This window comes from Bradyrhizobium sp. STM 3562 (genome assembly GCF_045571435.1).
Classification (GTDB): Bacteria; Pseudomonadota; Alphaproteobacteria; order Rhizobiales; family Xanthobacteraceae; genus Bradyrhizobium.
On record NZ_CP120694.1, the window covers coordinates 227,817 to 283,802 of the forward strand.

Genomic DNA, 55,986 nt, shown 5'->3' on the forward strand with positions numbered 1-55,986 from the left:
ATTCACGACATATTCGGCGCCACGATAAATCTCGGTATGGCCCTTCTGCCGGCCATAGCCCTTCACTTCCGTCACCGTCATGCCGTGCACGCCGATCGCCGTCAGCGCCTGGCGCACTTCGTCAAGCTTGAACGGTTTGATGACGGCGACGATGAGTTTCATTGGTCGGGCCCCCGGGGTTCGGCGGCTTGGTCGGTCAACGGCCGACCCGCCGCGCTCTGGCATCTTTATGGGCAAATGGCACAAAAAAGCTGCAAGGTTAAGGGGCGTTCGGGACCTGTTCGAAAATTAACCCTGTGCAGGCCGAGCCAACTCCATCTGAAGAGTACCAGAGAGCGTGAATGTTCGCTGAGACAACCAAACCGGGAAAGAGGGAGCCAGGGGAGGCGCGCGGTTCCCGCCCGCATGGAGCTGCGGTTCAACGACGCTCGCGCACCGAGCCTTCCTGGGCGACGGAGGCGACCAGCGTACCGTCAGGCTTGAAGATCAGCCCGCGCGTGAGACCCCGCCCGCTTTGGGCGCTGGGCGAATCCTGGGCGTAAAGCAGCCATTCGTCGGCGCGGAACGGACGGTGGAACCACATCGCGTGATCGAGGCTTGCCGGCATCATCCGCTTGTCGAACAGCGTGCGGCCGTAGCGCGCCATCACCGCGTCGAGCAGCGAAAAATCCGAGGCATAGGCGAGCGCGCACATATGCAGCGCCGGATCGTCCGGCAGCTTTGCCGCGGTCCTGATCCAGATGTGAATGCGGCCGTCCTCGATTTTCTGGCCGAAATAGCGGCCGATCTCGACCGGGCGCAATTCGATCGGACGATCGGATTCGTAATAGCGGCGGATGAATTCCGGCATTTCGGGAAACATCGGCTGCTTGGACAGTTCCTCGGCGGTGAGCTTCTCCGGTCCGGGCACGTCGGGCATCTTGTCATGGTGGTCGAAAGACCCCTCCTCCTCGGCGTGAAACGATACCATGATGGAGAAGATGGCGTTGCCGTGCTGAATGGCGGTGACGCGCCGCGTCGAATAGCTCTTGCCGTCGCGCAGCCGTTCGACCTGATAGATGATCGGCACCTGCGGATCGCCGGGCAGGATGAAATAGCAATGCAGCGAATGCGGCAGCCGGCCCTCCACCGTGCGGCACGCCGCGACCATCGCCTGTCCGATCACCTGGCCGCCGAATACCCGTTGCCAGCTCGTCTTCGGGCTGTTGCCGCGGAACAGGTTCACCTCGATCGGTTCGATGTCGAGAATGGCAAGCAGGTCGATCAGGCTCTTGGACATTTGCGTGCTTTCGGGTTCTTGGGGACGTCATTCCGGGCTGGATGCTGTCGCATCTTCCCGGAATGACGGTACCGGAGATATTCGGGCCCTTGTTTCGCCCATCTGTTTCGCCCAGCTATAATCCGGTAGCAAGGGCGGGAGGCGGTGAGTTCATGTCGGCACAGGCGAGTATTGTCATCGGCGGCGGCGCATTTGCGGGATTGGCGCTGGCGCTCGGCTTACGTCAGGGCCTGGGCGCCGATATCCCCGTCATTGTGGCAGACCCCGCGCTGGCGTCCCGGCCGAGCCGGGATCCCCGCGCCACGGCCATCGTTGCCGCCTGCCGGAGGCTGTTCGCCACCATCGGGGTCTGGGAGGACGTCGCCGCCGAGGCGCAGCCGATCCTCGACATGGTGATCACGGACTCCAAGCTGCACGATGCGACGCGGCCGGTGTTCCTGACCTTTGCCGGTCATGTCGAGCCGGGCGAGCCGTTCGCCCACATGATCGAGAACCGCTATTTGATCGACGCGCTGGTCAAGCGTGCCGAGGAAAACGGCGTCGAGCTCAGGGCGACCGCCGTCACCGACTACGACGCGCGCAGTGACGGCATCGATGTGCAACTGGCCGACGGCAGCACCGTCGCGGCGAGCCTTTTGGTCGGCGCCGACGGCGCCCGCTCGAAATTGCGCGAGCGTGCCGGCATTCCCACCCATGGTTGGGATTACGATCAATCCGGCATCGTCGTGACCGTCGGCCATGAACGCGATCATGGCGGGCGGGCTGAAGAACACTTCCTGCCAGCCGGTCCGTTTGCGATCCTGCCGCTCAAAGGCAAGCGCTCCTCCCTGGTCTGGACCGAGAAACGCACCGAGGCTGCCCGTATCGTTGCCCTCGATGACGCCGCGTTTATGCAGGAGCTCGAGCGGCGGTTCGGCCTGCATCTCGGCGAAATCAAGCCGCTGGACAAGCCGCGTGCCTTCCCCCTGTCCTATTTCGTCGCGCGTTCCTTCATCGCCGAACGCCTGGCGCTGATCGGCGACGCCGCTCACGTGATTCACCCGATCGCGGGGCAAGGGCTCAACATGGGCCTGAAGGACGTCGCGGCCTTGGCCGAAGTCGTGGTCGATGCGGCCCGGCTCGGCATCGATATCGGCCAGGCCGACGTGCTCGAACGCTATCAGCGCTGGCGGCGTTTCGACACCATGGCGATGGGCGTCGCCACCAACTCGCTCAACTTCCTGTTCTCGAACAAATCGACCCTGCTGCGCACAGTGCGCGACATCGGGCTCGGCTTCGTCGATCGCGCGCCGCCCTTGAAAAACCTGTTCATCCGTCAGGCGGCGGGGCTCACCGGCGAAGTGCCGCGGCTGCTGAGGGGCGAGGCGTTGTAGCTCAGCGCCAACTGTCATTCCGGGGCGATGCGGCAGCATCGAACCCGGAATCTCGCGCCACAAGCTCTAGACTGGATTCCGGGTTCGCTCGCGTTTCGCGAGCGCCCCGGAATGACATCCCAGATTAACGCACGCCGGCGTCCGAGATGAACGCGGCGACCTCCTCGATCATCGCGGCATCGAGCGGCCGCTCCGGCTGATTGTAGGCGGCGAGATCGTCGGCGTCGTTGCCGACGTCGACCAGCACGTGATTCATCTCCGGCACCCACAAGGTCTTCGCTGTCGAGGCGGCCGTGCTCAACGCCAAGAAGTCGAGCCGGGCCACCTGGCGGTCGCGGCCGCCTCCGACGATCAGCATCGGTGCCTGCACCTTCTTCAGCGGCGCGATGGGATCTTCCGTGAAGGCCGAGGCAATGCCTGGCTGCAAAGCGGGTGGGATGGAAAGGCCCGGCGGCGAGGGATCGACGATCTGGCCGGCCATGATCGCGTCGATCGCTTTTGCGATCGGCCCATACGTCTCAGGCGGAAGCTTCTTCTCGAGCTGCGCCTTGAGCAGATCACCCTGCTTTCGCGCGGCGGTCGCGAGCAATACCAGGCGGTCGATGGGCTGCTTTTGCGCTGCCAGGATGGCGACCAGACCGCCTTCACTGTGTCCAACCAGCACAATGCGCGAGAACTTGCCGCTGCTGCGGAGATAGTTCACGAGCGCCGCCGCATCCTCCACATAATCCTTGAAGCGAAAATCCTCCGGCTTGCCGAACTCGGGCTTCCATGCCCCGGCTCCGCGCTTGTCATAGCGGAGCGTCGCGATATTGCGTGCGACCAGTTGCTCGGACAGTTTCTTCAGCGTCGCCGGCTTCATCTGCGGCCCGTTGCCGTCATGATCGGTGGACCCGGAGCCCGCGATCAACAGCGCGACCGGTGGCCGCTCGACGCCTGCAGGCGTCGTCAACACGGCGTCGATGGCGCCTACGGTGATCTTGCTCTCTTCGGCCGACGCCGCCGCGGTGAGCGCGGAAAGCAGAAGGCCGATCGCGGCCAGAACGGCGCGCATGGATCGCCTACTCGATCTTCCGCGCCTCTTCCGGCAGCATGATCGGAATGCCGTCGCGTATGGGATAGGCGAGCTTGGCCGAACGGGAGATCAGCTCCTGCTTCGCCGCGTCGTATTCCAGGGGCCCCTTGGTCACCGGGCACACCAGGATTTCAAGCAGTTTGGGATCGACGGTGTTTTCGGGACGTTCCGGCGGGGTCATTGGCGTGCTCCAGCTAGCGATTCGCTTTTAGCATAGCCGTGCCTTGCATGTCGTTGGCCTGTGCCAAGGCCATCCCTGTCGAGCCCATCCCTATCAGCTCATGCAGCACGGCGTCTTGCTTGGCTCTCGGCAGCGGCTTGTCGGACAGCGCATAGCCGACGAAAGCCCAATAGAGAATTTGCGCCCGCGCCTGCGCAGTCTCGGCCGGCAATCCCGCTCCGCGTAGCAGACTTTCCACGTAGTCCAGCCGCCGCCGATCAATCGCCTGCACGGCGGCGCGAGCTCGGGAATCGAAGGTCGCCCAGCTCCGCACCGCCTTTTCCAGCATCAGCCGACCCGAGAAGCTTCGCCGCAGCAAACGTGACAGCGGACTTTCGTCCGCCTCGCCTGCCTCGAGGTCGGCGATGACCCGCTCGGCGGCCACTTCCCGCCAATGATCCAGCACCGCGGCGTGATAGGCGTTCAAATCGGCGAAGTGCCAGTAAAAGCTGCCGCGTGATACGCCCAACGCCTTCGCCAGCGGCTCGGCTTTCAGCGCCGGGAAACCGTTTGCCGCGAGCGCCTTGAGGCCCGCCTCGAGCCAGTCGGTGGCGGAAAGTTGATCAGCCATGATGTCCCGGACCATACACTGCTGTATTGACAGGCGCCAGGGCGAGGCGCATACACCATACACTACTGTACGGAAGCGGAGACGTCGATGCGTGATCTCCTGCTGCAATCTTCGGGGCTGCTCGCGATCGCGGCGGCCCTCATCCATGGCGTGCTCGGTGAGACCAAGGTGTTCGCCCGCGCCACCATCGAGCCAAAGCGGGCGCGCACCCTGATCCGCGCGGTATGGCAAGCCGGCACCGTCGCCTGGGTCGGCGGCGGTGTGCTGCTGATTGCTGCGTCATGGATGGAATCGGACCAGGCGCGGCACTGGATCGTCGCGACTTCCGCGGTCGTGTACGCCTTTGCCGCGCTGGGCAATGCCTGGGCGTTGAGAGGCAGGCATGTCGGCTGGATCGCCATGAGCGCCGTGGTGGCGCTCGCGCTTGCGGGTTACTGAGGCCGCCGGGCAGACGCCGCGTGTGGTGTCAGGGTGCGGCGATTTGAGAGAAAGACTTAGAATCGTTCCAGTTTAGAACGAGTCTTTTTGGCCGCAGGTGCCGCAAGCCTTTAGCTGATGCCGTCGAAACGGGGCAAGCGACGGAATCATTGGCATGCGCAGAGCGATCGAAGTTGAACGGCATGCCATCCTGGCAATCCACGTTGCCCTTGCGCTGCTCTGTCTCGGCGGCATCGCGCGCGCCGACGACGCGAACGACTGGCTCGAGATCGAGACCAAATACATCTTCGGCTTCACCACGGGCTCGGGCATCGGCATCGAGGGCGAGAGGGAATTCACCGTCGACAGTATCGGCCGGTTCGGCAAGCGCGACGGTCATTACACGGCCACCGAGACCAAATATGAATACGAATTCACGCCCTCCCAGTTCGTGCAGATCGAATTCGGGGCGCTCGGCTCGACCCACAACATCGGCGGCGTGACCGATCTCGACAACCGCAATGCTGCCTCCTTCGCCGGCGGCTTCGCCGAGTTCCGCTATCTCGCGCTCGAGCGCACCTCCGACAACCCGCTCTCGGTGACGCTCGCTTTCGAGCCGAATGTGCGCCTGATCGACGAGACCAGCGGCGAGCACGTGCACAATTACGAGTTCGAGACCACCGTCAATGCCGATCTCGAACTCCTGCGCAACCGCCTCTATGCGGGGTTCGATCTCCTGTACGAGCCGGAGGTGACATGGACGGCCGCGGGCGATACCGTTCGCGAAGCAACCCTCGGCGGCTCGGCAGCGCTCTCGTTTCGTATCGTTCCCAATGTGCTGGTGGGCGGCGAGGTCTGGTATCTGCGCCATTATGATAGCCCGACCCTGTCGGCCTTCACCGGGGATGCCGTGATGCTGGGGCCGACGCTCTACGTGCAGTTCACGCCGAAAATGTTCATGGTCGCGGCCTGGAACAGCCAGGTCTGGGGCCGCGAGGCCGGCAATTCGCTGGCGCTCAACCTGTCCGAATTTCAGCGCCATCGGGCGCGCCTGAAATTCGCCTGGGAATTCTGATCTTACTCGCATTGAAGGGTCGATAATGTCGCACGCCAAGCCGATACCGATACGCCTGAGCCTTGCCGGCGCCTGCGCGCTGGCGCTGCTGTCCGCGGCACCGACACGTGCGGAGCAGGCGGTGGAGGTTCAGCTCACCTATGCCAACGGCGCCTTCCAGCCGAGCGAGGTTCGCGCGCCGGCGGACCGACCCGTGGTGTTCCGCCTCAAGAATCTCGACGGAAAGGCAATGGAGTTCGAAAGCAAATCACTGCGGGTGGAGAAAGTGGTCGCCGCGAAAAGCGAAGGCATCATCAATGTGCGGGCGCTCAAGCCGGGGCGCTATGAGTTCTATGACGACTTCAACGAAAAAGCGCGCGGCGCGCTGAATGTGCAATAGGAAGCCAAGGTGCTGGCTGCGCTGATCATCGTGTTCCGTGAGGTGTTCGAGGCCGGCCTCATCGTCGGCATCGTGCTTGCGGTCACAGCTTCGGTGCCGCATCGCGGCCGCTGGATTGGCGGCGGCGTGCTGGCGGGCGTCGTGGCCGCGTGCCTGGTCGCGGCCTTCGCCGGTGTGTTGTCGCAGCTCTTCGAAGGCATGGGGCAAGAGGTCTTCAACGCGGCGATCCTCGGGATCGCCGTGGTGATGCTGACCTGGCACAATGTCTGGATGGCGCGGCACGGCAGGGAGATCGCGGGCGAAATGCGCGCGATCGGAAGAGCGGTCGCCGAAGGCAGCAAGTCGCTGTTGGCGCTCTCCGTCGTGGTTGGCGTCGCCGTGCTGCGCGAGGGCAGCGAGGTCGCGCTGTTTCTGTATGGCGTGGCGGCGTCCGACGGCAGCTCCGCCTTGACGCTCACGCTTGGCGGCTGCCTCGGCCTGGTGCTCGGCGCAGGCGTTTGCCTGCTCACCTATTTGGGCCTGGTGCGCATCCCGCCGCGGGCATTGTTCGGGACCACGACGGTGCTGATCACCCTGCTCGCAGCCGGCATGGCGGCGCAGGCGATTGCCTTCCTGGAGCGCGCGAACTGGCTCACCTCGCTGAACACGGTCGTGTGGGACTCGGGCTGGCTGCTGTCGGACCAGAGCATTCCCGGACGCGCCTTACACACGCTGATCGGCTACACCGACCAGCCGACCGAAATGCAGGTCTGGGTGTATCTGGCCGTGATCGCGGTCACGGGTCTGCTGATGCTGATGACGGCACCACAGCGCGCCCGCCCCGCCGTTGCGGCGAGGTGATCGCCTCACGCTTACGCTCGCGCCTCAGGATGACGGGGCAACATGGGCGGTCCCTAATCCGCAGGCTGCAACTACTGCAGCGGCGGGTCGCCGCTGGTGCGCTTCTTGGCCAGATCGATCTGGGTGACCGCGATCAGGATCTCGGCGCGGGTCTTCAAGTCGGGCGCTTCCAGCATCGCCTGCTTTTCGGCGGCTCCATACGGCGACATCATCGCCAGCGCATTGACCAGCGCCTCGTTGGGCGCACTCTCGATGCCCTCCCAATCGACGCTGAGATCGTTCGCCTTCAGGAAATCCGCCAGCACGGCAAGCAGCGCATCGCGGTCGACCGCCTCCTCGCCCTTTCGGGCGGTGAAATCGTCGAGATACGGGAAGTAGTCCACCTTGCATTGCCGGTACGGCGTCAGCACTTGCATTTCTTCGACGATCTTGAACCGCGAGATGCCGGTCAATTCGAGGATGTAGCGGCCATCGCCGGTTTCGGCGAGCTGGGTGATGCGCCCGACGCAGCCGATGCGAAACAGCGCCGGCTGCTCTTCATTGGCCGAGTGAGTAACATCGGGCTGGATCATGCCGATGAGCCGATGGCTATCGCGGAAGGCATCGTCCACCATCGCGAGGTAGCGTTGTTCAAAGATGTTCAGCGGCATCTGGCCGCGCGGCAACAATAGCGCGCCAGCCAGCGGAAACACTGGAATCACCTCAGGCAGATCGCCGGGTCCGCGATATTCGGCGTTGATCGGCATCAAGTCCCCGTTTTCCGAAGTTCGCACAACCCTGGCAGCGCCCCTGATACGAACTTCGGGAACGAAGGGGCGCTAGCTGAATGAATCCATCGCGGCCCCGGCGGTTGAGGGTTTACGAAAACAGGATCGTCGACAGACGCTTGCGTCCCTCAATCGTGGCCTCGTCGGCACCGCCCCAGGCCTCGAAGAATTGCACGAGCTGCTTGCGGGCGGCATCGTCATTCCATTTGCGGTCGCGCTTGACGATCTCCAGCAACTGGTCGGTGGCTTCGGCGCGCTTGCCCGCCGCGTTGAGCGCGGTGGCGAGATCGAAGCGCGCCTGATGATCCAACGGATTTGCGGCGACTTTCTGTTCCAGTTCGTGGACCGGGCCAAGTGAGGAGGCCTGCTCGGCAAGATCGATCGCGGCCTGCACCGCCTTCACCGCGGCGTCGTTGCGCTTGGAATCCGGCACCATGGCCAGCGTCTGCTTGGCCTTTTCGACCGCGCCGGTCGCCACATAGCACTTCGCCAGGCCGGCGAGCGCCGGGATGTTGGTCGAATCATGCGCCAGCACCTCGGCGTAGACTTGCGCGGAGGCGGCGACATCGCCCTCCGCGAAAGCCGCGTCCGCCTCTTTCAAGATCTCCGCAAGATCGGGCTCGCCTGCCGCAGGCACGCCGCGCGTCAGCTTCTCGATGAAGGCGTTGACCTGGCTTTCCGGGAGCGCGCCCATGAAACCGTCGGCCGGCTGTCCGCCGACAAAGGCGATCACGGCCGGGATCGACTGGATTCCCATCTGGCCGGGAATGGCCGGATGCTCGTCGATGTTCATCTTGACCAGCTTGACCCTGCCCTTGGCGGCGCGAACCGCCTTTTCAAGGATCGGCGTGAGCTGGCGACAGGGACCGCACCACGGGGCCCAGAAATCGATCAGCACCGGCTGACGCCTGGATTCCTCGATGACGTCCTTCACGAATGTCTGGGTCGTGGTCTCCTTGATCAGATCGGGCGCGGCCGCCGCGCCGCCCTGCTCTACTATGGTCACGGGATCCTCGTCCGCTGTCTGAAAGGGCCCTTCTAGCACGGCCCGCGTGGTGGTCTTAGAAGTTCTGTTCAGCTAGATGGCGGTCTGGCGACAAATTTCAATCGGCTCGGAACCTTGCCGCTCAAATCGGAGGTCGGTCGGGCCGACGGCGTCCCTGCCCGAAAGCGGGCGAATCGGGGTCCATCCGGATGCGACTCCGCTGTTCTGCCGATCTGACCTGCGAACTTGACGCCCTCGATCGGGATTTCGGGCCGATTTGGCGCCAGCTAACCCACTTTTGCGGGTTCCAGGCCTTTCGCGGGCATTGCATTCGCCGGCGGCATTTGGCATAGGTCTGCCGTTGCCGGCGCCCACGGGCGGCCGCCAATGCACAGAGGATGCGGGTGTAGCTCAGTGGTAGAGCACGACCTTGCCAAGGTCGGGGTCGTGGGTTCGAGCCCCATCGCCCGCTCCAATTTTCTTCAAGTCCGCAGATCCTTCAGGGTGCGATCGTGACCGATGTCGGCGCCCAGGCTCAGCCCGTCATCGAATATCCCGTCGAGTTTTCGCCACCTGACATCGCGCGCTGGCGCGACGGCACGACGGGCGTTCCCTTCGTTCACAGTTTCGCAGGCGCGCAACCGGGTCCTCATCTTCTGATCACGGCCCTGGTTCATGGCAATGAACCGGCCGGCGCCGTGGCTCTCGATCGCTTGCTGTCGCAAGCTGTCAGTCCCTCGCGCGGGCGCCTCACCCTCGCTTTTGCGAATGTCGATGCCTACGCGCGTTTCGATCCTTCCGCGCCCCGGGCCAGCCGCTGGGTCGAAGAAGACATGAACCGGATCTGGTCGCCGGATATTCTGGATGCGCCGCCGCGCAGCGCCGACGTCGCGCGGGCCGTGGCGTTGCGGCCGTTTGTCGAGCAGGCGGATTATCTGCTCGACCTGCACACCACCCAGCATCCGAACGAACCCCTGGTGCTTGCCGGCCCGCATCAGCGCAGCCGCGAGCTCGCACGCAAGGTTGGACTTGCCGATCTCGTCGTGGTGGACCGCGGCCACGCGCAGGGGCCACGCATGCGCGATTGCGGCGGCTTCGGTGATCCTCACTCGGCCAAGACCGCGCTCTTGATCGAATGCGGTCAGCATTGGGCGGCATCAAGCGGCGAGGTTGCCTACGCAGCCTGCATCCGCATGCTGCAACGCCTGGACATGATGCCCCAAGCATTGGCGCCCCAAGCCTTGACGCCCCAAGTGTTGGCGCCCCAAACTTTCGAGGCACCGACCGTCTCCTTGCCCGATGGGCCAAGCCGCTTCATCGAGATCACGATGCCGGTGACGATCAAGCACGCGTTCGTCTTCGCGCTTCCCTTGCGCGGCGGTGAAATCATTCCGCGTGCCGGCACCGTGATCGGCTATGACGGCGGCGAACCCGTCGTCACCCCGCATGACGATTGTTTTGTGCTGATGCCGTCGCAGCGCCTGTGGGCCGGTCTGACGGCGGTCCGTTTGGGGCGCCTGATTCCTGCCTCCTGAGCCGCAGCGTCGCCTAACAATGCAGCATGGGCTTCGAGCACGGCGAATGCGCCGGAGCCGCAGCAACCAAAGTCTCTGCGCGAGCCCGCAGTGCGAAATATCTTCTCAACTCTCGCCGCCTCGATCGCACAATCTCGTGTGCGCTTCTCAGCCGTCTTAGATGTGCTAAGGTTTTTGCGTCTGATCACACGGCAGACGCCAAGTTCGTTTCTCGGAACGTTCTCAAAAAACACGACAGACGCGGCCGCCAGGCCGCATAGGGGAGTGACGTGATGAAGCCGGCTTTCCACCGCACCGCTCTTGTGCTCGCAGCAATCGGCCTGATTGCTGGCGGGAGTTTCGCCAGAGCGCAACAACAACAGCAGCAGAGCCAGGGGCTGAAGCACTACGAATCCGGCAATAAGGAATTCTGGACGCATCCGCCGGACGACTGGTTTCTGGGCGACGAGACCGAAGCGCAGAAGGGCTTGGCGCCGCCGTCAGGTCCGCCGACCGGCGCGTCGGAGGCGGAGCTTGCGGCGCTGATCAAGAAGATCAAGCTGCCGCCCGGATTCAAGATCGAGGTCTGGGCGCCCGGCGTGCTGGCGGCGCGGCAAATGGCCTGGGGCGACAAGGGCACGCTGTTCGTCGGCTCCTTCGGGCTCGGCAACGTCTATGCGATCACCGACAATGGCGGAAAGCGCGAGGTCAAGACCGTCCTCAAAGGCCTGAACATGCCGACCGGCGTCGCCTTCAAGGATGGCGCGCTCTATGTGATCGCGGTCGACAAGCTGATCAAATATGAGAATGCCGAGGCCAATCTCGATCATCTCGGCGAGGGCAAGGTGGTGTATGACGACATGCCCTCCTACGCCGCGCATGGCTGGAAATATATCGCGGTCGACAAGGACGGCTGGTTCTACATTCCGTTCGGCCCTCCCTTCAACATCGGCATTCCCCCGACCAGCGTCTCACAGATCCGCCGCGTCGATCCGGCGAGCGGCAATGCGGAAATCTGGGCGCTCGGCGTGCGCAACAGCGTCGGCGGCGACGTCGATCCGCGCACCGGCAAATACTGGTTCACGGAAAACGCGCGCGACTGGATCAGCGACGACCTGCCCTCCGACAAGCTGAACATGATCTCCAGGATCGGCGAGCATTTCGGCTATCCCTATTGCCACCAGGGCGATCTGCCGGATCCGAAATTCGCGATGGGTCACAAGTGCTCGGAGTTCGCGCCGCCCGTGCTCAAGCTGGGCGCGCATGTGGCTCCGCTCGGCATGAAGTTCTACACCGGCAGCCAATTCCCGGCCGAATACAAGAACTCGATCCTGATCGCCGAGCACGGCTCCTGGAACCGGCATAAATACCAGGGCGCGCGGATCGTTCGCGTCACCGCCGATCCCGACGGCAAGAATGCCAAGCAGGAGGTGTTCGCCTCCGGCTGGCTCGAAGGCGACCAGGGCTATCTCGGCCGGCCTGACGATATCATCCTGGCCAAGGACGGCTCGATCCTCGTCTCCGATGACTGGGCCGGTGCGATCTACCGCATCAGCTACAGCAAATAGGAAAGCCTGACGAACGAGAGGCTGCGGTTGCCCCAAACGGCGCCCCGCAGCCTCTCTCTTTGTGATCTCTTGTGATGCCGAAGCCGCGTCGCACGCGTTAAGAAACATTGCGCTTTGCGGATCGCCCGCGCGTTCCGAAAAGCACACAAGGAGAAAACACGATGCGAAACGCCTTGCTGGGCTTGCTCGCTGTCACGATGATCGGCGCCTCGTCAGCCGAGGCCGCCGACATCGCGGCCGGCAAGGAGAAGGCTGAGATCTGCGCCGGCTGCCACGGCGCGAACGGCATTTCGGAGACTGAAAACATCCCCTCGCTCGCGGGCCAGCCCGATCAGTTCATTCAGTGGCAGCTCGTGTTTTTTCGTTCCGGCGCACGCAAGAACGAGCAGATGCAGCCGATCGTCGAGCAGCTCAACAATGAGGATATCCGCAATCTCGGCGCCTATTTTGCCTCGCTGACGCCGCCGAAGGCACAGGCCGACGACAATCCGGATCTGTCGAAGAAGGGCGCGCAGGCCGCGGTCGGCCGGCGCTGTGCCTCCTGCCACGCCGACAATTTCGCAGGCACCAAGGCGGTGGCGCGGATTGCCGGTCAGCGCGAGGAATATCTCGTCAAGGCGCTGCAGGACTTCAAGTCCGGCAAGCGATCCGGCGGCGGGGTCGCGGCCATGGCCGACGTCGCCTATCCGCTAAGCCAAGAGGAGATCGAGGCGCTGGCGCATTACCTCGCGCATTTCTCGGGCAGCTAAAGCAGTCGCCGATCCGGTGCAGGACCGGACGAGCGCCCACGCCCGTCATTGCGAGGAGCGACAGCGACGAAGCAATCCAGCGGTATCCGCGGAGAAAGTCTGGATTCGCTTGTGCTCGCAATGACAATGGAGATTGGGTGCGCCTTCCTTCGATACGCTCAACTCGGGGACTGCTCTGGCGCATCATCGCCGAGCTCACTTGCGCAGCACCGAAAGCCCCTCGGTGAACACCTTGATGGTCAGTTCGTAGCTCTGGTCGTGGCCGAGCGGCTCGAGAAACGATGAGGCCATCTCATGCAGGACGAAGCCGCGCACCAGGCTTCGCAGGATGCGCAGCGCGTGCATGGCCTGCTCGCCGCGCACGCCGAGCTGGCCGAAGACGCCGAGCACGACGGCGCCCAGTTCCATGTAGGCCGCGCGCCATTCCGGCGTGTCGATCTCGGGCGTGCGGAAGGTCGCCGCCGATAGGCCCGGCCGCTCCAGCGCGTAGCGGCGCATCGCCAGCATCATGGCGCGCAGGGCGTCAGCGCCCGTTTTGCCGGCAATCTCCCGCTCCACCGCTTCGCGCAGTTCGCGATAGCCCCTGACTGCAAGGATCCGGCGCATTTCCGGAATGGTCGACACCTTCTCCGACAGATGCCGCTCCATCTCGGCAGTGAGATCGGCGGCAATTCGCTTGTCCCAACTTGTCTGGGGAACGTCCAAGATGTCCGAGGGCTGCACGGCGGTTCCGTAAGGCGCGAGTCATTCACGGCAATAGCGGAACGTCTCCACTATTGCCAACCACGAAATGCAAGTGGAGGTCACATCTTCGCGCAAGCCGCGCGCTTGGCCGGGGAACTCGCCCCGCGCCTTACACCAAGCTTAAGCCCGCTCGCGCTCGTAGGCTTTCAGATGGGTGTAGGCGGTGTGCAGCCGCGGGACCGGAACCTTCGCGGCCTCGCCGCGCGCGATCAGGTCGCCGATCACGTGATCGGCTTCCACCGGCAGGCCGGCCTTGATGTCGCGGAACATCGATGCGGTCAGCGGCGAGCCCTCCGTCGTCAGCATGGCGAGCGAGCGTTCCAGAAACGGCGCGCGGGGCGGATAACCCTCCGCCGCGGCAACGGCCTTGCACTCATCGAAAATGCCAAGCACGAAATCCTTGCCGCGGGGTGCGGCCAGGATATTGCCGAGCGAGGCACGCATCAGGCTGGTGGTGGCGGCAAGCGAGGCCAGGAACACCCATTTCTCCCACATGTCCTGCAGGATATTTTCGCTGGCCGTGCCGCTGAAATTGCCGCTCTTGACCACCTCGGCGATTGCGCGCACTCGCTCGCTCGAGCCGCCGTCGCGCTCGCCGAAGATCAGCGACTGCATCGGAGCAAGCTGCACGACCTCGCGCTTGTCGTTCAGCGTCGCCGCGATGGCGCAGAGGCCGCCGAGCACCCGCTCGCGGCCGAATCGTCTGTCCAGAATATCCAGATGCAGCATGCCGTTCAGGAGCGGGATGATCGAGGTCTGAGGCCCGACAGCCGGCGCGAACGAGATTATGGCGTCCTCGAGGTCGTAGGCCTTGCAGCTCAACAGCACCACGTCGAAGGTCTCGTTGAGCCGGTCCGCCTGCACCGTCGGCGGATTCTTCAGCGTCACGTCCCCATTGGGGCTCTTGATCACGAGGCCAGCGGACGCCAGCTCCGCGGCGCGACGCGGACGCACCAGGAAGGTGATGTCCTGGCCGGCCTGCAGCATCCTGCCGCCAAAATATCCGCCAATGGCTCCGGCACCGACCACGAGAACACGCATTGTGTTGCATCCCTAGTTGTTTCGAAAGCAAATAGCGCAACAGCGGGCCATTGGCCATCATCTCTTTCGGGGGCTATCTGGCCGGTTCGCGTTGCCGCGTCCAGCCATTTCATGATGATCATCATATTGTGATTGGAGCAGGGTCGGTCAGATCAGGCGCCCGATCGCCCGTCTGCGCCAGACCAGTAGGTAATAGCCCATCTGCAGCACGAACATGGCGCAGAAGGTGATGGGATAAGCGATCCAGATTCCCTCGATGCCCATCAAGCGGCTGAGGACGATCGCAGCGGGCACCTCGATCGCGCTGATCGCGAGGATGGAGATCAGCAGCGGCATCCACACCGTGCCGCTGGCGCGCATTGCCCCCGAAAACACCGTCGACATTCCAAACGCCACCGTGCTCCACAGCACGATGTGCAGCAGCCCCTGCGCGAGCTCCAGCACCGCCGGGTCGGTGATGAAGAAGCTCATGAGTAGGCGCGAGAACAGATAGGCGATCGCGGCCAGTCCACCGGTCAAGGCAATGTTCATTTCCAGGCCCGTGCGGACGATCGCGCCCATCTGGTCGGCATGACCGCGGCCGATGGCCTGTGCGCCGAAGATCGAGACCGAGATCGCGATCGATAGCGCGGGAAATTGCACATAGCTCATGACCTGGTTGACCGCGCCATAGGCGGCCGTGGCGTTGGAGCCAAAGCTGTTGACGAGGCCGAGCAGCACCAGTTCCGCCAGCGACATCACGATCATGCCGATGGCGGTGGGAATGCCCAGTCGCAATACAATCCGGAGCAAGGCCGGATCGAGCCGCATGGATCGCCAGAACACGCCGTCGAATGCCAGCGGGTGCTTGCGCCGGAGCAGATGGACGTGGAGCCACAACAGGGTCAGAAAGCTCGAAATGGCGGAGGCCCAAGCGGCGCTGGCGATGCCGAGCCGGGGCAGGCCGAGCCAGCCGCGGAGCAGGGCCGGTGTCGCGGCAAGGCCGATCACGGTCGAGACCGACAAGGCAAGCAGCGGCGTCATGGTGTCGCCGACGCCGCGCATCATCGCGGTGATCAGAATGAAGGTGAAGGTCAGCGGCATCGTGATCATCATGATGCGCGCGTAAGTGTTGGCCGCACCGAGGATGTCGGGCGGCGTGGCGAGCGCGGCCAGGAGCTGTCGGCTGAACAGTCCGCCGAGAACGGCGATCACGCCGGCCAGCAGCAGCGCGACCGCCAATGTGGTGCCTGCGACAGCCTTGACCTTTCTCGGCTCGGCCGCACCCCAGGCCTGGCCGATCAAGACGCCGGCGCCCGAGCTCAGCCCTACCACGAAGGCGACCAGGAGGAACATCACCGGGAAGAAGACGGATACGGCCGCGAGCGCGTCGACGCCGATCATCTGGCCGAGGTAGACGTTGTTGATCGTGCCGAACAAGGCTTGCATGATGTTGCTCAGCATCATCGGCGCGAGGAAGATCAGAAACGGTTTTCGAAGCGAGTTGACGGTCGTCGGCACGGCTTTTTCCTGTTGAGCAGGCTCGGGCGCGGTGTCGCGCCGCATTGGCTTCGCGAGTTGATTGTCTTCTTCGCTTAGGGTGCGAGCTGGTCGGCGCGATCGGCGTAGGCGAGCTTGATGACGTGGTCGCGAATATCGGGCGGCCAGGTGGCGATGAGCGCGACGAAGCTCCGGCGGCCGTCGGCAAACAGCGCGCGCGCGGCTTCCTCGAAATCAGGCAGGTTGCCAGCCATCGCTGACATGAAGTGATAGGCGGCGTCGCGCGCCGCACGCTGGCGATCCGCATCGCCGCCCGCGCGGCGGGCCTGTTCGACCAGTTTGCGCAGAGCGACCGAGGCGCCCCCCGGCTGCGCATTGAGCCATTCCCAATGTCGCGGCAACAGCGTCACCTCGCGGGCGACCACGCCCAGTCTCGGCCGGCCGCGGCCGCGCGGCTCGCCGGCCGCGACGGTCTCCGGCGCGGAACCGGCGGGTGAGCCCTTCGTAAGCCGCGCCAGCACCTCATCGACACTGCCGCGCAGATCGAGGTCGATGGGACGGCCGGTTTCGTCGCTGAAGATTGCGATCGGCTCGGACGCCTGCGGCTCGGCGCGTTTGACCGCGAGCGCGACATCGGCCAGCGCGCCGGATGTCAGCCGTCGCTGGCCCTCAAAGGCGGTAAAGTGGCCGGACACGGGGAAAACCTCAGCTTGGATAACTGACGCGCTTTTTACCCGGGTATAATAACCATGTCAATATCGCCCGGGTAAAAACCGCACCCGTCGTTTCACCGCATCGTCAATGCCGCGCCGGTTTGTTAGGCCAGCGCGCAAGCAAGGCCTTTGGGGGTATTCATGCTGACCGTTCATCATCTCAACAATTCGCGCTCGCAGCGGGTGCTGTGGCTTCTCGAGGAACTGGGCGTCGCTTACGAGATCGTGCGCTATCAGCGGCAACCAGATATGCGCGCCCCGAAGGAGCTGCGTGCCGTTCATCCGCTCGGCAAATCGCCCGTCATCACCGATGGCGGCAACACCATCGCCGAGTCGGGCGCGATCATCGAATACGTCGTCGACACCTACGGCAACGGACGGCTGATTCCGCCGCCTAAGACGCCGGAGCGGCTGCGCTACGCCTATTGGCTGCATTACGCCGAGGGTTCGGCCATGCCGCCACTGCTCCTGAAATTGTTGTTCACGCTGATGCCCAGGCGCGCGCCGGCATTGCTGCGCCCCCTGGTGCGCAAAGTGTCGAGCCAGGCGTTGACCACGCTGGTCAATCCGCAGCTCAAGCAGCACATGGACTTTTGGGAAGAAGAGCTGTCCAAGAGCGAATGGTTCGCGGGCAATGAGTTTACCGCGGCCGACATCCAGATGAGCTTTCCGGTGGAAGCGGCCGCCGCCCGCGGCGGGCTCGAGCAGGGCCATCCCAAGGCGATGGCATTTCTGGAGCGCATTCACGCCCGCCCCGCCTATCAGCGCGCGCTGGAGAAAGGTGGGCCGTATCAGGTGGGGCGGTAACGCACCGTCATTCCGGGGCGCACGTTAGCGCGAACCCGGAATCTCGCGCCACAACGTCTGGATTCCGCACTTCGCTCGCTATCGCGAGCGTCCCGGAATGACACGCGCATAACCTTCAGATTTGCAAATCACGCATCGGCGTGCAGCACCCGGCCGCGGGTCTCCGGCAGCGCGAACGCGGCAAGGAAGAACACGCCGTAAGCTGCGACCGCAAAGATCGCAATGGCATTGGCGAGCGTCGTCGTGGTCGAGAGCGCGCCGACCAGATAGGGAAACAGCGCGCCGATGCCGCGGCCGAAATTGTAGCAAAAGCCCTGGCCGGAGCCGCGCAGCCGCGTCGGGTAGAGCTCGGTGAGGAAGGCGCCCATGCCGGAGAAATAACCCGAGGCGAAGAAGCCGAGCGGGAAGCCCAGGATCCACAGCACCTCGTTGGTGAGCGGCAACTGCGTGTAAAGCAGCACCACGGCAATGGCACCCAGCGAAAAGATCAGGAACAGATTGCGCCGGCCGATCCGGTCGGCGAGCCAGGCGCCGACCAGATAACCGACGAAGGAGCCGATGATCAGCGCGGAGAGATAGCCGGTGGATGAGACGATCGACAGCTTGCGCTCGGTGGTGAGAAAGCGCGGCACCCAGAAGGTGATGGCGTAATAGCCGCCCTGCATTCCCGTTGCCATCAGCGAGGCGAGGATGGTGGTTTTCAGAACAGGACCCGAGAAGATCTCCCAGAGTGGCGGATGGGTGCCCGCTTGCGTCTGCCTGGCGCGGGTGGCGGCCGCGATATCCGGCTCGGTGACGTAGCGGCGCAGATAAAACACCAGAAGCGCGGGCAAGGCGCCGACCGCGAACATCCAGCGCCACGCGATCTCCGCCGGCATCAGCGAAAACAGGATGGCCTGCGCCAGCACCGCCAATCCCCAGCCGACCGCCCAGCCGGATTGTACCGAGCCGACCGCGCGCCCGCGATATTGCGGGCGGATCGCTTCGCCCATCAGCACCGCGCCCGCCGCCCACTCGCCGCCAAAGCCCAGGCCGAGCACCGCACGCGCGATCAGGAGCTGGTCGAAATTCTGCACGATGGCGCAGACCAGCGAGAAAAACGAGAACCACAGGATCGTGAATTGCAGGGTCCTGACGCGGCCGATGCGATCGGCGAGATAGCCGCCCAACCAGCCGCCGATCGCGGAGGAGAGCAGGGTCACGGTGCCGGCAAGGCCCGCGGAGCCGGCATCGACCTTCCACAGCGTGATGATCGTGCCGATCACCAGCGGATAGATCATGAAGTCCATGCCGTCGAGCGCCCAGCCCGCCGCGCAGGCCCAGAAGGTCCGGCGCTCCGCCACATTCATGTCGCGATAGAACGCAAGCAGGCTGGTATCTTCGATCGCGGCGGTTTCGACGTTTGGCGACGGGTCGGCCGTTGTCATTGGGGGCTTCCTCTTCCCACGTATTTGGCCGGCCTTATACTCCGCTGCCGCAGGCGCGCAATCGGCGTGCGCCTCCAGCGCATGATCCGGACCCGCAGGGCCGCGATAGTGCAAAATGGAAACCGGTTTTGCCTCGCGACAAAGGCGAAGCGTTTGCGCTGATATCGCGGCCTGCGCTTATTGCCCCGCAGCTTCCGCACCGCGGGTGCGCAGATCCGGCGCGCCCAACAGGCCGGTCGGCGTGACGAGTATGGAATTGGCGGAGGAGTAGCCTGCCGACTCCGCCATCGTATGTCCCTTGGCGGCGAGCGCGGCCAGCACCTGCGCGGAAAATCCCGGCTCGATCGAAACCTGGTCCGGCAGCCATTGATGGTGCAGCCGCGGCGCCGCGACCGCAGCCGCCACGTCCATGTTGTAGTCGAGCACGTTGACGATCACCTGCAGCACCGTGGAGATGATGCGGCTGCCCCCCGGCGAGCCCGTCACCAGCAAAACCTTGCCGTCCTTGAGCACGATCGTCGGTGACATCGAGGACAGCGGCCGCTTGCCCGGTCCGGGCAAGTTCGGTTCGAAGCCGACGAGGCCGAAAGCGTTCGGCGCTCCGGGCGCGGCGGTGAAGTCATCAAGCTCGTTGTTGAGCAGCACGCCCGTGCCTTCGGCGACGAGACCGACGCCATAGCTGAAGTTCAGCGTGTAGGTATTGGAGACGGCATTGCCGAACTGGTCGACCACGGAGAAGTGCGTGGTGTTGCTGCCTTCGTGTGGCGCTTTCGCGGTGGCGATTTCGGCCGATGGCGTGGCTCGCTCAAGGTCGATCTTGGCGCGCTGGCTGGCGGCATAGTCCTTCGCCAGCAAGGTCGCGAGCGGCGCCTTGACGAAGGCGGGATCGCCCAGATAGCGGGCGCGGTCGGCATAGGCGCGCTTCATCGCCTCGATGATCAGATGTAGCGACGGCGCCGACCCCTGCTTCATCTCGCCGAGCGGATAGCCCTCGAGGATGTTGAGCGATTCCAGCAGCACGGTGCCGCCGGAGGAAGGCAGCGGCATCGAGACGATGTCGTAGCCGCGATAGCTGCCGCGCACCGGCGCGCGGATCACGACCTGATACGACTTCAGGTCATCCGCCGTCATCAGGCCGCCGGCGTCGGTCACCGCCTTGGCAAGCCTCTCCGCGACGGGCCCCCGATAAAATCCGCGCGGCCCCTGCGCCGCGATCGCGGTCAGCGTGTCCGCGAGGTCGGACTGGATCAGCCTGTCGCCCTCGCGTAACGAGCTCCCGTCGGGCCGCGAAAACACCTTTGTCGACGAAGGCCAGCGTGCAAGCCGCCGATACCATTGCGGCAGCGTGTCGGCGAGGTCATCGGTGACGATGATACCGTCTCGCGCCAACGCGATCGCAGGCTGCAGCAGATCTGCCAGCGAAAATTTGCCGGAGCCGTATTTGTCCAGCGCCAGACTGAGACCCGCGACCGTGCCGGGGACGCCGATGCCGAGCGCGGAATCGCGCGATTTGGCCGGATCGGGTTTGCCGTCCGGCCCCAAGAACATCTCCGATGTGGCCGCATTCGGCGCGCTCTCGCGATAGTCGATCGCGACGTCCTCGTTGCTCGCGGCAAGATGAATCACCATGAAGCCGCCGCCGCCGATATTCCCCGCGCGTGGATAGGTCACGGCAAGCGCAAAACCAGTCGCGACCGCCGCGTCGATGGCATTGCCTCCGCGCTTCAAGATGTCAGCGCCGATCCGTGCGGCGATCTTCTCCTGCGCCACCACCATGCCGTGCTCGGCGGCGACCGCATGGATGCTCTCGGCGGCAGGTATCGTATAGGCGTTGCGGCGCTGCGCCGGCGCGGAGGCGGTCGTCACGCAGAGCGTCAGCAGCGCGAAGCAGGCGAGCAGCTTGCGCCTTGTCGTCATGAAAGCGAGCATCAGATGTCCGGCGCGCGATGGGACCAATGGAGTTCGCGGCGATGCTACAGGGATTGCGGCGGAGTTGGCAAAGCGCGAAGGCGTGAGGTGATGTGCTTGATCAGCCCGCGCGTGATCAGCGTCATCATCACCGCCACTGCAAGCCAAAGCCGGCATGGCGGTGCTGGTGGTGTTTTCGTGACGGGATTGGCGCTGTTCGCGCGGTTAGAGCATGATCCGGAAAAGGGTGAAGCGGTTTTCCGAAAAGATCATGCTCAAACAAGAATCTAAAGCTGGATGGCGATTCGACCTAATCCCATCGCGCTTTTGGGGGTTCTTCGTCGTCCCGGCTCGCGCTGCGCTTGGCCGGGACGACAATGGAGCTAATGCCGGAAATGCCTGACCCCGGTGAACACCATGGCGATGCCGTGATCGTCGGCGGCCTTGATCACCTCCTCGTCGCGGATCGAGCCGCCCGGCTGGATCACGGCCGTCGCGCCGGCCTCGATGCAGGCCAGCATGCCGTCGGCGAAGGGGAAGAATGCGTCGGAGGCGACCACTGAACCCTTGGTCAGGGGCTCGGCGAGCTTCAACTCCTTCGCCGCGTCCTGCGCCTTGCGTGCCGCGATGCGCGCAGAATCCACCCGGCTCATCTGCCCCGCGCCGATGCCGACGGTCGCAAGGTCCTTGGCGTAGACGATGGTGTTGGATTTCACATGCTTGGTGACGCGAAACGCGAATTTCAGATCGCGCAGTTCGGCTTCCGTCGGCGCGCGCTTGGTCACCGTCTTCAGCGGCATATCGTCCACGACTGCATGATCGCGGCCCTGCACTAGCAGTCCGCCGGCGACGGTCTTGGCGGTAAGACCCGGCGCGCGCGGATCAGGCAGTCCGCCCGCCAGCAACAGCCGCAGATTCTTCCGGCCGGCGATGATCGCGATGGCTTCGTCCGTTGCAGCCGGCGCGATGATGACCTCCGTGAAGATGCCGATCGCCGCGCGCGCGGTTTCCGCGTCCAGCGTGCGGTTGAGCGCAATGATGCCGCCATAGGCCGAGGTCGAATCGCAGGCCAGCGCCTTGCGATAGGCCGTCACCAGATCCGGGCCTTCGGCGACGCCGCAGGGGTTGGCGTGCTTGACGATCACGCAGGCCGCGGTGCGCTTGGGGTCGAACTCGGCGACGCATTCATAGGCCGCGTCCGTGTCGTTGATGTTGTTATACGACAATTCCTTGCCCTGGAGCTGCCGCGCGGTGGCAATGCCTGCCCGCTTTTCGGCGAGCGCATAGAAGGCCGCGGTCTGGTGCGGATTTTCGCCATAGCGCAGCGGCTGGATCAGGCGTCCGCCAAGCGCGCGATAATCGGGAGCTTCGATCTTCAATTCGTTCGCGAACCAGTTGGAGATCGCCGCATCGTACGCGGCCGTGCGCGCGTAGGCCTTGGCGGCGAGACGCCGGCGCAGCGCCAGCGTGGTCGCGCCATCATTGGCCGCGAGCTCGTCGAGCACCGACTGATAGTCCTGCCCCTCGACGACCACGGCGACATGCTCGTGGTTCTTGGCCGCGGCGCGGATCATCGCGGGCCCGCCGATATCGATATTCTCGATGCAATCGCCGAAGTCGGCGCCCTTCTCGACCGTGGCTTCGAACGGATAGAGATTGACGACCAAGAGATCGATCGGCGCAATGCCGTGCGTCTTCATGGCCTGCGCGTGCTCGGCGTTGTCGCGGATCGCCAGCAGGCCGCCATGGACCTTCGGATGCAACGTCTTCACCCGCCCGTCCATCATCTCCGGAAAGCCGGTGAGATCGGCGACGTCCTTCACCTTCAGCCCGGCCGCGGCGAGCGCCTTGGCGGTACCGCCGGTCGAGACGAGTTCGACGCCGCGGGCCGCAAGGCTGCGGGCAAATTCGATCAATCCGGCTTTGTCGGAAACGGACAATAAAGCGCGGGCGACGCGGCGAGTCTGATTGGTCATGAGCAAGATCCTCTGTTCAGGGAGTGCTTATGCCCAGGCGCGCGGCAGAGAGTCTCGCGCTTCCCGATGGTGCTCCATCCAAAATCGCCAGTCGCGCGAGCGCGGGCTGGTTAGCAGCTTCCGGCGCCGTTCACAACGGCTAGATGCCGCCGATCCTGCCTCTTGCGCCGAAGTGGCAAGCTCCGCTGCGGGCGTTCGTCCTGACCATCCCGGCCCGGATATGTGGGACGCGGTTCCCGGCGCGGCTCTACAGCGGCAATTCCGGTTCGCGCCGCGCATTGCGGCGGGCGTTGGTCGTGGTGGCCGAGGCGGTCGAACGCACAAAGCTCCAGCGGATCGAGCCGGCATGCCGTGAATCCTGCCGGATCACGATCTGGGCGGTGCGGCGGGGGCCGTCATTGCCGGCAAGGAACACGCTGTCTTCCAGTTCGACCTTGTCGTCCAACGCCTCGAAGGTCCAGACGTCGCGGTTCGGCAGCACCAGCATGACCCCGCGCCCGTCCGACAGCCGGCTCGCCTTCACGGAAGGATGCAGGTGGAAGCGCAAGGCATAGTCGGTATCGTGGCCCTTGATGCGCGCGCCGGATGCCGGCCCCACCGTATCCTCGCCGTCGACCCGGGAGCCGTCATGCGAGAGCAGGAGCACGCGGCGGTGCACGACGCCGAAGCGCGGGACGTAGCCGTCATGGGAGGTGGTCAGCAGCGCGCCATTGGCGACCTCCTCCCGATAAGCCTCGACATGGGTCGGGCCGCTGACAACAGGTGCGCCCTGCAGGAACCGCTTCATCGCCGACAGCTCGACGAACTGGCAGGAGGATGTGTCGTGATAGGTGAGCGTCGAATGCGCCGCCGTGCTGCGCGCAAATGCCCGCCAATTGTCACGTCCCGTCGAGGGCATGCCGCAATTGGCGACGATCCTGCTTTGGCCTGACGACAGTTCGAAGGAGAGGCAGCCCGCATGAGCCTCGTGGCTGACGCTTGCAGGCGGTGGCGCACCGGTATCCATGATGACGGTCGTGGTGCCTGCGTCCAGGCGTTGAAAACCGGTATGCGGCATGCTCGCCATCGGCGTGCCATGGGTGTCGTCATAGGCGAGCAGCGTGGCGAGCAGATCGGACGGCGTGCCGCTCATGCCGTTGAACAGCGCGATCGAGCCGTCGCCATGGCGGAAGAAGCGCAGCATCGGCATCATGCGGTCGATGGCGTTCAAAAGCGCGGGCGGGGGCGCGATGTTGCGCGCGGCGAAGGTCTGCCGCAGCGGCAACAGATCGATCAGAAGCTCGATCAGCGCGCCGGGGTTACGCGAGATATGCCCGCCGTCGGGCAGGATCTGGCGATGCAGTTCGTCCGAGAGTTTTTTGCTCGCGCTGCGGATGTGTTTCGCCTGGTTGGCGAGGCACAGCGAGGCATAGCACAACGCGATCACGACCTGCAGCCGCGGCACGCCGTCGGACATGTCGATCATCGCGTAGCGCAACTGGCGGATTTCGCGCGTCAGCCCGCGCAGATAGCGCCGGTAAAACTTGCCGTCAGTGTCGCTGAGCACCAGCGGGGCCTGGGACAGCAGCGAAATCACGCGGCGCGCCAGCACGTCGGCGCGGCGGGCGATCGGGCGCTTCTGCGCCGCGTTGGATATCCAGTCGTCGATCAGCGCCCGGGCGTTGGCGCGGGTCAGTGCCGTATCGGCGGCGCGCAAGTGACGCAGCCAGCCGAACCCAAGCAGCGACACTTCCCAATCTTCCGACGGCGGCTCGAGATCGAAGATGGAACGGCCGTGGCAGGTCACGATTTTGCCGGCGAACACAAACCGGCCGGCATAGATTTCGGCGGCGCGAGTGGCGTCGGCCGTGCGCAGGTCGTGCGGCGCGATGATCAGGCGGTCGGCGCGGGTCGGCCACAGCCGCGACACGGCGGCCGATCCGCCGCTGGCGCGCGCCATCAGGTTCCGCGCGAAACGGCCCATGATCAGGGTCGAAATGCGTCTGCGTTGAGCGACCGACACGCCTAGCCTTGAATTGGGAGAAGCAAGTATTTCTGGCGAATCCTTTTAGTCCGGAAACGCAGCTTTACCATCCTCTTGAACGCAGGAGAATCAGGGCGCGGAAGCCAAATTCCGGTGCAAAATCAGTCCTAAACCCGCGGACTGGCGCTAACATCCACGTGTTGCGGCCAGACGTCAGCGCACCAAGCGCGCGGCGTAGAATCCGTCAAGTCCGGCAAAGCGCGGATCTTGATGCGGCAAATGGCTGGGCAAGGTGCGCAAGTCGCCGTCGCCATTGACGAGCTCCGCAAGGCCGCCGATCTCGCGCGCCTCGATCGGCACCCGGCGCAGCATGGAATCGGCCTCGAGCAAGGCGGCGATCGCAGCCTCGCCCTCTTCCGGCTCGAGGGAGCAGGTGCAATAGACCAGCATTCCGCCCGGCTTGAGGAGGCTCACGCCCTTGTCCAGCAGCCGCCTTTGCAGCGGGACGAGCTGCGCGATGTCGCTTTCCTGGCGCAGCCACGCGACATCAGGGTGGCGGCGAATCGTTCCCGTCGCGGTGCAGGGCGCATCCAGCAAAACGCCGTCGAACAAGCCGTGGTCTCCGCCTTGCCACTCGCAGGCGTCGGCGACCACGGTCTCAGTCCGCAGCGACAGCCGGGCAAGATTGTCGCGCAGGCGCGCCATCCGCGCCGGCGAGCGGTCGATCGCAACGACATTGGCGCCGGCTTGTGCGAGCTGCGCGGTCTTGCCGCCCGGCGCGGCACAGAGATCGAGAATGGTCTTGCCGGCGATGTCGCCGAACAGCCGTGCTGGCAAAGCGGCGGCGGCGTCCTGCACCCACCATTGTCCCTCGGCAAATCCCGGCAGCATCGTCACCGAGCCTTGCAACAGCGTGCGCACGGAGCCTGTCGGCAGTAACTCGCCATGCAGCCGGCTCGCCCATTGGGCGGCATCGGTCTTGACGGTCAGGTCGAGCGAGGGGTCATGGCCGAGCGCGGCGGCCATCTCGCGGGCGGTCGCTTCGCCATAATGGGCGATCCAACGCTTGGCGAGCCAGGGCGGCAGGTCGAGCATCTGGGTCGCGACTTCCGCGATCAGCGCTTCGCCCTCGCGCGCGCAGCGGCGCAGCACGGCGTTGACCAGCCCGGCATATTTCGCAGCGCGCCGGTCCGATTGCACCAGCCGCACCGAGAGATCGACAGCGGCATGGTCGGGGACGTCCATCCAGAGGATCTGCGCAGCGCCGATCATCAGCGCGCTCCGGGCGCGTGGCGCATCGTTCGGCATGCCGCGATCGAGCAGCCGCGACAGCACATGGGTCAGCGTGCCGAGCCGCCGCAGGATGGTGGCCACCAGGCGCCGCATCAGGGCGCGGTCGCGGTCGGGCAGTGTCTTCAGGCCGGGATGGGCGCCGGCGCCGTCGACCTGGTCATCCAGCGTGCGATGCTTGTGCAGCACGCCATCCAGAATGTCCGCCGCGATCCGTCGCGCCGCGAGGCCGGGCACTTCGGTGGGGGGCGCAAATCGTTGGGGAGGCATGCTGGAACGTGACTTGGAGAAAGAAGGGCAGTTCCGCAAAAGGTCGGGGCATGCCATTGAACAAGCAAGAGGTCTGGCATCGGAATATGCCATTTGTAAGAATCGGTCTCTGGCTTTTTCGCAAGGCACCTACGATGTTTTGGAAACGGAGGCGCGCCTGTCAGGAGCAAGCCTATGAGTAATGATGTGCCATCCAAGCCGCTGGTTGCGGCCGCCGAACGCAAGCCGCTTCCGCCGGCCGCCCAACGCGCGCTCGCGGAAGCCGAGGCGCGCCGCCGCGCGGCCGCGGCGAACGCCAAGGCTCTCCCGGAGGAATTTCAGGGCCCGAAGGGGCCGGAACCGACGCGCTACGGCGATTGGGAGAAAAAGGGCATCGCCTCGGATTTCTGAGACGCTGAACCCTTCAGTGGGTCACCACCACTCGAGTACCGACGGAGACGCGGCTGTAGAGGTCGGTGATGTCCGCGTTGAGCATGCGAATGCATCCATAGGACACGAATCGGCCGACCGAGCCCGGCACATTGGTGCCGTGAATGGCATACTCGCCGCCGGCGAGCGTCATCGCCGCAACGCCCATCGGATTGCGCGGCGAGCCGCCCGGGATCACGTCGGGAATGTTGGGCTTGTCGTGCTTGACCTCCGCGGGCGGCGACCAGGCCGGGTAGCGGTATTTGCCGTCGATCTCCGTGCTGCCCGCCCACTGCTTGCCGGCCTTGCCGACGCCGACGGGGTAACGCATGGCGTGGTCGGCATCGAGAATGAGATAAAGGTGCCGCTCGCCGGTGCGGATCACGATCGTTCCCGGCGAATATTCGTTGTGAATGCCGATGATCTCCGGCCGCGCCTGCGCCGTCGATGTCATCAGCAGTCCCGCCCCGATGGTGGCGGCCAACGCCACCGCAATCCTCGTCGACATCAACCCTCTCCGCTCTTGCATCGCTCGCCACAAGCGGCGGCGTCGGACGCACGCGAACGCCGCAACCTGCCCGGTGACCGGTACTTTAACCGCGCGCGTTAACCAGACGGTTGCCACGCGGGGGCGTCGATCGCGTTCGGCGGAGGGAGGAAAGAAAATGTTGGGAACAAAGTAAATGATTTGGAAACAACATCCGCCTGGAAAGCGCGGCAGAAGCGTCACAATCTCTGACAATCGCGTAGGCGGCGCCCGTGTGCCGCTGCCCGCCAATTAATCTCGTCATTCCGGGTTCGCTCGCGCGCGCGAGCGCCCCGGAATGACAGCAAGTGGCATCAGGCGGTCGCCTTCCGGTTCTGCCGGTTCTTGACGAGATCGTCCACCACGGCCGGATCGGCCAGCGTCGAGGTATCGCCCAGACTCGACGGATCGTCCTCGGCGATCTTGCGCAGGATTCGGCGCATGATCTTGCCCGAGCGCGTCTTCGGCAGGCCCGGTGCGAACTGGATCTGGTCAGGAGATGCAATGGGGCCGATCTCCCTGCGCACCCAGTTGACCAATTCCTTGCGCAATTCCTCGCTCGGCTCGGTCCCCGCCATCAGGGTCACATAGGCGTAGATGCCCTGGCCCTTGATGTCATGAGGATAGCCGACCACGGCGGCCTCCGAGACCTTGGCATGCGCCACCAGCGCGCTTTCGACTTCCGCGGTGCCCATGCGGTGGCCGGAGACGTTGATGACGTCGTCGACGCGGCCCGTGATCCAGTAGTAGCCGTCGGCATCGCGCCGGCAGCCGTCGCCGGTGAAATATTTGCCCTTGTAGGTCGAGAAATAGGTCTGCTCGAAGCGGGCGTGATCGCCATAGACCGTGCGCATCTGTCCCGGCCAGGAGCGGGTGATACAGAGATTGCCGGTCGCCTCGCCCTGCAGCACGTTGCCATCGGCATCGACGATTTCCGGCGCCACGCCGAAGAACGGGTGTGTTGCCGAGCCCGGCTTCAGCTTGGTGGCGCCCGGCAGCGGCGTGATCAAAATGCCGCCGGTCTCGGTCTGCCACCAGGTGTCGACGATCGGGCAGCGGCCCTCGCCGACGACCCGGTGATACCATTCCCACGCCTCCGGATTGATCGGCTCGCCGACGGACCCGAGCAGGCGCAACGAGGCTCGCGAGGTCTTCTTCACCGGCTCGTCGCCCGCCTGCATCAAGGCGCGGATCGCGGTCGGCGCGGTGTAGAACGTGTTCACCTTGTGCTTGTCGATGACATTCCAGAACCGCGAATTATCCGGGTAGTTCGGCACGCCTTCGAACATCAGCGTGGTCGCGCCATTGGCGAGCGGCCCGTAGAGGATGTAGCTGTGGCCGGTGACCCAGCCGACGTCGGCGGTGCACCAATAGACGTCGCCGGCGTGATAATCGAAGACGTATTGATGCGTCATCGCGGTGAACACGAGATAGCCGCCGGTGGTGTGCAGCACGCCCTTGGGCTGGCCGGTCGAGCCGGACGTGTACAGAATGAAGAGCGGATCTTCCGCGTGCATGTGCTCGCAGGGACATTCGGTGGTCACGACTGCGGCCGCCTCGTGGTACCAGAGGTCGCGCGAGAGCTTCATGTCGACCTTGGCGCCGGTGCGCTTGACCACGATGACCCAGTCGACGCCCTCGGTCTTGGCGAGCGCGGCATCGACATTGGCCTTCAGCGGCACCTTCTTGCCGCCGCGCAGGCCCTCATCGGCCGTGATGATCACCTTGGATTGGGCGTCGTTGACGCGCTGGGCGAGGCTGTCGGGCGAGAAGCCCGCAAACACCACGGAATGGATGGCGCCGATCCGCGCGCAAGCCAGCATGGCGTAAGCCGCCTCCGGAATCATCGGCAAATAGATGGTGACGCGGTCGCCCTTCTTGACGTTGCGGGTGCGCAAGATGTTGGCCATCTTGCAGACCTCGTCATGCAGTTCCTTGTAGGTGATGTGCCGCGACTCCGAGGGGTTGTCGCCCTCCCAGATGATCGCGGTCTGGTCGCCGCGGGTGTGCAGGTGGCGGTCGATGCAGTTATAGGCGGCGTTGAGGACGCCGTCCTCGAACCATTTGATGGAAATGTTCCCCGGTGCGAATGACCAGTTCTCGATTCTGGTGGGGGTCTTCATCCAATCGAGGCGCTTGGCTTGCTCGGCCCAGAAGGCGTTCGGATCGGAGATCGAGCGGGCGTACATTTCCTTGTATTTGGCCTCGTCGATCCAGGCGCGCTTCGCCCACTCGGCCGGTACGTCGTAAATCTTTTCGGACATTTCACACCCTCCACGGATACGGCCAGTGAACGCCTTCGCACTGACAGCCGTCCTTCGTTGTTAACAGTGATTATCGTCGGGCTCACCTGCGCCGACAAGCGTGACAGCTAAGACCTTCGGCGAGTCTTTAACCATGCGAGAGATCAAAGCCGCTTCGCGCCTGCACATGGCGCGGGTTCGATTTCGCGCAATTGCGCAGATTTGGTTTGGCCCGCCATGAACGCTAGCGGTCGAATACCTCCCATGACCGGTATTTGAGAACCGTCGCTCTCGCGTTTGGGACTCGCCTTGTGGAAAACTACCCCCTAAATGGCCCTTCCAGGGCTTGAAGCAGCCCTGCCGGAACAAACCCATAATAGCCGGCGTTGGCGGATCAACAGGAGCGAGGCAACTAAACCCATGATGGATCAGCAGAATTTCGCTGCGGCGCGGCCGGATTCCGCCGATCCTGAAGTGGCACTGGCCAAAGCCTTGGGTCAATGGCCAAAGCCGGCCACCGCGACGCCAAAGCTCAACGGCACGAGTTCGGTCGAGGCTCTGGCCAAGGAACTGGGTTTGAAGCTCGGCGACCAGAACGAATTGACCATCCGCCGCATCAAGCGCGGCAAGGGCTATTCGTTCGTGCGCGCCAACGGCTCCCATATCCGCGATGCCCGCACCATCCGTCGTCTGCATGCGATGGCGGTGCCGCCGGCCTATCGCGAGGTGCGCTACTCGCCCGATCCTAATTCGCATCTGCAGGCCGTGGGCCGCGATGCCGCAGGCCGATTGCAGTACCGCTACCATGCCGATTGGGAAAAGGTCCGCGAGCAGCGCAAGGCGCACCGCCTGGCCAAGCTGGTCGGCGCGCTGCCCAAGATCCGACGCAAGGTGTCGGCGATCCTGTGCGGCGAGGAGCCGAACCGCGAGTTCGCGCTCGCCGCCGTCATCGAACTGATCGCGCGCACCGCCATCCGCCCGGGCAGCGAATCCTATGCGCGGTTGAACGGCACCCGCGGCGCCAGCACCCTTCTGAAGTCCAATGTGACGCTGGAAGAGGATTCGGTCGTTTTGACCTTCAAGGCCAAAGGCGGCAAGGCCGTGCGCAAGGAATGCGATGCGGCAAAGCTCGTGCGTGCCATCGGCATTTTGCGCCGCCTGCCGGGCCGGCGCATGTTCCAGTATCGCGACGGCTCCGGCATCGTGCGCGCGGTCAACACCACCCAGGTGAACGCATTCCTGCGCGACATCGCCGGCATCCCGATCACGCTGAAGGATTTTCGCACCCTGATGGCCTCCGCGGTGGCGCTGGAATCGCTGTCGCGGATCACGCCGGCCAAGAGCGCCCGCGGCCGCAAGCGCCAGGTGCTGGAAGCGGTGCGCGCCGCCGCCGACCAGCTCTCCAACACGCCGGCGATCTGCCGCAAGAGCTACGTGCACGACACCATCGTCACCGCCTTCGAGGATGGCATTCTGGAGCGCTTCGCGGCGACCATGAAAGGCTGCCGCTCCCAGACCAGGCGCGAGCAGCTCCTGGCGCAGGTGGTGATAGCTGCGGCGCAGTAGCGAGATCGGCGTTCGGCAAGACCGCTAAGACTTCGGATCCGATTTCGAACATCCGACGCCGACATTGCGGTGCATGTTCAAGGTCGAGCAGCCTTCGCGCAAGGCCGCCCATCTTGCAGACGAGCTTCCATTCCTCTGCCGTCGCTGCTTCCCCGATGAAGAGCTCGAATGGTCACCCCGACCCGGCGCCATGATCGATGCCGGGATCGCCGCCGGCGGCGGCAATTGACAGCCGGCCGAGGTAATGGGCCCAACCTCTCGCGTGGGCGGCGCACTGGGCTTCGTTTGGAAGACCGCTATGGGTCATGCGCAGCAGCGTCCCGCCGTCGCGGTCGACAAGATCGATCTCGATCAGGCTCGACCCGGGCGGCACCTCGTCGCGGCCCTCCCAGCCGAAGCTATAGGCGAGGCGGTGCACCGGCACGACCTCGCGGAACGCGCCGCGCGCATTGTTGCGCTGGCCGACGCCTTTTACGAGATAGAGGCCGCCGGGATGAGCTTCGGTCGTTGCCTCCGCGCCCATCCAGCTCATGATTTTTTCCGGGTCGGTCAGGAAGGCGAAAACTGTGGCAGGCGGGGCGGCGATCTGGACCTCGCGTCGGATCACAAACGATTCGTTCATCGGCATCTCCTGTAGCGATGAAGCGGCGCGGACGCCCTGATATAGGGATAGCGCGTGACAAGGATAGGGCATCAACCGCATGATTGCGCCATGCACCTGTCGTCGACGCTGTCCTGGCTTGTCGATGCGGCCGGCGATGTCCCGGGGGCCGACCGGCTGCTCGCGGAACTCGGCGCGCATCTGGTCGGGGATGGTCTGCCGCTCGCCGGTGGCGCGCTGACGCTGGCCGTTCCGCACCCGCTGATTGCGCGGCGCACCTGGCTGTGGCGCGCTGGGAATGGAGAGGTTATCGAGGCGTTCGGCTTCGTGCCGGCAGGGCCACTGTCAGCGCTGCACGCAGGTCCATCCGACGATGCCGGCCGGCATTGGCTCGCTAGCCTCGCGGCCGGCAGCGTGCATGAGGATCGCATCGGTCCATCGGACGGACCTTTGCTCGGTTGGATCGGTCCGCGCCCGTTCACGCCCGTGGAGACCGACCAACTGCGACAGGCTGCCCGTTTCGCCGCGGCGCCGCTTGCGGCTCTCGCAGCGCGCGACACGCTGAGGGCCGCCCTCGACGCCTATCTCGGTCGGCGCAGTGCGGCGCGGGTGCTGGTTGCGCCTTTGCGGCGCGACGTCGGCGAGACCATTCAGGCCGCACTGCTGTTTGCCGACCTGCGCGGGTTCACCGCGCTCTCGGAGAGCCATCCCCCGTCCGAGGTGATCGCAGCGCTCAACGCCTGGTTCGATCGCATCGCCGGCGCGGTTCACGCGTTCGGCGGCGAAGTGCTGAAATTCATCGGCGACGGCGTGCTCGCAATCTTCCCTGTCGTCGGCGGCTCGCCGCGAGCTGCCTGCAATGCGGCGCTACGCGCGTCGTCCGCGGCGCGAACGGGCATGGCCCATCTCGACAAGGAGCGGAACAAGCAGGGACTGGCGCCCCTGCCGTTCGGCGTCGCTTTGCACGTGGGCGAGATTTTTTGGGGCAATATCGGCGCGGCCGATCGGCTGGACTTCACGGCGATCGGGGCGGCGGTCAATCTGGTCAGTCGCCTGGAAGGCTTGTGCCGGCCGCTTCGGAAAACGATCCTTGTGTCAGGCGCGCTCGCCGCACAATCCGAAATGCCGCTGATTGCGCTGGGAACGCATGGCCTGCGCGGCATCGCAGCTCCGTGTGCCGTCTTCACCGTCCCTGAGGATTAGAGCCAGGTCGGCCCGCATGTGTGGCGGGCAAAGCCGTTAACCGCCGGACTTGATGCCGCCGAGAAATCGCGCATGGCGGCGCGGGCCGCTCACTGGGGCCGCTCCTGCGCGCTCTGTTGCGCGCGCAGGCGGTCGCGGGCAGCGAGCGCGCGGGTGTTGGAGGGATCGAGGCTCACCGCGCTGTCGAGCGCGGCCAATGCCTCCTGCGGGCGGCCGGTCGCCTCCAGGATCGCTGCACGTCCGATCAGGCCGCGCGGATCGCGCGGCGCGCGTTTGCTGAACTCATCAAAATCGCGCAGCGCTGTGTCATAGTGCTGCTGGAGCTGCTCGACGTCGGCGCGCGCGAGGTAGGGATCGGGATTGTTCGGTTCGACCCGCTGGGCTTCGTCAAGGTCGGCAATCGCCTTGTCGTAGTTCTTGAGCCTGGCATAGCTGAACCCGCGCAGATAATGCGCGCGGGCGGCGAGCCCTGGTGCCAATAGATCGATTGCCCGGTTCAAGTCTTCAATCGCCGAATCGAACCGGCTCCGCATCATATAGATGAAGGCCCGGTTGACGAGAGCAAAGGCATAGTTCGGCTGGATCTTCAAAGCCGCATCAAAATCCTGCAATGCGCGATCCGGCTGCTTCAGCCGCTGAAGGAAGCCACGCTGATTGTAGGCTGCGGAGAGCTGAGGGCTGGCGACCTTCCCGCTCTCAATCAGGCGTGTGCAGGCTTCGACCAACGGATTGAGATCGGCGCCGTTGGAGAAGCAGGTGGTCACATCGTCATGAACCTCCTTCGGCCAATTGGCGAGGATCGGCGACCGCCGCACCGGCAATGGCGTGGTTGTCGGAACAGGCTTTGCCCAGCCGCCTGGCGCGGATGCCGGTCCCGTGGTGGGCTTCTCGACAAAGATCCAGCCGCAGATCAGAAGCGCCAGCGAAGCCGGCCAGACGTACCATACGATGCGGTACCACCGGTCGAAACTCCAATAGGCGCCGTGCAATGCGGCGATGTTTGCCAAGGAGCGCATGACCTAGCTGTCCCGGACGGCGGATTCTATATCCACCAGCTCGACTTCGGCGACATTGGCATTCGGGTCTTGCGAGGTGCGCAGCGCGTGGTTCTCGCGCACCTTTTCCAGCACAGTTCGCATCGACCTGGCATTGCCCCACTGCGGATCGTTCCGCTGCGCTTCAATCCATGGCGTCAGCTTGGCCTCGAAACCAAGCGGCAACAGATATTGTTGCTCGGCCGCCATCGCGCGGAAGATTTCACAGAGCTCTGACGCCTGGTAGGGAGGGAAGTCGATGGTCTTGGTGAACCGGCTGGCAAGGCCGGGATTGCTAGCGATGAAGCGATGCATCTCCACCGGATACCCCGCCACGATCACCACCAGGCGGTCGCGATGATCTTCCATATATTTGAGAATGGTCTCGATCGCCTCGCGCCCGAAGTCGCCGGGCCGATCGGACGAAGCGAGGCTGTAGGCTTCGTCGATGAACAATATGCCGTCAAGCGCCGAGCGGCAGACGTCCAGCGTCTTCAGTGCGGTCTGCCCGACATAGCCGGCGACGAGCTGGCTTCTGTCGGCCTCGATCAGGTGGCCTTTGCGCAGCACGCCCAACGAACGATAGATGTCGCCGATCGCGCGCGCCACCACCGTTTTGCCGACGCCCGGCGGGCCGGTGAAGACCATGTGCCGGCTGGTCGCGAACACAGGCAGTCCCTGCTCGCGTCGCCGGCGCTCCACTTCCAGGCTCGCTAGCAGCTTGTTGATCTCGGCTTTGACATTGCTGAGCCCGATCATGGCTTCGAGGTCGTTCAGCGCATCATCCGCGGTGCGCGATACCAACCTGGTCGTGCCGGTCGCCGGATCGGTCGAGAGCCGCCGCCCGTAGGTGTAGCCGCTACCGACCGGCACGAGTCCTGCGCCGATAGGATCGTCGCCAATGCGCGCCGCCACGTAGCTGACGCCCGCCGCAGTCAGCAAAGTCGCGACCGCGCCAAAAAATTTCAATGGTGTCATCGCTGTGAACAGACTGCTGATCCAACCCACAAATCCGAGCTGCGGATTGAACAGCAGCATGCTGATCACGCCCGATGCGACGCCGATGAAAATGAACGTCAGGATGAAACGCGGTGTGAGAAAGGTCTGCACGAAGTGCTCACTCTTTGCATAATGGGCGCGGTCGCCAAATCACCTTGACCGTGGCCGTCCCGTTGACCGGTTCCATTCTTGCGGTGGGCGACAGCGACACCAGGAGACCTTTTGCTTCGCCGTCCGCCGACAGCAAATCGACACCGCCGGTTTCCGGCAGCGGGTTTGGGATGGCAATCTGTTCCGGCGTCTCGCTGACGTGAAACTGCGGCGACTGATATTTGCTGGTGCGGAAGCTCACCGTACCGCCCGCCGGATTGCCGGGCGTGGCGACGGTGATGAAGCCCATTGGAAGCCGGCATCCTCTGGAATCGGATTTTGCGACCTGCTGCGCTTGCGGATTGAGGGTCGCGATTGCTTGCGGAACATCCTCCGGCGAAACCGTTGCAACACGAGGCACGCTAGGCTCGTCTCTTGCGTTGATAAGCCAGCCGCCTGCGGCTCCCAATATGACAGCTCCGGTAAGGACGGCGAGCATTGGCAGCGGCCTGGTGCCGGAATGGCCCGCACGCTTCTCGAAGAGACCGGGATGTTCGGAGCCATCCTCTTTGAATTGCATGGTCTATGGCACGAAACTGACGGGCTATAATTGCGCCGATCCAGTGGTGACGTTACTCGATCCATCAATAGCGATCAACGGTTGCAAGTCCATGACGAGACGCGCAAGTTCTCGCCACGCCCGGGTAAGCCGAACGAACGGCTTCCGCTACAGCCCGCCCATCTTGCACACCAGCTTCCACTCGTCCGCCGTCACCGGTTGCACCGAGAGCCGCGAATATTTCACCAGCGCCATGTCCGCGAGCTTCCTCTCCGCCTTGATCGCACCGATGCTCACCGGTTTCGGCAACGGCTTTTCGGCCTTGATATCGACGCAGACGAATTTGCCGGTCTTGTCGGTGGGATCGGGATAGGCTTCCTTGATGACCTCGGCGATGCCGACGATCTCCTTGCCCTCGTTGGAATGATAGAAGAACGCTTTGTCGCCCTTCTTCATGTTCGTAAGGTTCTGCCGCGCGGTGAAATTGCGCACGCCCGTCCAGGCTTCGCCTTTGGCGCCCTTGGCGACCTGCTGGTCCCAGGACCAGGTCGATGGTTCGGATTTCACCAGCCAGTAGCTCATCGCAAACACCATCCGTTCGTCATGGCCGGGCATCGTCCCGGCCATCCACGTTTTCTTGCATTCAATTAGCAAGACGTGGATGCCCGCGACAAGCGCGGGCATGACGGCGTGCAATTATTCCTCCGCCTTGAAGGGGCGCGTCAGCAGGCCCTCGATCGCGGCGTCGATGGTGATCTGTCCGCTCAGGATCGCCGCCACCGCCTTTGATACCGGCATATCGATGTTTTGCGAGGCCGCCAACTCGACCAGCACCGGCGCGGTGAACTCGCCTTCGGCGAGCTTGCCGGCAGGCGGCTGTTCGCCGCGGCCGAGCGCAAGGCCGCGGGCAAAGTTGCGCGACTGCGGGCTCGAGCAGGTCAGGATCAGATCGCCTAGCCCGGAGAGGCCGACCAGCGTCTCGCGCCGCGCGCCGAGCGCGCGCCCCAAGCGGGCGAGCTCGGAAAAACCGCGCGTGGTCAGCGCGGCTTGCGCGGATGCGCCAAGCTGCCGGCCGACCACGATGCCGGCGGCGATGGCCAGCACGTTCTTGGCGGCGCCGCCGATCTCGACCCCACGCACGTCGGTGGTGTGATAGGGCCGGAAGGTCGGCGAGCCCAGCGCCTGCACCAGCGCACGGGCGAGTGTTTCGTCCTTCGCTGCCAATGTCACCGCGGTCGGAAGACCGCGCGCGACATCATCGGCAAAACTCGGGCCTGAGAGGATCGCGGGCACCGCGTGCGGCGCCACGGCCGCGATCACCTCGGTCATGAATTGATGGGTGCCGTGCTCGATGCCCTTGGCGCAGGCGATCACCGGTGTTGTTGCGCGGAGAAGAGGTGCCAGCTCGGTCACGGCGCTGCGCAGATGCTGCGCGGGCGTCGCGACCAGGATGATGTCGGCGCGGGTGGTAGCGGCGAGATCGTTGGTGACGGCGATCTCAGCCGGCAGCGAGGCGCCGGGCAGGCGCGGATTTTCGCGCGCGGCTGCGATCTCCGCGGCATGTGCCGCGTCGCGGGCGTAGAGCGTCACGTTGCGCCCCGCCCGCGCGGCGATAGTGGCGAGCGCTGTGCCCCATGCGCCGGCGCCGATGATTGCGACGGAGGTGAACGAGGCCATGCGCGAGCCTCCTATGCTCCCTCTCCCCGCTCTTGCGGGGAGAGGGTTGGGGTGAGGGGCTGTCTCTGCATATTCGTTGGCTGAGGGACTTGCGGATGGTCCCCCTCACCCGGATTGCATCTTCGATGCAATCCGACCTCTCCCCGCGCGCGGGGCGAGGTGAAGTGACGCGCGCGGCGCGATCGTCTCATCTCAAAATCCCGCGCGTGTATTCGCATATCCCGCCGGCGCCTTGGCGTTGGCGTCCAGCAGCCAGCGGGCGCGGGGCGGGGCGTCCATGCTATCGGTGAGGCCGAGCGCGAGGCGTTCGGCGCCAGCCCAGGCGATCATCGCGCCGTTATCGGTGCACAGCGCGGGCGGCGGAATGATCAGTGTGGTCTGGGCTTTTGCCGCCACGTCCTGCAAGCCGCCGCGGATCGCCTGGTTGGCGGCAACGCCGCCGGCCGCGACCAGCGCGCGCGGCGCGCCGAAACGTTGCTGAAACAATTTCAGGCCGACGCTCAGGCGGTCGGCGGTCGATTCCAGCACGGCCGCCTGAAAGCTCGCGCAGAGATCATTGATGTCCTGCGGCGTGACCTCCACAAGCCGGCTCGCCTCGTTGCGCACGGCGGTCTTCAGGCCCGAGAGCGAGAAGTTCGCGTCAGCGCGGCCAAGCATCGGCCTTGGAAAAGCGAAGCGTGCGGGATCGCCGTTCTTCGCCGCGCGCTCGACCTCGGGGCCGCCCGGATAGGGAAGGCCCAGCATCTTTGCGACCTTGTCGAACGCCTCGCCAATGGCGTCGTCGACCGTGGTGCCGAGCCGCACATAGTTGCCGACGCCCACCACCGCGACGATTTGCGTATGGCCGCCGGAGGCGAGGAACAGGCAGTAAGGGAAGGCGAGGCCGCTGGTAAGCCGCGGGGTCAGCGCATGCGCTTCAAGATGGTTCACCGCGATCAGCGGGGTGTTATGCACCATCGCGATCGCTTTGGCGGTGGTCAGGCCGACGATGACGCCGCCGATCAGGCCGGGACCGGCGGCAGCGGCCACTGCCGACAATTGATCGAAGCGCGTGCCCGCCTCCTGCATGGCGCGCGCGATGATGCCGTCGAGCAGATCGACATGGGCGCGGGCGGCAATCTCCGGCACCACGCCGCCGAAGCGCGCGTGCTCCTCGATTTGCGAGCGCACGATGTTGGACAGAATCCTGCCGCCGCCGTCGCTCTGGCGCGCGATGACAGCAGCGGCGGTCTCGTCACAGGTGGTCTCGATCCCCAAGACCAGCATCGGCTTGTCGTGACTCAATCCAAGAACCTCTGATCGATTTGAGCATGATACTTCCGAAAAACCGGTACCCGCTTTTTCGGATCATGCTCTGCGCTCGCGTTTTCGTAACAATCGGGTAGCATTCCCCGGTCATAAGGTGCAATCGTCCACTTGCGGTCGGTTTGGAGTGAAGCGCGCTCCCAACTGTCACCGTCACCCTGAGGAGGCCGCTCCGCGGCCGTCTCGGAGGGCGACGGCCCGGGTGGCCGCAGCGGGGCGTGCATCCTTCGAGGCTCGCTTGCGCGAGCGCCTCAGGATGACGGTCGAGGGTGCCGATTCTGGCAAGGGTTTAGGGATGGCCGTTCTGCTCACGCGTCCGCGTCCTGATAACGAAGCGAGCGCGGCACGGTTGCGCGCGCGCGGCGTTGACGTGCTGCTGGCGCCGATGCTGCGGTTCGAGCCGGTTGCCTTTGTGGATGATCCGGGCGTGCATTACGATGCCGTGATCGCCACGTCATCCAATGCGCTGCGCGCGATCGCGGCGCAGCTTGCGCAATCGCGCCTGACCGAGCTGCCGCTGTTTGCGGTCGGCGACCATACCGGATCAACTGCGCGCGAGCTGGGCTTTACCAAGGTGATCTCGGCCGCCGGCGATGTGGCGGCTTTGCGCGAGCGCCTGCTTCAAAGCAGGCCGGCGAAGGAGCTGCAGGAAAAAAGCAGGCTGCTTTACCTCGCCGGCGTCGACATTTCGCGCGATCTCGCGGGAGAGCTGCGCGAGCATGGCCTTGATGTGGTCACGCGGACGACCTACCGGATGGCCGCGCTCTCCACCTTGCCGCACGAGGTCTGCGAAGCTTTCGCAGCCAATGCGGTGCAGGCGGTCCTGCATTATTCCCAGCGCACCGCGGCCGCCTTTCTGGAGGCGGCGCGGACCGAGGGGATCGAGATTTCGGCACTTTCCGTGCCACAATGCTGCATTTCCGGCAATGTTGCGACCGTGCTGCGCGAGGCCGGCGCCCGGCAGGTATCGGTGGCGGCTTCGCCGAACGAAAATGCCTTGTTCGAGGCCTTAGACCGTGCTTTGCGCTCCCGATTGGCGTAAAGAGCGGGCCGAATCTGGTAAACCTGCTCATCAAATCCGGGAACGTAGCGATGGCCGATGACAGTCAACAGGATGCTCCATCGCAGGCCGACACCGGCCGCGCAAGGCGTGCTCCGCCAACCATCGATCTCGAGGCCACAGAAGTCACCACGGCACCCAATCCGGAAGCCGATACGGCCTCGACGGACCCCGAAGGCGGCAAGGAGCCGAAGGTCGAGTCCGCGGCGGAACAGTCCTCCGCCCCGGAGCAGGGCGAGCCGGCCGCTTCGGCGACGTCGAACGCGCGTCCGATCTCACCTTGGGTGATCGCGCCGTTCTCCGGCGCAGTCGCCGCGGCGCTGGTGATCGCGGTCGGCTGGATGCTCGGCTGGCCGGCCGTGCAGGCCCCGCCGCAAATCAGCGCCTCCGATGTCGATGCGCTCTCGGCACGCCTCGCAAGTCTCGAGGCCAAGGCCGGCAAGCCAAGCACCGATCCCGCGCTTGCCGCGCGCACCGACGCGCTTGACAAGTCGATTGCATCCTTGCGCGGCGATCTCGCCAATCTGCGCACGCAATCGGACAAGCTTGCCGCTGCCGTCAATGACTTGAAATCGGCGCCGCGCGATGCCGCCGGCAATGTCGATCTCTCGCCCCTCAACAACCGCATCGCGGAGCTCGAGCGCGCGCTTCGCGCGGAGGGCGCCGCGATCGCGCAGCAAAACGACAAGATCGCCGACAGCAAAGCCGCCGACGATCTGCCGCTGCGCCGCCTCGTGGCGGCATCGCTGCTCGACGTCACGGTCCGCCATGGCGATCCCTATTCATCCGCGCTGGCAACCGCGAAAACCCTGGCGCCGAACCCGGATGAACTCAAGCCGCTGCAGGCCTTTGCCGCCACCGGCGTGCCGAATCCGCCGATGCTGAGCCGCGAGCTGCTGGCGCTGGTGCCAAAACTGCAGCCGGCCTCGCACGAGGCCGCCGCGTCCGGCGCAGGCGTCATCGAGCGGCTGCAGGCGGGCGCAGCCAAATTGGTCAAGATCGAACGTACCGATGCGAGCGGCAACGACCGCGGTGCGGTGGTGGCGCGTGTGACAGCGGCGGCATTGCGCAATGACTTCGCCGAGGCGCGGCGGGAATTGAATACGCTGTCGCCGGCCGATCGCGCGCCCGCGCAAGCCTGGCTCGACAAGGTCGATGCGCGCGATGCCGCGCTTGCCGCCTCGCGTCAATTCGCCGATTCGACGATGGCGGCGCTCGCCAAATCGGGACAATAGAGTTTTCATGATCCGCATCGTCCTGTTTCTGCTCGCTATCGCGCTTGCTGCCGCCGGCGCGGCCTGGGTCGCCGACCAGGCCGGCGAGGTCGTGCTGTCCTGGGGCACTTATAAGATCACGGCGACGCTACCGGTGTTTGCGCTTCTGCTCGGCATCGTCGCCGTTGCCGCGGTGATTGCCTGGAGCGTGTTTCTCGGGGTGTGGCGGACGCCGGGCCGGATCCGGCGTCGTCGCCGCGAGCGGCGCCATGCCCGCGGGCGGCACGCCGTCACCCATGGCCTGCTCGCGATCGGCCATGGCGATGCGGCGGCGGCGCGTAACCATGCCGCCGTGGCGCGCCGGCTGATCGGCAATGATCCGCTGGCGCTGCTCTTGCACGCGCAAGCGGCGCAACTCGAGGGCGATCGTGAGGGCGCCAATCTTGCTTTCCGCGCCATGGCCGAGCGCGAGGATACGCGGCTGCTTGGCTTGCGCGGCCTGTTCATCGAGGCGCAGCGCGCCGACGATCTGCACCAGGCGGTGATGCTCGCGGAGGAGGCGCTCAAGCTTGCGCCGTCATCGACGTGGGCCTCGCACGCCGTGCTCGGCTTCCGCTGCGCGAGGGGTGACTGGAGCGGCGCGCTGAAAATCCTCGACAACAATCTGGCTTCCGGCCTGATCGACAAGCCGACCTATCGCCGCCAGCGCGGCGTGCTGCTCACGGCGCGCGCGCTGGAGCTCGAGAACACCGATCGCGATCGTGCGCGCGAAAGCGTGATGGAAGCGGTGAAGCTGGCGCCGACGCTGGTGCCGGCCGCCGCGCTGGCCGCGAAATTCGAGAGTGAGGCGCACCAGGTGCGGCGCGCGATGCGCACGGTGGAAACGGCCTGGCTCGCGCAGCCGCATCCCGATCTCGCCGACGCCTATGCGCATGTGCGGCTGGGGGATTCGGCGCGGCAGCGGCTGGTGCGGGTCGAGACGCTCGCCGCCAAGACACCAGGCCATGTCGAGGGCGCGCTGGCGATCGCGCGTGCGGCGATCGACGCGTCCGAATTTACCAAAGCGCGCGCCGCGCTGGCGCCGTTTACGGCCGATCCGACGCAGCGCGTGGCGCTCCTGATGGCGGAGATCGAGCGCACCGAGCATGGCGACAGCGGCAAGGCGCGCGCCTGGACCTTGCGCGCGGTGCGCGCGCGGCACGATCCGGCCTGGACCGCGGACGGCTATGTCAGCGATCGCTGGCGGCCGGTGTCGCCGGTGACAGGGCGGCTCGACGCGTTCCAGTGGCAGACCCCCGTCGCCAGCCTGCCCTCGGACAAGGGCCATACCATCGAATCCTCACCCTTCGAGGAAGCGATGCTGGCGGCACCATCGCCGCAGCGGGAGCAGCCCGCGACCTCCCAAGCTGCTGCCGAGCCGCCGCGGGAAACGGTAGCCGCGCCCGCAGGTCCAGCGCCCGGAACGCCGGTGCAGGACGGGGCTCTTGCGGCCCAGCCGATCCAGCACCAGACGGTCCAGGACAATGCGCCGCCGGGCTCCAACGGGCCGTCGCCCTCGAAGACCGATGAAACGCCGGCCGAAACCGCGCCGATGGCGGCCGATCCGCCCAAACCGGCCCCGGCACCGCAGCCCGAATCGGCCACTGCCGCGGCAGCGCCCCTGTTCCGTTCCCGCGCCGATCTCGGCAAGCAGCCGAACGCGGCGATACCGCCGGTGATTCCCCTTGTCCGCCCGCCCGATGATCCCGGGGTCGAGGACGAGCCCCGAACGGACGAGTTTTCGGAACAAATCGGCGCGCCTCCGGCGCAGGCCGGCGGCTGGCGGGGGTTTTGGTCGCGCCTCGGCGGGTAACTTTTGGACCGCCCCGGCCTGTTGTCCTTGCCAATTCGTTGCTTCGCCGATATCAGGTGCGCACGCGTTGTCAGGGTCTGCTCGCGCAAAGAAATCGCCGCAATAGCTCAGTTGGTAGAGCACGTCATTCGTAATGACGGGGTCGGGGGTTCGAGCCCCTCTTGCGGCACCATTGCTGCGGTCCTGATGGCCCACACGTTCCGTCCGCAAGTGGCGCGTTAAGACTCGTCCGCTAATGTCGGGCGGTGATGTCTTACGAACCGTCTCCATCCCCATGACCGTGGACGTCGATGCCGTTGCGCGTCCGGCGCCGGCCTATCCGGCCGATCGGGAACGACGGGGGCCGATACCATGGCTTCTGGTCGCGCTCGTATTCGCCGCCGCGATCGTGATGCGGCAACTCGTGCCGCTCAACACCGATGTGAGCTGGCTGCTCGTGGTCGCCGAACGCATGCTCGATGGCCAGCGGCTCTACCGCGACATGATCGAGACCAATCCGCCGATGGCGGCATTCGCCTATTTGCCGGCCGCGTGGCTGGCTCGCATTTTCGGAGTCGCCCCGAGACATGTGGTCGATGCTCAACTGTTGCTGCTCGCGGCGGCGTCCCTGTTCGCGGTGTGGCGAATGCTTCGGTTGTCGCCGACGCTTGGTCGGACAAAATCGGACCTGTTGATTGTCTGGGCCGTGGCCGTTTTGACCGTTCTACCCATGCATGTCTTCGGGCAGCGGGAACATATGGCCACCCTTGCGTTCCTGCCGGCGCTCGCAGCCTACGCGCTGCGCAGCAATCGCGAGCCGCTGCCGCTCTGGGCAATTCTGATTGCCGGCGCGGGGGCCGGCATTACGCTCGCGTTCAAACCGTATTTTGCTGTGCCGACAGCGCTGTGCATCATCTCAGCCGCTATACGTTCGCGCTCGTGGCGCGTGCTGTTCGCGCCGGAGAACATCATCGCCGGTGCGCTGGTGTCCGCGGCCAGTCTCGGTACCTACGCGTGTTATCCCGAATATTTTACGATTATGTATCCGCTGGCCCGCGATACCTATCTGTCCTGGTCGATGCCGGCGTCGGCCGTGCTTCTCAACAGTGCAACGCTGATCTTCGCCGTAGCCATGGCGCTGATGGCGCTATCGCAGAGAAAGCTGGACGGGTTGTTGCTTGCAGCCATCATGGCCTCGATCGGCTTCGCCATCTCGTTCGTTCTGCAGCGGCGCGGCTGGCCCTATCATTCCTATCCGATGGTCGCGCTGGCCATGCTTGTGATGGGCTATGCGCTGCTGGACGAAACCGGCCCAGGGGCGCGGCCGCACCGTGTCGGCACTGCGGCCGCGCTGATTCTGGCCGCGACATTTTGGCTCGGCAGCCGGTGGTTCGATACCAGGATCTATGTCGGTCCAATCGAGCAAGCGGTGGCCGGCCTCAAGCTGCATCCACGATTATTGGTGCTGAGTGGCGAGGCCGCGATCGGACATCCGCTGGTGCACGATCTCGGCGGCACCTGGGTTTCTCGCCAGCAGAGCTTGTTGATTCGCGAGTGGGTGGAGCTGACGCGCGAGCGGTCGTCAGTCGATGCGGCAACGGACGCCAGGCTGAACGACTACCTGGCGCTGGAACGCAAATGGCTGATCGAGGATTTCAAAAAGCTGCCACCCGATATCGTTCTGATCGATGATCTGCGCGATGGATGGGGGGATTGGGCGCGGGCCGATGCCGAGCTGTCGCAGCTTCTGAAGCCTTATTCGTCGGTCGGCTCTGTTGAGGGAATCGAGATTCTCCGCCGAACGGAGTGATCGGCCGCTTCAAGAGCCCTCGGCGAGAACCGCAGAAGCGCTGCCACGAATCGGTCGAAGCGCTCGTGATCGACGAGCTGCATCGCCATGCGATTGTTGGTGAGCGCTTTTATTTTTGCGCGGACGCTGCGACATACTCCGTCGTCATTATGGGGCGCCTCGAAGAGGCGAACCCGGAATCTCGAGATTCTCAGGCGCGCAATTGCGCACCATAGTTCGATGCTTCGCATCGCCCCGGACTGACCGCGGCGAGGACGAGATAGCGCCGCCTACTGCTTCGAGACCGTCTGCACCACGCTCGAGACGGGACGCGTGCTCGCGGTGGGTGCCTTGATCTCCTTCGCAAACGCCTCGTCATATTCGGGCAGTGTCTGGAAGGTGGTCTTGGCCTTCATCTGCACGACCTTGTAACCGCCGGCCTTGAGCTGCTTCAGCAGCTCGGGCAGCGCCTCGGCGGTGTGCTTCTGGAAATCGTGCATCAGGATGATGCCTTTGCCGAGCTTCGCCAGCTTGGTCATCACATTGTTCACGACCTTCTCGGCGGTGGCGTCGCGCTTGTAGTCGAAAGAGTCGAGATCGCAGGAGAACATCGCGACGTTGCGGGTGCCGAGATAGGCGACCATCGCCGGATTGTGCTGCAGCTCGGGGAAACGGAAGAACGGCGCGGGATCGGTACCCAGCGCCCATTTCACGGCGCTGAAGCCCTTCTCGATCTCGTCCCTGGCCATCTGCTCGGTCATCTTCTTGCTGTTCAGATTGGCGTGCGACCAGGTGTGCGCGCCGACGGTGTGGCCGGCAGCCAAAACCTGCCGGAGTATCTCCGGATGATAGGTCGCATGCTTGCCGATCGAGAAGAACACCGCCTTGGTGCATTCGTCGTCGAGCGCTTTTAAAACCGCGGGCGTGTTGTTCGGCCAGGGTCCGTCATCGAAGGTCAGCACGACCTCCTTGTCGGTCAGGAAATCGAACTGCTTGAAATGCTCGAAGCCGAAGCCCGGGCCGCCCGTGGTGTCGACCTCGACCACGCGGGAAACCCCCAGCGCGTCCGGATTGGCGCAGGCCTTTTGCGGCGCGGGCGCCGTTGCGAGCGCCGGGGCGGCCGCCGAGGCCGGGGCGGAAGGGGCTGCGGGCTTCGGCGCCAGTGCGCCCGTGACCTCGACATCGTCCTTGGCCGCGAGCTTGGCTGGCGGATTGGCCGGCGGCGGCTCATGGACCGCCACGGTCTGGGGCGCGGCGTTGGTATGGGGCGCGGCAATCAAGAACCAGGCGCCGGCGATCACGGCCGCCACCACAACACTGCCCAGCATCAGGGCTAACGCACTACGCATGTCACTGTTTCCAATACGCAATCAAGGGGACGCGGCCTTCGCGCGTTCCCATTAATGCGAAGAAAGTGTTAACGCGACACCAACACGACTCCATTTGGTGAAGGAATTCGATGCGATGCGGCCTTCCTGATGATGTCACAGTTGCCTGTCAGCGCGCGAGAGCCACCGGCTCGGTGCATGGTCGCGGCCACCGCAACAACGCAACCACCGTCGAGGCGGTTGCCAATGGGACACGAACTGACCGCAGCTTTCTCGCGCCCGCTGCGAAGGCCGGCCTGGTGCTGGCCTTTTTTCCGCATCATGCTCTACAACCCTTGCCGCATGCTTGGCCTGAAAGGCGTGACCCATGACCAGATTTCTTTGTTTGATTCCGTTTGCTTTGATTGCTTCCGACGCTCTGGCGCAGAGCGCGCATGAACATGACGCCTGCGCACGTGACGTTGCGCGCTTTTGCCGCGCCCATATCAACGACGGCGACCAGGCGGTGCTGGCCTGTCTGCAGCAAAATCGCCAGCGCATCAGTCGGGCCTGCGAGAAGGTGATGGCCGAACACGGGCAGTGACGCGAGGCGTCATTCCGGGGCGGTCCGCAACCCCGAATCTCGCGCCACAACTTCTGGATTCCGGGTGCGCGACGTCGTCGCGCCCCGGAATGACGGTGCAGGTCATGACGGTGTAAGTTAAACTTAGGTGCTGCTCCCTGCCGCACTCGCGATCACCGGCAGCACGTCGTTGGCGGCGCGGTCGGGCGTGTCGTCCTTCCAGCGCACGGAGCCGAACGGCCGCTCCAGCATGCGGCGGATGCGCACGGGATCGGGGCCGATGTGGAAGGCGATCGCCCGCTGATGCAGCGCGCGCTCGGGCTGCGTCGCGCGGTTGCGCTGGCGCAGGTAATCGAGCCAGGTCGGGCAATGATAGCGCTCGGTCCACAATTCGGGATCGGCGATGTCGCGCGCCAGCGACCAGCCATACGCGCCGTTGCGCTGGCGGGATAGCTGCACGTCCTGCATCACGTTATGGAACGCCCGCGCATTGTCGTGGGCGACGCGATACTCGATTTCGACCACCAAGGGTCCGCTGCGCCCGGTCAGCGCGAGCCGCACCTCGGGATCGGCGAGCACTTCGGCGTCCTCGCCGCGCGCGCCGATGCGCGGCATGCGCAGCCACAGGCCGAGCAGCGGCGAAGCCAGCATCAGCCCGGCGGAGACCAGTAGCGCGATCTCGACGCCCGCGGCATCGGTGAGCCGGCCCCATCCCCAGCTTCCGATGGCGATGCCGCCCGAGATCGCAGCCTGGTAGGCCGCGAGCGAGCGCCCGGCCACCCAGCGCGGCGCGGAGAGCTGCACACCGATGTTGAAGAGCGCCACCGCCATCATCCACACCGCGCCCGCGACCACCAGCGCGGCCGCCGTCAGCACCGGCTGATGGCTGAGCGCCACCGCCGCGATCGACCCGCCCATCGACAACGTGCAGGCGCGAATCGCCGCCTCGCCGCTCAGCCGCTTGCGTACCTCGCCGATGTTGAGCGCGCCGATCACCGCGCCGAGGCCAAAGGCGCCCAGCATGATGCCGTAAGTCTGCGCGCCGCCCTGGAGGAGATCGCGGGTGACCAGCGGCATTAGCGCCAGGATGGCGCCGCCGATGATGCCGGTCACCATGGTGCGCATCAGCACGATCTTGATCGGCGGGGAATTGGTGATGTAGCGCACGCCCGATACGATGGCGCGGCTGAACCTTTCACGCGGCAGGCGTGACGGTTCGGCGACCCGCTTCCACAGGAACAGCGCCGCGATCAACGGCAGATAGAGCAGGGCGTTGAGCGCAAAGGCCGCCACCGCGCCCAGGCTCGCCACCACGATGCCGCCGATCGCCGGACCCATGCTGCGCGCGATGTTGTAGCTGATGCCGTTCAGGGCGACCGCGGCCGGCAGCGCCTCCGGCGGCACCTGCTCGCTGACCGAGGATTGCCAGGCCGGCCCCATCAGCGCCATGCCGCTGCCGACAACGAAGCACAGCGCCAGCAGCAAGTTCGGCGTGATCAGGCCGAGCCAGGCCAGCACCGTCAGCACGGTCGCGCCGGTGAGCGCGATCGCGAGCGAGACCAGCGCGACGATACGGCGGTCGTGCATGTCGGCGATCGCGCCGGCGGGCATCGAGATCAGCATCACCGGCAGCATCAAGGCGGTTTGCACCAGCGCGATCTTGTCGGCGGAGGCGGTCATCTGGGTCATCGCCCAGGCGGCGCCGACGCCCTGGATCAGGATGCCGAGATTGGAGAGCAGGCTCGCGAGCCAGATACGCCGGAAGGTGGCATAGCGAAGCGGCGCGGTGATGCCGTCGCCGCTGAGCATCTGGGGTTTTGGCGTCTCGGTCATCGCGGGTTCCGTCGGGCCTGCTATGCCTGATTCTTGAGCGCTTGTGATGCCCGGGAAAACTCGTCCCTGTCCAGGCCAAGGTGAGCGATTTGGACTGCAGATGCCGGCTAACAGGCTGAAGATGAAGGCTGGATCCGACGGCGGGCGCGCGGCTTCGGCCCGGCGCGATGGTGCGCTCGGCCCGCTGGCGTCGATTGCGGCCTTCGAACCGACTAACTAGTTCTCTAGTGTCTCTGTGATCCCCCGACCGGAGGCCCCCGTGAGCATCGCTGAAGCCTACGACACGCCCATCACCCGGGCCCCGCTGGTGCCGCCAAGCCCGCCGCTGGCGCCGGATCATCTGTCGGCCATCGGCCGCATCAGCAGGATGCGCAAGAATGCGATCTCCACCTGGGGACCGCGCGCCTATCAAGAGGAGGTCGTCCAGGGCCGGTTCTTCGGCCGCAGCAGCTTCATTCTCAATACGCCTGATGCGATCCGGCACGTGCTCGTCGACAATTACGAAAACTATTCGAGAACGCCGGCTGGCATCCGCGTGCTGCGGCCGATGCTCGGCAACGGCGTACTGATTGCCGAGGGGCGGGCCTGGAAGCATCAGCGCCGCACGCTGGCGCCGGCCTTCACGCCGCGCGCGGTTGTCACCCTCGTGCCGCACATGCTGGCGGTGATCGACGCTACCGTCGCCGAACTGAAAGCCAAGGCTGGCGCGCCGCTCGAATTGCGCGAAGTGATGCAGCGCATGACGCTCGAGATCGCCGGTCGCACCATGTTCTCCTTCGAGATGGGCCGGCACAACGCGACCTTGCGCGACTTTGTCATGGAATATGCCAACGAGCTGGCGCGGCCGCATTTCCTCGACATGGTGCTGCCGCTGTCCTGGCCGACGCCGCAGGATTTCGCGCGCGCCCGTTTCCGCAAGCGTTGGACCGCCTTCATCGCGAAGCTGATGGCGGAACGGCGCGCGGCCGGCAAGAATGACGGCGCGCCGCCGCGCGATCTGTTCGACCTCATGGGCGAGGCGCGCGATCCCGAGACGGCCCTGCGCTTTTCCGAGGAGCAGCTCGGCGACGAGGTCGCAACCATGATTCTCGCCGGGCACGAGACCACCGCGCTCACGCTGTTCTGGTCATTGTATCTGCTGGCGCTCGATCCCGTGACGCAGGACGAAGTGGTGGAAGAGGTCAGCAGTGTTGCCGTAAATGGCGTGCCTGACCTCGACCGGCTGAAATTCACCCGCGCCGTGATCGACGAAAGCCTGCGCCTCTATCCGCCGGCGTTCTTGATCGCGCGGGCGGCAACAGCGCCCGATACCGTCGCGGGACTGCCGGTGCGCAAAGGCGACGTCATCATGATCGCGCCCTGGCTGTTGCACCGCCATGAAAAGCTATGGCGGCAGCCGGCAGCATTCATCCCGCAGCGTTTCATGCCGCCTTCACCGCCACCCGATCGTTTTGCCTATCTGCCGTTTGGTGCTGGCCCAAGGGTCTGTATCGGCGCGCATTTCGCGCTCGTGGAGGCGACGCTGGCGCTGGCCAAACTGATACGCGCATTTCGGGTCGGGTTGCAGGATACGACGCCAGTGATGCCGGTCGGCGTGGTCACCACCCAACCGGACCACTCGCCGTTGTTTGTCATCAAGCCAAGATAGTGAAGGGGGATTGTTTCGAGCTCTCCACGATCCCATTTAGGCTACGCATGAGCGACATTGCCGCCCAGATTTCGGTTTTGAAGCAGACCGCCGACCCGGCCGTCGCCGATGCGATCGGCCAGTTGATCGCGACCGGCGCGGATGCCGAGCTCAATCGCATCAACGCGCTGGATTTTTCCAGACGCACCTCGCTCGATGAAGAAAAGGTGATATCCGGCTTCCTGCATGCGTCCAGGCTCGGGCTGTTTGACCTGAGTTGGAACGTGCTGTGCCCCGGCTGCGGCGGCGTTCTCGGTGCGCACGACACGCTGAAATCGCTGCGCCCCGATGACTACCATTGCGGTCTGTGCGCCTGCGGCTACGAGCCGTCGGTCGACGAGCAGGTCGAGGTGGCCTTCACCGTCAGTCCGAGGGTCAGGCGGATCGCCGCGCACGACCCGAACTCGCTGCCCTTGTGGGACTACTACAAGCAGGTGTTCTGGAGCTCCGGCATCGATCTCAACACCACAAATTTTTCCTCGCTCACCGAGGAAGTGACGCTCGAAGCGCTGGAACTGCCCGCAGGCGAGAAAGCCGTGATGTCGCTGCAGCTTCCGGAGCAATTCATCATCCTGTTCGAGCCGGTGACGCATTCCGCCCACTTCATCGACGTCCAGGGCGAGCCGACCAAAGAGCGCCAGCAGTTCGGCCTCGTCTACAACAAGCTGCATCCCCCGACGGGTTCGATGACGATGCGGCCTGGCCCGTTGCGATTGTCGGTCGACAATCAGGCCGGCGTGCGGGTGCTGCCCTCCGTCTTCATCGCCGGCGAGGCGTTGCATGAGCTGCTCGGCAAGCGCAGGCCATTTCTCACAGCGAAGCGGATGCTGTCGAACCAGACGTTCCGCGACGTCTTCAAGGCCGACAATCTCAATGTCGACCAGCGGCTGAAGATCACTTCGCTGACCTTCTTGTTTACAGATCTCAAGGGCTCGACGGCGCTCTATGAGCGGGTCGGCGATCTCGCGGCCTTCGACCTGGTGCGGGCGCATTTCCGTGCGCTGCTGGAGATCATCGCCTCCGAGAAGGGCGCGGTGGTCAAGACCATCGGCGATGCCGTGATGGCGACCTTTGTGCGTCCCGAACACGCGTTGATTGCGGGCTTGCGCATGCGCGCGGCGATGGACGAGCTCAACAAGCAGCGTGGCAGCAACGATCTCCTCCTCAAGATCGGGATTCACGAGGGTTCGTGCCTGGCGGTAATGCTCAACGAGCGGCAGGACTATTTTGGTCAGACCGTCAACATCGCATCGCGGGTGCAGAGCCTGTCGACATCGCGCGAGATCCACGTGACCGCGCCGGTGATCGACACGCCGGCCGTGGTCTCTATCCTGGAGAAGGAGGCGATCACGCCGATCCAGAAGCACGCGGCGCTGCGTGGCATCGCCGACAAGATGGTGGTGTACGAAATACCTTAGGTGCCGTCATTCCGGGGCACGCGAAGGGTGAACCCGGGATCTCGAGATTCCGGGTTCGATGCTGCCGCATCGCCCCGGAATGACGCCTCGAGAAACAACGGTATTGCCGAAACGTAATGTCGCAAGCGGATTTTTCCGCATTGTGCGGGCCTATATTTCCACTCATATAATCCGAAAGGAGCCGCCATCCCGGCGGAGAGTCGAACGATTGCGGTAGGAATCGATGCTGGACGGATTGCGCCAATTCATTGCCGACGTTGTTTCCCCGCAGGGGAATCGTGCCTTTGACGACAATGGATATCAGCTCGCCGCCACGGCGCTGCTGATCCACGTGATCTCGCTCGACGGTGATCCTTCCGAGCTCGAGAAACGCAAGCTGCACAGCCTGATCGAAAGCCGGTTCGGTCTCGATCCCGGCGCTGCCGACCAGTTGATTCGCTCCGCGACCCTGGTCGAGGGCGAGGCGGTGGACCTCTATCATTTCACCAGCGTCATCATGCGCGAGGTCAATGAGGAGGGGCGGCTGCGCATCGTGGAGATGATGTGGGAACTCGTCTATGTCGACGGCGAGGTCAGCGAGTTCGAGGACAATGTGGTCTGGCGCGCGGCCGACCTGCTCGCCGTCTCCTCGCGCGACCGGCTCGATCTCAAGCATCGTGTCGCCGCCAAGCGGCAGGCCGCAGCGGGTGCCTGAAGTCGCGGCGGCGATCTGCCACGCCCCGCCCCGCATCCAGCGGTGCGGCCGCCGACATGAAGAAACTTTAATGTAGGGCCTGATTGTTCCTCCCCTGACGCGGCAACCCCCGGCAAATCCAGTGCTCGTTCAGCGGGAGCTCGATTTTTGCGCACGGCGCCATGCTCGCGGACGGCTTGCATCGCCCCGCAACCCTATGCTCTCGTCCCGGCGTTCCCGACCGAACCCCCGCAGTCGAATTTAAGAGCATTGGATCGTGACCGAACGTGTGACGCTGATCACGGGTGCCTCGGCAGGCATAGGCACCGAACTGGCGCGCGTCTTCGCAGGCAATGGGCACCGCGTTGCCCTGGTGGCGCGGCGGGTGGACCGGCTTTCCGCACTGGCCGATGAACTCAAGGCGCAAGGCAAGCCCGCGCCGATCGTGATCGCGTGCGACCTCGAAGCCAGAGATGCGGGCGAGACGATCGAAGCGGCGCTGACTGCCGCCGATGTCGAAGTGGAATATCTGGTCAACAATGCCGGCTTCGGCCTGTTCGGCACATGCGTCGAGCTCGATCGCGAGGGCCAGCTTGGCATCGTCGACGTCAATATCCGTGCGTTGACCGATCTGTCCGCGCGTTTTGCCAAAAGCCTGATCAAGAATCGCGGTGGCCTGCTCAACGTCGGCTCGATTGCGGGATTCCTGCCGGGCCCGGGAATGGCTGTCTATTATGCCTCCAAGGCTTATGTGATCTCGTTCACCGAGGCCTTGCGCAAGGAGCTGGAGCCATATGGCGTGCGGGTCACCGTGCTTTGTCCGGGTCCGGTGCGCACGGAATTTCAAACGCGCGCCGGTTTCGAGCCCGGCTTCGATTCCGCCATTCTGGATGTTCCGCCGCGGGAGGTCGCCGAACAGGCCTATCGCGGGCTGATGGCGAACAAGCGCGCCGTCCTGCCTGGATTGGGCATCAAGCTCGTGCCGCCGCTGCTGCGCCTGTTTCCGCGTGGGTTCATCCTCGCCGCGGTCGGCCGCTTCCAAACGCAGAAGCGCTAGCCCTTAACTCGTGCCTCATCGAAACGCGCTCCAAGCGCTCGACACTGGCTCTGGCCCGCGACTTGCTTGGCCCATGATAGCGCTCACCCGAAATTAACCATTGCTTAGAGCGGGTTGGGATCGAATTGAATCGTAGGGGATTCCCAAATCAGGCGAACCATGATTCATCCTCAAGGCCGGGAGGAGGCTGGCAGGGATGGCGCATGGGGAGGCTCTTCGGATTCGGGTGATCAAGGCCGTGGTTGAGGACGGCCTTTCGCGGAACGAGGCGGCGCGGATTTTCCGGGTCGGGATCGCGAGCGCGATCCGTTGGGTGAAGGAGTTCGAGGAGACGCGCCGCGCGGCGGCTTTGCCCACCGGCGGGGACCGACGTTCCGTGCTGAAGCCGCACCGGGATTGGTTGCTGGAACTGCGTCGTAGGGAGAACGATCTGACGCTCGATGCGATCGCCGAGCGTCTGCTTGGCACGCACGGCGTGGAAGCCGACAAGTCGATGCTGTCGCGCTTTTTCGCCGCGGAGGGGATCAGCTTCAAAAAAACCGTGCGCGCCAGCGAACAGGATCGTCCCGACGTCGCTGAGCGCCGGGAAGCGTGGGCGGCGCGCGCAGAAGGACCTTGGTGGCCGGTTGATTTTCCTCGATGAGACTTGGACGACGACCGCGATGACACGTCGTTACGCCTGGGCCGACGTCGGCGCACGCGCCATCGGCGATGCCCCGAACGGCCATTGGAAGACAACGACGTTTCTTGCGGGCCTCACCTGCGAGGGGTTGATTGCACCTTTTGTGCTCGACGGGCCGATCAACGCCGAGTGTTTCCTGGCCTATGTCGAGCAGATCCTCGTCCCCGTGCTGCGCCAGGGCGACACCGTGATCCTCGACAATCTGTCGAGCCACAAGAACGAAGAGGCCGCTCGCCTCATCGCAGGCGCCGGTGCGCGCCTACTATTCCTGCCGCCCTACAGCCCCGATCTCAATCCGATCGAGATGGCATTCGCCAAACTCAAGGAACTGTTGCGGCAAGCCCAGGCCAGAACCGTCGACGCCCTCTGGGATTTCATCGGACGCACCCTGAACCTGTTCACCCCTGAAGAATGCGCCAACTACGTCCGTCATTGCGGATACAATCCGCTTTGATCGCAACAGGCTCTAGCTATGCTTTCCCGCTGAGCACCAGACCTATGTCGAACCGGTCGAAGCATCTTCATGGTCGAGACGTGTTGCCCTTCCCCGCGGGACGGGCGCCGGCCAAAGCGACCCTGGCGTCCCAGCCAAAGCTCCCGGTGCTCATCGTCCTGCATCAGGAAACGTCGACGCCCGGCCGGGTCGGCAACGCGCTGCGCGCGCTTGGGCATCGGCTGGACATCAGGCGGCCGCGCTTTGGCGATGCTTTGCCGGAAACGCTGGACGAACATGCCGGGGCCGTCATTTTCGGCGGGCCGATGAGCGCCAATGATGGCGACGCTTACATCGGTGCCGAGATCGACTGGATCGACGTCCCCTTGCGCGAGCAGCGGCCGTTCCTGGGCGTTTGTCTCGGCGCGCAGATGCTCGCCAAGCATCTCGGCGCGCGGGTCGCGCCGCATCCGCAAGGCCGGACGCAAATCGGCTATTACCCGATCCGCCCCACCGACGCCGGACGCCGTCTCTGCCCGGAGTGGCCGGGTCAGGTCTACCACTGGCATCGCGAGGGCTTTGAGCTTCCTTATGGCGCCGAACTGCTGGCCGAGGGCGACGATTTCCCGGTGCAGGCGATCCGCTACGACAATTGTTTCGGCCTGCAATTTCATCCAGACGTGACCTACGCCATGATGCATCGCTGGACCACGCGCGGCTGCGAGCGGATGGACGCGCCGGGTGCCCGCCCCCGCCATCATCATTTCGCCGATCGCGCGGTCTATGACGTCGCCGAGCGTGCGTGGCTTGCGCATTTCATGCAGGGCTGGCTGGCACGCGAGCCGGTCACGGTGCTGGCGCAGGCGGCGGAGTAGAGGGGCGCTGGCGTGTGCGAATGGAGGAACTGTTGATGGGGCCCGTCTTCGCCCTGCGGGCTACGCCGGGCACGCTTCGCCTTCGGCTGCACGGGGCTGCGCCACGTGTAGCCGAAGGCGAAGCGTGGTGGAGCCAGGCGGGATCGAACCGCCGACCTCATCATTGCGAACGATGCGCTCTCCCAGCTGAGCTATGGCCCCGTCCAGTGGACGTCTGTCTGGAAATATATAGGGACGCCCGACGATCGCGTCATTTAAGTCGGCGCCATTGCCAAGTCAATTCTGAAGTCGATCGCGAGGTCGAGAACCGCGAGGTCGCACCCTTTCACGCGGCTTTGGGCCGGAAGTTCCCTTGTTTGGGCGGTGGGGAACCGATATCTAGCAGAGGTTATCCCCGCGACCGCAGCCCCAAGCCCCCGAGCCCTTTCCCCATGCGAGCCGTTCTCGACATCGTTCTCATCGTCCTCGATCTCTACATCTGGCTCTTGATCGCATCGGCGATCCTGTCCTGGCTGGTCGCTTTCAACGTGGTGAACACGCGCAACCAATTCGTCGCGGCCGTCGCCGAGTTCCTCTATCGAATCACCGAGCCGCTGCTGGCGCCGATTCGCAATATCCTGCCCAATCTGGGCGGGCTCGATATTTCGCCGATCATCCTGATCCTGATCATCATGTTCATCGAGCGGGTGATTACCTATTACATCTATCCGGCGGTGTTCTGATCCGCTGCTGGCGGATGCTTGATGGATCCCACTATGGATCCTTCTATGAATGCTTCTACCAACCCTTGGCGCGATTCGAACGACGGTATCATCGTCGCGCTGCGGGTGACGCCGCGCGGCGGCCGCGATGGCATTGACGGCGTCGAGACGTTGGCGGACGGCCGCAGCGTGGTGAAAGTGC

At 64.7% G+C, this 55,986-nt stretch carries 53 protein-coding genes, 3 tRNA genes and 1 riboswitch (2 of these 57 running past the window's edge); of the genes, 28 read left to right on the forward strand and 28 right to left on the reverse strand.

All coding sequences use genetic code 11. The features are described from left to right. Both P6U23_RS01055 and tesB read right to left on the reverse strand, forming a co-directional pair. A protein-coding gene (locus P6U23_RS01055) for a P-II family nitrogen regulator (protein ID WP_407177790.1) crosses the window boundary here: on the reverse strand, positions 1-162 show its 5' portion. Its footprint begins 177 nt before the window's first position; 162 of the gene's 339 nt are visible here — the first part of the coding sequence; it begins with the start codon at positions 160-162; the stop codon falls past the left edge of the window. A gap of 256 nt (positions 163-418) precedes the next feature. Continuing rightward, positions 419-1,279 carry an acyl-CoA thioesterase II gene (tesB, locus tag P6U23_RS01060; RefSeq protein ID WP_407177791.1) on the reverse strand — a complete coding sequence of 287 codons (861 nt, stop codon included), beginning with the start codon at positions 1,277-1,279 and terminating at the stop codon, positions 419-421. 152 nt (positions 1,280-1,431) lie between these two features. Here tesB and P6U23_RS01065 point away from each other — a divergent pair, with 152 nt between their 5' ends. Beyond that, complete coding sequence (locus tag P6U23_RS01065) at positions 1,432-2,652, forward strand: ubiquinone biosynthesis hydroxylase (protein ID WP_407177792.1); 1,221 nt, start codon at positions 1,432-1,434, stop codon at positions 2,650-2,652. Positions 2,653-2,776: 124 nt separating this feature from the next. Here the strand turns inward: P6U23_RS01065 and P6U23_RS01070 are convergent, their stop codons facing one another. From P6U23_RS01070 to P6U23_RS01080, 3 genes are read right to left on the reverse strand one after another with little or no spacing between them, the layout of a single operon-like run. Next, positions 2,777-3,706, reverse strand: coding sequence for an alpha/beta hydrolase (locus tag P6U23_RS01070; protein ID WP_407177793.1), 930 nt, complete (start codon positions 3,704-3,706; stop codon positions 2,777-2,779). A 7-nt stretch (positions 3,707-3,713) separates the two neighbouring features. Then, complete coding sequence (locus tag P6U23_RS01075) at positions 3,714-3,908, reverse strand: Trm112 family protein (protein WP_024512972.1); 195 nt, start codon at positions 3,906-3,908, stop codon at positions 3,714-3,716. A gap of 13 nt (positions 3,909-3,921) precedes the next feature. Then, entirely contained in the window at positions 3,922-4,518 is a 597-nt protein-coding gene (locus tag P6U23_RS01080) for a TetR/AcrR family transcriptional regulator (RefSeq protein ID WP_407181739.1), read from the reverse strand. Between the two features lie 87 nt (positions 4,519-4,605). Here P6U23_RS01080 and P6U23_RS01085 point away from each other — a divergent pair, with 87 nt between their 5' ends. The 4 genes from P6U23_RS01085 (at position 4,606) to P6U23_RS01100 (ending at position 7,229) form a co-directional block, all read left to right on the forward strand. Then, positions 4,606-4,956 carry a hypothetical protein gene (locus P6U23_RS01085; RefSeq protein WP_407177794.1) on the forward strand — a complete coding sequence of 117 codons (351 nt, stop codon included), beginning with the start codon at positions 4,606-4,608 and terminating at the stop codon, positions 4,954-4,956. A gap of 154 nt (positions 4,957-5,110) precedes the next feature. Next, positions 5,111-6,010 carry a hypothetical protein gene (locus P6U23_RS01090; RefSeq protein ID WP_407177795.1) on the forward strand — a complete coding sequence of 300 codons (900 nt, stop codon included), beginning with the start codon at positions 5,111-5,113 and terminating at the stop codon, positions 6,008-6,010. A gap of 25 nt (positions 6,011-6,035) precedes the next feature. Next, complete coding sequence (locus tag P6U23_RS01095; RefSeq protein ID WP_407177796.1) at positions 6,036-6,389, forward strand: cupredoxin domain-containing protein; 354 nt, start codon at positions 6,036-6,038, stop codon at positions 6,387-6,389. A 9-nt stretch (positions 6,390-6,398) separates the two neighbouring features. Continuing rightward, positions 6,399-7,229: an FTR1 family protein gene (locus P6U23_RS01100; RefSeq protein ID WP_407177797.1), complete on the forward strand. Its 831-nt coding sequence runs from the start codon at positions 6,399-6,401 to the stop codon at positions 7,227-7,229. 71 nt (positions 7,230-7,300) lie between these two features. Here P6U23_RS01100 and P6U23_RS01105 read toward each other — a convergent pair whose 3' ends face one another. After that, on the reverse strand, positions 7,301-7,975 hold the full coding sequence (locus P6U23_RS01105; RefSeq protein WP_407181740.1) for an LON peptidase substrate-binding domain-containing protein: 675 nt from the start codon (positions 7,973-7,975) through the stop codon (positions 7,301-7,303). Positions 7,976-8,087: 112 nt separating this feature from the next. Beyond that, entirely contained in the window at positions 8,088-9,002 is a 915-nt protein-coding gene (trxA, locus tag P6U23_RS01110) for a thioredoxin (RefSeq protein ID WP_407177798.1), read from the reverse strand. Positions 9,003-9,381: 379 nt separating this feature from the next. Here trxA and P6U23_RS01115 point away from each other — a divergent pair. The 4 genes from P6U23_RS01115 to P6U23_RS01130 all read left to right on the forward strand — a co-directional run bounded on the left by P6U23_RS01115 (position 9,382) and on the right by P6U23_RS01130 (position 12,812). Beyond that, positions 9,382-9,456 (forward strand) — tRNA-Gly (locus tag P6U23_RS01115). Between the two features lie 37 nt (positions 9,457-9,493). After that, entirely contained in the window at positions 9,494-10,516 is a 1,023-nt protein-coding gene (locus tag P6U23_RS01120) for a succinylglutamate desuccinylase/aspartoacylase family protein (protein WP_407177799.1), read from the forward strand. A 272-nt stretch (positions 10,517-10,788) separates the two neighbouring features. Beyond that, positions 10,789-12,063 carry a PQQ-dependent sugar dehydrogenase gene (locus P6U23_RS01125; RefSeq protein ID WP_407177800.1) on the forward strand — a complete coding sequence of 425 codons (1,275 nt, stop codon included), beginning with the start codon at positions 10,789-10,791 and terminating at the stop codon, positions 12,061-12,063. A 161-nt stretch (positions 12,064-12,224) separates the two neighbouring features. Continuing rightward, complete coding sequence (locus tag P6U23_RS01130; protein ID WP_407177801.1) at positions 12,225-12,812, forward strand: c-type cytochrome; 588 nt, start codon at positions 12,225-12,227, stop codon at positions 12,810-12,812. A gap of 195 nt (positions 12,813-13,007) precedes the next feature. On the opposite strand, the gene P6U23_RS01135 is transcribed toward P6U23_RS01130, so the two are convergent. The 4 genes from P6U23_RS01135 to P6U23_RS01150 form a co-directional block, all read right to left on the reverse strand. Further along, a complete protein-coding gene (locus tag P6U23_RS01135; protein WP_407177802.1) occupies positions 13,008-13,460 on the reverse strand; it encodes a TetR-like C-terminal domain-containing protein in 453 nt (150 codons plus the stop codon). A 216-nt stretch (positions 13,461-13,676) separates the two neighbouring features. Then, the gene (panE, locus tag P6U23_RS01140; protein WP_407177803.1) at positions 13,677-14,597 is read right to left on the reverse strand and encodes a 2-dehydropantoate 2-reductase; all 921 of its coding nucleotides are present in this window, start codon (positions 14,595-14,597) and stop codon (positions 13,677-13,679) included. Between the two features lie 147 nt (positions 14,598-14,744). Further along, the gene (locus tag P6U23_RS01145) at positions 14,745-16,043 is read right to left on the reverse strand and encodes an MATE family efflux transporter (protein WP_407181741.1); all 1,299 of its coding nucleotides are present in this window, start codon (positions 16,041-16,043) and stop codon (positions 14,745-14,747) included. Positions 16,044-16,171: 128 nt separating this feature from the next. Next, complete coding sequence (locus P6U23_RS01150; protein ID WP_407177804.1) at positions 16,172-16,771, reverse strand: DUF2239 family protein; 600 nt, start codon at positions 16,769-16,771, stop codon at positions 16,172-16,174. Positions 16,772-16,930: 159 nt separating this feature from the next. Here P6U23_RS01150 and P6U23_RS01155 point away from each other — a divergent pair, with 159 nt between their 5' ends. Continuing rightward, the gene (locus tag P6U23_RS01155) at positions 16,931-17,596 is read left to right on the forward strand and encodes a glutathione S-transferase family protein (RefSeq protein WP_407177805.1); all 666 of its coding nucleotides are present in this window, start codon (positions 16,931-16,933) and stop codon (positions 17,594-17,596) included. Positions 17,597-17,724: 128 nt separating this feature from the next. On the opposite strand, the gene P6U23_RS01160 is transcribed toward P6U23_RS01155, so the two are convergent. Together P6U23_RS01160 and ggt are read right to left on the reverse strand one after the other, a co-directional pair. Beyond that, positions 17,725-19,023 carry an MFS transporter gene (locus tag P6U23_RS01160; protein ID WP_407177806.1) on the reverse strand — a complete coding sequence of 433 codons (1,299 nt, stop codon included), beginning with the start codon at positions 19,021-19,023 and terminating at the stop codon, positions 17,725-17,727. A 177-nt stretch (positions 19,024-19,200) separates the two neighbouring features. Next, the gene (ggt, locus tag P6U23_RS01165; RefSeq protein WP_407177807.1) at positions 19,201-20,952 is read right to left on the reverse strand and encodes a gamma-glutamyltransferase; all 1,752 of its coding nucleotides are present in this window, start codon (positions 20,950-20,952) and stop codon (positions 19,201-19,203) included. A gap of 96 nt (positions 20,953-21,048) precedes the next feature. On the opposite strand from ggt, the gene P6U23_RS01170 reads away from it, so the two are divergent. Then, a complete protein-coding gene (locus tag P6U23_RS01170) occupies positions 21,049-21,222 on the forward strand; it encodes a hypothetical protein (RefSeq protein ID WP_407177808.1) in 174 nt (57 codons plus the stop codon). 92 nt (positions 21,223-21,314) lie between these two features. Here the strand turns inward: P6U23_RS01170 and purH are convergent, their stop codons facing one another. The 3 genes from purH to P6U23_RS01185 form a co-directional block, all read right to left on the reverse strand. Further along, on the reverse strand, positions 21,315-22,907 hold the full coding sequence (gene purH / locus P6U23_RS01175; protein WP_407177809.1) for a bifunctional phosphoribosylaminoimidazolecarboxamide formyltransferase/IMP cyclohydrolase: 1,593 nt from the start codon (positions 22,905-22,907) through the stop codon (positions 21,315-21,317). Between the two features lie 24 nt (positions 22,908-22,931). Then, a riboswitch (ZMP/ZTP riboswitch) is annotated at positions 22,932-23,012 on the reverse strand. Positions 23,013-23,154: 142 nt separating this feature from the next. Continuing rightward, positions 23,155-24,870, reverse strand: a complete 1,716-nt coding sequence (locus tag P6U23_RS01180; protein ID WP_407181742.1) for a heparinase II/III family protein — start codon at positions 24,868-24,870, stop codon at positions 23,155-23,157. A gap of 213 nt (positions 24,871-25,083) precedes the next feature. Continuing rightward, a complete protein-coding gene (locus P6U23_RS01185) occupies positions 25,084-26,430 on the reverse strand; it encodes an RsmB/NOP family class I SAM-dependent RNA methyltransferase (RefSeq protein WP_407177810.1) in 1,347 nt (448 codons plus the stop codon). 174 nt (positions 26,431-26,604) lie between these two features. Here P6U23_RS01185 and P6U23_RS01190 point away from each other — a divergent pair, with 174 nt between their 5' ends. Continuing rightward, complete coding sequence (locus P6U23_RS01190) at positions 26,605-26,820, forward strand: DUF1674 domain-containing protein (RefSeq protein ID WP_407177811.1); 216 nt, start codon at positions 26,605-26,607, stop codon at positions 26,818-26,820. 13 nt (positions 26,821-26,833) lie between these two features. Here the strand turns inward: P6U23_RS01190 and P6U23_RS01195 are convergent, their stop codons facing one another. Beyond that, a complete protein-coding gene (locus tag P6U23_RS01195; protein WP_407177812.1) occupies positions 26,834-27,346 on the reverse strand; it encodes a L,D-transpeptidase in 513 nt (170 codons plus the stop codon). 332 nt (positions 27,347-27,678) lie between these two features. Next, complete coding sequence (acs, locus tag P6U23_RS01200; RefSeq protein ID WP_407177813.1) at positions 27,679-29,628, reverse strand: acetate--CoA ligase; 1,950 nt, start codon at positions 29,626-29,628, stop codon at positions 27,679-27,681. Between the two features lie 399 nt (positions 29,629-30,027). Between acs and P6U23_RS01205 the strand changes: the two genes are divergently transcribed. Further along, complete coding sequence (locus tag P6U23_RS01205; RefSeq protein WP_407177814.1) at positions 30,028-31,173, forward strand: DNA topoisomerase IB; 1,146 nt, start codon at positions 30,028-30,030, stop codon at positions 31,171-31,173. Positions 31,174-31,345: 172 nt separating this feature from the next. On the opposite strand, the gene P6U23_RS01210 is transcribed toward P6U23_RS01205, so the two are convergent. After that, complete coding sequence (locus tag P6U23_RS01210) at positions 31,346-31,795, reverse strand: SRPBCC domain-containing protein (RefSeq protein WP_407177815.1); 450 nt, start codon at positions 31,793-31,795, stop codon at positions 31,346-31,348. 90 nt (positions 31,796-31,885) lie between these two features. On the opposite strand from P6U23_RS01210, the gene P6U23_RS01215 reads away from it, so the two are divergent. Further along, the gene (locus P6U23_RS01215; protein ID WP_407177816.1) at positions 31,886-32,977 is read left to right on the forward strand and encodes an adenylate/guanylate cyclase domain-containing protein; all 1,092 of its coding nucleotides are present in this window, start codon (positions 31,886-31,888) and stop codon (positions 32,975-32,977) included. 89 nt (positions 32,978-33,066) lie between these two features. On the opposite strand, the gene P6U23_RS01220 is transcribed toward P6U23_RS01215, so the two are convergent. From P6U23_RS01220 to tsaD, 6 genes are all read right to left on the reverse strand, one after another. Next, entirely contained in the window at positions 33,067-33,993 is a 927-nt protein-coding gene (locus tag P6U23_RS01220; RefSeq protein WP_407177817.1) for a tetratricopeptide repeat protein, read from the reverse strand. A 3-nt stretch (positions 33,994-33,996) separates the two neighbouring features. Then, a complete protein-coding gene (locus P6U23_RS01225) occupies positions 33,997-35,121 on the reverse strand; it encodes an AAA family ATPase (protein WP_407177818.1) in 1,125 nt (374 codons plus the stop codon). A 7-nt stretch (positions 35,122-35,128) separates the two neighbouring features. Continuing rightward, on the reverse strand, positions 35,129-35,410 hold the full coding sequence (locus P6U23_RS01230) for a hypothetical protein (RefSeq protein WP_407177819.1): 282 nt from the start codon (positions 35,408-35,410) through the stop codon (positions 35,129-35,131). A gap of 417 nt (positions 35,411-35,827) precedes the next feature. Continuing rightward, positions 35,828-36,241 (reverse strand): EVE domain-containing protein, encoded by a 414-nt coding sequence (locus P6U23_RS01235; RefSeq protein ID WP_407181743.1) that lies wholly within the window; start codon positions 36,239-36,241, stop codon positions 35,828-35,830. A gap of 114 nt (positions 36,242-36,355) precedes the next feature. Further along, positions 36,356-37,336, reverse strand: coding sequence for an NAD(P)H-dependent glycerol-3-phosphate dehydrogenase (locus P6U23_RS01240; RefSeq protein ID WP_407177820.1), 981 nt, complete (start codon positions 37,334-37,336; stop codon positions 36,356-36,358). A 192-nt stretch (positions 37,337-37,528) separates the two neighbouring features. After that, the gene (tsaD, locus tag P6U23_RS01245; protein ID WP_407181744.1) at positions 37,529-38,602 is read right to left on the reverse strand and encodes a tRNA (adenosine(37)-N6)-threonylcarbamoyltransferase complex transferase subunit TsaD; all 1,074 of its coding nucleotides are present in this window, start codon (positions 38,600-38,602) and stop codon (positions 37,529-37,531) included. Between the two features lie 334 nt (positions 38,603-38,936). Between tsaD and P6U23_RS01250 the strand changes: the two genes are divergently transcribed. The 5 genes from P6U23_RS01250 to P6U23_RS01270 all read left to right on the forward strand — a co-directional run bounded on the left by P6U23_RS01250 (position 38,937) and on the right by P6U23_RS01270 (position 44,556). Continuing rightward, entirely contained in the window at positions 38,937-39,683 is a 747-nt protein-coding gene (locus tag P6U23_RS01250; protein WP_407177821.1) for a uroporphyrinogen-III synthase, read from the forward strand. A gap of 50 nt (positions 39,684-39,733) precedes the next feature. Continuing rightward, positions 39,734-40,936 carry a COG4223 family protein gene (locus P6U23_RS01255; protein WP_407177822.1) on the forward strand — a complete coding sequence of 401 codons (1,203 nt, stop codon included), beginning with the start codon at positions 39,734-39,736 and terminating at the stop codon, positions 40,934-40,936. A gap of 7 nt (positions 40,937-40,943) precedes the next feature. Next, positions 40,944-42,767: a heme biosynthesis HemY N-terminal domain-containing protein gene (locus P6U23_RS01260; RefSeq protein WP_407177823.1), complete on the forward strand. Its 1,824-nt coding sequence runs from the start codon at positions 40,944-40,946 to the stop codon at positions 42,765-42,767. A 96-nt stretch (positions 42,768-42,863) separates the two neighbouring features. Beyond that, a tRNA-Thr gene (locus P6U23_RS01265) sits at positions 42,864-42,939 on the forward strand. A 102-nt stretch (positions 42,940-43,041) separates the two neighbouring features. Further along, positions 43,042-44,556 (forward strand): hypothetical protein, encoded by a 1,515-nt coding sequence (locus P6U23_RS01270; RefSeq protein WP_407177824.1) that lies wholly within the window; start codon positions 43,042-43,044, stop codon positions 44,554-44,556. 269 nt (positions 44,557-44,825) lie between these two features. Here the strand turns inward: P6U23_RS01270 and P6U23_RS01275 are convergent, their stop codons facing one another. Continuing rightward, on the reverse strand, positions 44,826-45,884 hold the full coding sequence (locus P6U23_RS01275; RefSeq protein WP_407177825.1) for a polysaccharide deacetylase family protein: 1,059 nt from the start codon (positions 45,882-45,884) through the stop codon (positions 44,826-44,828). 346 nt (positions 45,885-46,230) lie between these two features. Between P6U23_RS01275 and P6U23_RS01280 the strand changes: the two genes are divergently transcribed. Then, positions 46,231-46,446, forward strand: a complete 216-nt coding sequence (locus P6U23_RS01280; protein WP_407177826.1) for a hypothetical protein — start codon at positions 46,231-46,233, stop codon at positions 46,444-46,446. 123 nt (positions 46,447-46,569) lie between these two features. On the opposite strand, the gene P6U23_RS01285 is transcribed toward P6U23_RS01280, so the two are convergent. Next, positions 46,570-48,258, reverse strand: a complete 1,689-nt coding sequence (locus P6U23_RS01285) for an MFS transporter (protein ID WP_407177827.1) — start codon at positions 48,256-48,258, stop codon at positions 46,570-46,572. A gap of 259 nt (positions 48,259-48,517) precedes the next feature. On the opposite strand from P6U23_RS01285, the gene P6U23_RS01290 reads away from it, so the two are divergent. The 6 genes from P6U23_RS01290 (at position 48,518) to P6U23_RS01315 (ending at position 55,083) form a co-directional block, all read left to right on the forward strand. Next, positions 48,518-49,906, forward strand: a complete 1,389-nt coding sequence (locus P6U23_RS01290) for a cytochrome P450 (protein WP_407177828.1) — start codon at positions 48,518-48,520, stop codon at positions 49,904-49,906. A gap of 47 nt (positions 49,907-49,953) precedes the next feature. Next, positions 49,954-51,363, forward strand: coding sequence for an adenylate/guanylate cyclase domain-containing protein (locus P6U23_RS01295; protein ID WP_407177829.1), 1,410 nt, complete (start codon positions 49,954-49,956; stop codon positions 51,361-51,363). 223 nt (positions 51,364-51,586) lie between these two features. Continuing rightward, positions 51,587-52,057 carry a TerB family tellurite resistance protein gene (locus P6U23_RS01300; protein WP_407177830.1) on the forward strand — a complete coding sequence of 157 codons (471 nt, stop codon included), beginning with the start codon at positions 51,587-51,589 and terminating at the stop codon, positions 52,055-52,057. 256 nt (positions 52,058-52,313) lie between these two features. Continuing rightward, positions 52,314-53,093: an SDR family NAD(P)-dependent oxidoreductase gene (locus P6U23_RS01305; protein WP_407177831.1), complete on the forward strand. Its 780-nt coding sequence runs from the start codon at positions 52,314-52,316 to the stop codon at positions 53,091-53,093. Between the two features lie 196 nt (positions 53,094-53,289). Further along, a protein-coding gene (locus P6U23_RS01310) for an IS630 family transposase (protein ID WP_407177832.1) occupies positions 53,290-54,229 on the forward strand; the annotation gives its coding sequence in 2 pieces (ribosomal slippage) (positions 53,290-53,691 and positions 53,693-54,229; 939 coding nt in all). Positions 54,230-54,273: 44 nt separating this feature from the next. Next, positions 54,274-55,083, forward strand: a complete 810-nt coding sequence (locus P6U23_RS01315) for a glutamine amidotransferase (protein WP_407177833.1) — start codon at positions 54,274-54,276, stop codon at positions 55,081-55,083. A gap of 125 nt (positions 55,084-55,208) precedes the next feature. On the opposite strand, the gene P6U23_RS01320 is transcribed toward P6U23_RS01315, so the two are convergent. Continuing rightward, positions 55,209-55,284, reverse strand: a tRNA-Ala gene (locus tag P6U23_RS01320). Between the two features lie 230 nt (positions 55,285-55,514). Here P6U23_RS01320 and P6U23_RS01325 point away from each other — a divergent pair. Both P6U23_RS01325 and P6U23_RS01330 read left to right on the forward strand, forming a co-directional pair. Further along, the gene (locus P6U23_RS01325; RefSeq protein WP_024511180.1) at positions 55,515-55,805 is read left to right on the forward strand and encodes a YggT family protein; all 291 of its coding nucleotides are present in this window, start codon (positions 55,515-55,517) and stop codon (positions 55,803-55,805) included. 45 nt (positions 55,806-55,850) lie between these two features. After that, positions 55,851-55,986: the start of a DUF167 family protein gene (locus P6U23_RS01330; RefSeq protein WP_407177834.1), read on the forward strand. Its footprint extends 197 nt past the window's final position; only the first 136 of its 333 coding nucleotides appear in the window; the start codon lies at positions 55,851-55,853; its stop codon lies beyond the right edge, outside the window.

Bases quoted from the DNA above. Each gene is read 5' to 3' on its own strand.
- tesB (WP_407177791.1), bottom strand. From the start codon at position 1,279: ATGTCCAAGAGCCTGATCGACCTGCTTGCCATTCTCGACATCGAACCG.
- P6U23_RS01065 (WP_407177792.1), top strand. From the start codon at position 1,432: ATGTCGGCACAGGCGAGTATTGTCATCGGCGGCGGCGCATTTGCGGGA.
- P6U23_RS01070 (WP_407177793.1), bottom strand. From the start codon at position 3,706: ATGCGCGCCGTTCTGGCCGCGATCGGCCTTCTGCTTTCCGCGCTCACC.
- P6U23_RS01075 (WP_024512972.1), bottom strand. From the start codon at position 3,908: ATGACCCCGCCGGAACGTCCCGAAAACACCGTCGATCCCAAACTGCTT.
- P6U23_RS01080 (WP_407181739.1), bottom strand. From the start codon at position 4,518: ATGGCTGATCAACTTTCCGCCACCGACTGGCTCGAGGCGGGCCTCAAG.
- P6U23_RS01085 (WP_407177794.1), top strand. From the start codon at position 4,606: ATGCGTGATCTCCTGCTGCAATCTTCGGGGCTGCTCGCGATCGCGGCG.
- P6U23_RS01090 (WP_407177795.1), top strand. From the start codon at position 5,111: ATGCGCAGAGCGATCGAAGTTGAACGGCATGCCATCCTGGCAATCCAC.
- P6U23_RS01095 (WP_407177796.1), top strand. From the start codon at position 6,036: ATGTCGCACGCCAAGCCGATACCGATACGCCTGAGCCTTGCCGGCGCC.
- P6U23_RS01105 (WP_407181740.1), bottom strand. From the start codon at position 7,975: ATGCCGATCAACGCCGAATATCGCGGACCCGGCGATCTGCCTGAGGTG.
- P6U23_RS01125 (WP_407177800.1), top strand. From the start codon at position 10,789: ATGAAGCCGGCTTTCCACCGCACCGCTCTTGTGCTCGCAGCAATCGGC.
- P6U23_RS01130 (WP_407177801.1), top strand. From the start codon at position 12,225: ATGCGAAACGCCTTGCTGGGCTTGCTCGCTGTCACGATGATCGGCGCC.
- P6U23_RS01135 (WP_407177802.1), bottom strand. From the start codon at position 13,460: ATGGAGCGGCATCTGTCGGAGAAGGTGTCGACCATTCCGGAAATGCGC.
- panE (WP_407177803.1), bottom strand. From the start codon at position 14,597: ATGCGTGTTCTCGTGGTCGGTGCCGGAGCCATTGGCGGATATTTTGGC.
- P6U23_RS01145 (WP_407181741.1), bottom strand. From the start codon at position 16,043: ATGATGCTGAGCAACATCATGCAAGCCTTGTTCGGCACGATCAACAAC.
- P6U23_RS01155 (WP_407177805.1), top strand. From the start codon at position 16,931: ATGCTGACCGTTCATCATCTCAACAATTCGCGCTCGCAGCGGGTGCTG.
- P6U23_RS01160 (WP_407177806.1), bottom strand. From the start codon at position 19,023: ATGACAACGGCCGACCCGTCGCCAAACGTCGAAACCGCCGCGATCGAA.
- ggt (WP_407177807.1), bottom strand. From the start codon at position 20,952: ATGCTCGCTTTCATGACGACAAGGCGCAAGCTGCTCGCCTGCTTCGCG.
- purH (WP_407177809.1), bottom strand. From the start codon at position 22,907: ATGACCAATCAGACTCGCCGCGTCGCCCGCGCTTTATTGTCCGTTTCC.
- P6U23_RS01180 (WP_407181742.1), bottom strand. From the start codon at position 24,870: ATGGGCCGTTTCGCGCGGAACCTGATGGCGCGCGCCAGCGGCGGATCG.
- P6U23_RS01185 (WP_407177810.1), bottom strand. From the start codon at position 26,430: ATGCCTCCCCAACGATTTGCGCCCCCCACCGAAGTGCCCGGCCTCGCG.
- P6U23_RS01190 (WP_407177811.1), top strand. From the start codon at position 26,605: ATGAGTAATGATGTGCCATCCAAGCCGCTGGTTGCGGCCGCCGAACGC.
- P6U23_RS01195 (WP_407177812.1), bottom strand. From the start codon at position 27,346: ATGTCGACGAGGATTGCGGTGGCGTTGGCCGCCACCATCGGGGCGGGA.
- acs (WP_407177813.1), bottom strand. From the start codon at position 29,628: ATGTCCGAAAAGATTTACGACGTACCGGCCGAGTGGGCGAAGCGCGCC.
- P6U23_RS01205 (WP_407177814.1), top strand. From the start codon at position 30,028: ATGATGGATCAGCAGAATTTCGCTGCGGCGCGGCCGGATTCCGCCGAT.
- P6U23_RS01210 (WP_407177815.1), bottom strand. From the start codon at position 31,795: ATGAACGAATCGTTTGTGATCCGACGCGAGGTCCAGATCGCCGCCCCG.
- P6U23_RS01215 (WP_407177816.1), top strand. From the start codon at position 31,886: ATGCACCTGTCGTCGACGCTGTCCTGGCTTGTCGATGCGGCCGGCGAT.
- P6U23_RS01220 (WP_407177817.1), bottom strand. From the start codon at position 33,993: ATGCGCTCCTTGGCAAACATCGCCGCATTGCACGGCGCCTATTGGAGT.
- P6U23_RS01230 (WP_407177819.1), bottom strand. From the start codon at position 35,410: ATGGGCTTCATCACCGTCGCCACGCCCGGCAATCCGGCGGGCGGTACG.
- P6U23_RS01235 (WP_407181743.1), bottom strand. From the start codon at position 36,241: ATGAGCTACTGGCTGGTGAAATCCGAACCATCGACCTGGTCCTGGGAC.
- P6U23_RS01240 (WP_407177820.1), bottom strand. From the start codon at position 37,336: ATGGCCTCGTTCACCTCCGTCGCAATCATCGGCGCCGGCGCATGGGGC.
- tsaD (WP_407181744.1), bottom strand. From the start codon at position 38,602: ATGCTGGTCTTGGGGATCGAGACCACCTGTGACGAGACCGCCGCTGCT.
- P6U23_RS01250 (WP_407177821.1), top strand. From the start codon at position 38,937: ATGGCCGTTCTGCTCACGCGTCCGCGTCCTGATAACGAAGCGAGCGCG.
- P6U23_RS01255 (WP_407177822.1), top strand. From the start codon at position 39,734: ATGGCCGATGACAGTCAACAGGATGCTCCATCGCAGGCCGACACCGGC.
- P6U23_RS01260 (WP_407177823.1), top strand. From the start codon at position 40,944: ATGATCCGCATCGTCCTGTTTCTGCTCGCTATCGCGCTTGCTGCCGCC.
- P6U23_RS01270 (WP_407177824.1), top strand. From the start codon at position 43,042: ATGACCGTGGACGTCGATGCCGTTGCGCGTCCGGCGCCGGCCTATCCG.
- P6U23_RS01275 (WP_407177825.1), bottom strand. From the start codon at position 45,884: ATGCGTAGTGCGTTAGCCCTGATGCTGGGCAGTGTTGTGGTGGCGGCC.
- P6U23_RS01280 (WP_407177826.1), top strand. From the start codon at position 46,231: ATGACCAGATTTCTTTGTTTGATTCCGTTTGCTTTGATTGCTTCCGAC.
- P6U23_RS01285 (WP_407177827.1), bottom strand. From the start codon at position 48,258: ATGACCGAGACGCCAAAACCCCAGATGCTCAGCGGCGACGGCATCACC.
- P6U23_RS01295 (WP_407177829.1), top strand. From the start codon at position 49,954: ATGAGCGACATTGCCGCCCAGATTTCGGTTTTGAAGCAGACCGCCGAC.
- P6U23_RS01300 (WP_407177830.1), top strand. From the start codon at position 51,587: ATGCTGGACGGATTGCGCCAATTCATTGCCGACGTTGTTTCCCCGCAG.
- P6U23_RS01315 (WP_407177833.1), top strand. From the start codon at position 54,274: ATGTCGAACCGGTCGAAGCATCTTCATGGTCGAGACGTGTTGCCCTTC.
- P6U23_RS01325 (WP_024511180.1), top strand. From the start codon at position 55,515: ATGCGAGCCGTTCTCGACATCGTTCTCATCGTCCTCGATCTCTACATC.